Annotated in this window: 49 protein-coding genes, 1 tRNA gene and 2 rRNA genes (2 of these 52 cut by a window edge); 38 read left to right on the plus strand and 14 right to left on the minus strand. The window is 61.8% G+C overall.

Features of this window, described 5'->3' with window-relative positions:
• The 3 genes from VZC39_RS01365 to VZC39_RS01375 all read left to right on the plus strand — a co-directional run.
• Positions 1-2689, plus strand: a 23S ribosomal RNA gene (locus VZC39_RS01365) (it extends 200 nt beyond the left edge of the window).
• Between the two features lie 119 nt (positions 2690-2808).
• A 5S ribosomal RNA gene (gene rrf, locus VZC39_RS01370) occupies positions 2809-2923 on the plus strand.
• 95 nt (positions 2924-3018) lie between these two features.
• Positions 3019-3095 (plus strand) — tRNA-Asp (locus tag VZC39_RS01375).
• A 1235-nt stretch (positions 3096-4330) separates the two neighbouring features.
• Here the strand turns inward: VZC39_RS01375 and VZC39_RS01380 are convergent.
• From VZC39_RS01380 to VZC39_RS01395, 4 genes are all read right to left on the minus strand, one after another.
• Entirely contained in the window at positions 4331-5317 is a 987-nt protein-coding gene (locus VZC39_RS01380) for a helix-turn-helix transcriptional regulator (protein WP_349920654.1), read from the minus strand.
• Positions 5318-5636: 319 nt separating this feature from the next.
• The gene (locus VZC39_RS01385; RefSeq protein ID WP_349920655.1) at positions 5637-6023 is read right to left on the minus strand and encodes a SirB2 family protein; all 387 of its coding nucleotides are present in this window, start codon (positions 6021-6023) and stop codon (positions 5637-5639) included.
• A complete protein-coding gene (gene kefC, locus VZC39_RS01390) occupies positions 6020-7876 on the minus strand; it encodes a glutathione-regulated potassium-efflux system protein KefC (RefSeq protein WP_434665131.1) in 1857 nt (618 codons plus the stop codon). The genes VZC39_RS01385 and kefC overlap by 4 nt, the downstream gene beginning before the upstream one ends.
• Positions 7876-8472 carry an NAD(P)H-dependent oxidoreductase gene (locus VZC39_RS01395; RefSeq protein WP_434665134.1) on the minus strand — a complete coding sequence of 199 codons (597 nt, stop codon included), beginning with the start codon at positions 8470-8472 and terminating at the stop codon, positions 7876-7878. The genes kefC and VZC39_RS01395 overlap by 1 nt, the downstream gene beginning before the upstream one ends.
• 259 nt (positions 8473-8731) lie before the next feature.
• On the opposite strand from VZC39_RS01395, the gene VZC39_RS01400 reads away from it, so the two are divergent.
• The 5 genes from VZC39_RS01400 (at position 8732) to VZC39_RS01420 (ending at position 16408) form a co-directional block, all read left to right on the plus strand.
• The gene (locus VZC39_RS01400) at positions 8732-9055 is read left to right on the plus strand and encodes a hypothetical protein (RefSeq protein WP_434665137.1); all 324 of its coding nucleotides are present in this window, start codon (positions 8732-8734) and stop codon (positions 9053-9055) included.
• Between the two features lie 50 nt (positions 9056-9105).
• Positions 9106-9537: a DUF411 domain-containing protein gene (locus VZC39_RS01405; RefSeq protein WP_349920659.1), complete on the plus strand. Its 432-nt coding sequence runs from the start codon at positions 9106-9108 to the stop codon at positions 9535-9537.
• Between the two features lie 299 nt (positions 9538-9836).
• Entirely contained in the window at positions 9837-11999 is a 2163-nt protein-coding gene (locus VZC39_RS01410) for a S9 family peptidase (RefSeq protein ID WP_434665140.1), read from the plus strand.
• A gap of 792 nt (positions 12000-12791) precedes the next feature.
• Positions 12792-13763 (plus strand): TAXI family TRAP transporter solute-binding subunit, encoded by a 972-nt coding sequence (locus VZC39_RS01415; protein ID WP_349920661.1) that lies wholly within the window; start codon positions 12792-12794, stop codon positions 13761-13763.
• Positions 13764-13843: 80 nt separating this feature from the next.
• On the plus strand, positions 13844-16408 hold the full coding sequence (locus VZC39_RS01420; RefSeq protein ID WP_434665144.1) for a TRAP transporter permease: 2565 nt from the start codon (positions 13844-13846) through the stop codon (positions 16406-16408).
• Positions 16409-16502: 94 nt separating this feature from the next.
• Here the strand turns inward: VZC39_RS01420 and VZC39_RS01425 are convergent, their stop codons facing one another.
• Positions 16503-16661 (minus strand): hypothetical protein, encoded by a 159-nt coding sequence (locus tag VZC39_RS01425; protein ID WP_349920663.1) that lies wholly within the window; start codon positions 16659-16661, stop codon positions 16503-16505.
• A gap of 172 nt (positions 16662-16833) precedes the next feature.
• Here VZC39_RS01425 and VZC39_RS01430 point away from each other — a divergent pair, with 172 nt between their 5' ends.
• Positions 16834-17460: a lysoplasmalogenase gene (locus VZC39_RS01430; RefSeq protein WP_349920664.1), complete on the plus strand. Its 627-nt coding sequence runs from the start codon at positions 16834-16836 to the stop codon at positions 17458-17460.
• 58 nt (positions 17461-17518) lie between these two features.
• Here the strand turns inward: VZC39_RS01430 and VZC39_RS01435 are convergent, their stop codons facing one another.
• Positions 17519-19072, minus strand: a complete 1554-nt coding sequence (locus VZC39_RS01435) for a DHA2 family efflux MFS transporter permease subunit (protein WP_349920665.1) — start codon at positions 19070-19072, stop codon at positions 17519-17521.
• Positions 19072-20124, minus strand: coding sequence for an HlyD family secretion protein (locus VZC39_RS01440; protein ID WP_349920666.1), 1053 nt, complete (start codon positions 20122-20124; stop codon positions 19072-19074). The genes VZC39_RS01435 and VZC39_RS01440 overlap by 1 nt, the downstream gene beginning before the upstream one ends.
• 97 nt (positions 20125-20221) lie before the next feature.
• On the opposite strand from VZC39_RS01440, the gene VZC39_RS01445 reads away from it, so the two are divergent.
• Both VZC39_RS01445 and VZC39_RS01450 read left to right on the plus strand, forming a co-directional pair.
• Positions 20222-21124 (plus strand): LysR family transcriptional regulator, encoded by a 903-nt coding sequence (locus VZC39_RS01445; RefSeq protein ID WP_349920667.1) that lies wholly within the window; start codon positions 20222-20224, stop codon positions 21122-21124.
• A 38-nt stretch (positions 21125-21162) separates the two neighbouring features.
• On the plus strand, positions 21163-21477 hold the full coding sequence (locus VZC39_RS01450; RefSeq protein ID WP_349920668.1) for a DUF2007 domain-containing protein: 315 nt from the start codon (positions 21163-21165) through the stop codon (positions 21475-21477).
• Positions 21478-21547: 70 nt separating this feature from the next.
• Here the strand turns inward: VZC39_RS01450 and VZC39_RS01455 are convergent, their stop codons facing one another.
• Positions 21548-22831 (minus strand): dicarboxylate/amino acid:cation symporter, encoded by a 1284-nt coding sequence (locus VZC39_RS01455; protein ID WP_434665149.1) that lies wholly within the window; start codon positions 22829-22831, stop codon positions 21548-21550.
• Positions 22832-23039: 208 nt separating this feature from the next.
• On the opposite strand from VZC39_RS01455, the gene VZC39_RS01460 reads away from it, so the two are divergent.
• Positions 23040-23285 carry a YecH family metal-binding protein gene (locus VZC39_RS01460; RefSeq protein WP_434665152.1) on the plus strand — a complete coding sequence of 82 codons (246 nt, stop codon included), beginning with the start codon at positions 23040-23042 and terminating at the stop codon, positions 23283-23285.
• 99 nt (positions 23286-23384) lie between these two features.
• A complete protein-coding gene (locus VZC39_RS01465) occupies positions 23385-23984 on the plus strand; it encodes a YhgN family NAAT transporter (protein WP_434665153.1) in 600 nt (199 codons plus the stop codon).
• A 25-nt stretch (positions 23985-24009) separates the two neighbouring features.
• Here the strand turns inward: VZC39_RS01465 and VZC39_RS01470 are convergent, their stop codons facing one another.
• Positions 24010-24978: a LysR substrate-binding domain-containing protein gene (locus tag VZC39_RS01470; protein ID WP_349920672.1), complete on the minus strand. Its 969-nt coding sequence runs from the start codon at positions 24976-24978 to the stop codon at positions 24010-24012.
• Between the two features lie 271 nt (positions 24979-25249).
• On the opposite strand from VZC39_RS01470, the gene tatA reads away from it, so the two are divergent.
• The 4 genes from tatA (at position 25250) to VZC39_RS01490 (ending at position 28749) form a co-directional block, all read left to right on the plus strand.
• Complete coding sequence (tatA, locus tag VZC39_RS01475; protein ID WP_434665156.1) at positions 25250-25411, plus strand: twin-arginine translocase TatA/TatE family subunit; 162 nt, start codon at positions 25250-25252, stop codon at positions 25409-25411.
• Positions 25412-25425: 14 nt separating this feature from the next.
• A complete protein-coding gene (locus VZC39_RS01480; RefSeq protein WP_349920674.1) occupies positions 25426-25722 on the plus strand; it encodes a YfcZ/YiiS family protein in 297 nt (98 codons plus the stop codon).
• 121 nt (positions 25723-25843) lie between these two features.
• The gene (locus tag VZC39_RS01485; protein WP_434665159.1) at positions 25844-27304 is read left to right on the plus strand and encodes a transglycosylase SLT domain-containing protein; all 1461 of its coding nucleotides are present in this window, start codon (positions 25844-25846) and stop codon (positions 27302-27304) included.
• Between the two features lie 194 nt (positions 27305-27498).
• The gene (locus VZC39_RS01490; RefSeq protein WP_434665161.1) at positions 27499-28749 is read left to right on the plus strand and encodes a phospholipase D-like domain-containing protein; all 1251 of its coding nucleotides are present in this window, start codon (positions 27499-27501) and stop codon (positions 28747-28749) included.
• 463 nt (positions 28750-29212) lie between these two features.
• Here VZC39_RS01490 and VZC39_RS01495 read toward each other — a convergent pair whose 3' ends face one another.
• Entirely contained in the window at positions 29213-30331 is a 1119-nt protein-coding gene (locus tag VZC39_RS01495) for an acyl-CoA desaturase (protein ID WP_434665163.1), read from the minus strand.
• A 149-nt stretch (positions 30332-30480) separates the two neighbouring features.
• On the opposite strand from VZC39_RS01495, the gene fabR reads away from it, so the two are divergent.
• Both fabR and VZC39_RS01505 read left to right on the plus strand, forming a co-directional pair.
• Complete coding sequence (fabR, locus tag VZC39_RS01500) at positions 30481-31101, plus strand: HTH-type transcriptional repressor FabR (RefSeq protein ID WP_349920678.1); 621 nt, start codon at positions 30481-30483, stop codon at positions 31099-31101.
• Between the two features lie 17 nt (positions 31102-31118).
• Positions 31119-31484, plus strand: a complete 366-nt coding sequence (locus VZC39_RS01505; protein ID WP_349920679.1) for a YijD family membrane protein — start codon at positions 31119-31121, stop codon at positions 31482-31484.
• 40 nt (positions 31485-31524) lie between these two features.
• Here the strand turns inward: VZC39_RS01505 and VZC39_RS01510 are convergent, their stop codons facing one another.
• Both VZC39_RS01510 and rsmD read right to left on the minus strand, forming a co-directional pair.
• On the minus strand, positions 31525-31836 hold the full coding sequence (locus VZC39_RS01510; RefSeq protein ID WP_349920680.1) for a DUF1145 domain-containing protein: 312 nt from the start codon (positions 31834-31836) through the stop codon (positions 31525-31527).
• Between the two features lie 358 nt (positions 31837-32194).
• Positions 32195-32824 (minus strand): 16S rRNA (guanine(966)-N(2))-methyltransferase RsmD, encoded by a 630-nt coding sequence (gene rsmD, locus VZC39_RS01515; RefSeq protein WP_349920681.1) that lies wholly within the window; start codon positions 32822-32824, stop codon positions 32195-32197.
• Positions 32825-32935: 111 nt separating this feature from the next.
• Between rsmD and ftsY the strand changes: the two genes are divergently transcribed.
• From ftsY to hutH, 10 genes are all read left to right on the plus strand, one after another.
• Complete coding sequence (gene ftsY, locus VZC39_RS01520; protein WP_349920682.1) at positions 32936-34705, plus strand: signal recognition particle-docking protein FtsY; 1770 nt, start codon at positions 32936-32938, stop codon at positions 34703-34705.
• Between the two features lie 196 nt (positions 34706-34901).
• Entirely contained in the window at positions 34902-35573 is a 672-nt protein-coding gene (gene ftsE / locus VZC39_RS01525) for a cell division ATP-binding protein FtsE (protein WP_434665168.1), read from the plus strand.
• Between the two features lie 67 nt (positions 35574-35640).
• Positions 35641-36594 (plus strand): permease-like cell division protein FtsX, encoded by a 954-nt coding sequence (gene ftsX, locus VZC39_RS01530; RefSeq protein WP_349920684.1) that lies wholly within the window; start codon positions 35641-35643, stop codon positions 36592-36594.
• 456 nt (positions 36595-37050) lie between these two features.
• Positions 37051-37905, plus strand: coding sequence for an RNA polymerase sigma factor RpoH (gene rpoH / locus VZC39_RS01535; RefSeq protein ID WP_349920685.1), 855 nt, complete (start codon positions 37051-37053; stop codon positions 37903-37905).
• A 139-nt stretch (positions 37906-38044) separates the two neighbouring features.
• The gene (can, locus tag VZC39_RS01540; protein WP_349920686.1) at positions 38045-38701 is read left to right on the plus strand and encodes a carbonate dehydratase; all 657 of its coding nucleotides are present in this window, start codon (positions 38045-38047) and stop codon (positions 38699-38701) included.
• Between the two features lie 11 nt (positions 38702-38712).
• Complete coding sequence (hutC, locus tag VZC39_RS01545; RefSeq protein ID WP_349920687.1) at positions 38713-39417, plus strand: histidine utilization repressor; 705 nt, start codon at positions 38713-38715, stop codon at positions 39415-39417.
• 155 nt (positions 39418-39572) lie between these two features.
• Positions 39573-40820: an imidazolonepropionase gene (gene hutI, locus VZC39_RS01550; protein WP_349920688.1), complete on the plus strand. Its 1248-nt coding sequence runs from the start codon at positions 39573-39575 to the stop codon at positions 40818-40820.
• A complete protein-coding gene (hutG, locus tag VZC39_RS01555; protein WP_434665173.1) occupies positions 40813-41751 on the plus strand; it encodes a formimidoylglutamase in 939 nt (312 codons plus the stop codon). The genes hutI and hutG overlap by 8 nt, the downstream gene beginning before the upstream one ends.
• Positions 41752-41796: 45 nt before the next feature.
• Complete coding sequence (hutU, locus tag VZC39_RS01560) at positions 41797-43509, plus strand: urocanate hydratase (protein WP_434665175.1); 1713 nt, start codon at positions 41797-41799, stop codon at positions 43507-43509.
• The gene (hutH, locus tag VZC39_RS01565) at positions 43502-45034 is read left to right on the plus strand and encodes a histidine ammonia-lyase (protein WP_434665177.1); all 1533 of its coding nucleotides are present in this window, start codon (positions 43502-43504) and stop codon (positions 45032-45034) included. Before hutU ends, hutH begins: the two co-directional genes overlap by 8 nt.
• 91 nt (positions 45035-45125) lie before the next feature.
• Here the strand turns inward: hutH and VZC39_RS01570 are convergent, their stop codons facing one another.
• Positions 45126-46223, minus strand: coding sequence for a calcium:proton antiporter (locus VZC39_RS01570; RefSeq protein WP_434665179.1), 1098 nt, complete (start codon positions 46221-46223; stop codon positions 45126-45128).
• Positions 46224-47010: 787 nt separating this feature from the next.
• Between VZC39_RS01570 and VZC39_RS01575 the strand changes: the two genes are divergently transcribed.
• Positions 47011-48939, plus strand: a complete 1929-nt coding sequence (locus VZC39_RS01575; protein ID WP_434665182.1) for an EAL domain-containing protein — start codon at positions 47011-47013, stop codon at positions 48937-48939.
• 52 nt (positions 48940-48991) lie between these two features.
• On the opposite strand, the gene VZC39_RS01580 is transcribed toward VZC39_RS01575, so the two are convergent.
• Entirely contained in the window at positions 48992-49927 is a 936-nt protein-coding gene (locus VZC39_RS01580; RefSeq protein WP_434665185.1) for a 1-aminocyclopropane-1-carboxylate deaminase/D-cysteine desulfhydrase, read from the minus strand.
• 68 nt (positions 49928-49995) lie between these two features.
• On the opposite strand from VZC39_RS01580, the gene VZC39_RS01585 reads away from it, so the two are divergent.
• The 8 genes from VZC39_RS01585 to mshE all read left to right on the plus strand — a co-directional run.
• Positions 49996-50859 carry an MSHA biogenesis protein MshI gene (locus VZC39_RS01585; RefSeq protein ID WP_434665187.1) on the plus strand — a complete coding sequence of 288 codons (864 nt, stop codon included), beginning with the start codon at positions 49996-49998 and terminating at the stop codon, positions 50857-50859.
• Between the two features lie 94 nt (positions 50860-50953).
• A complete protein-coding gene (locus VZC39_RS01590; RefSeq protein WP_434665189.1) occupies positions 50954-51547 on the plus strand; it encodes a PilN domain-containing protein in 594 nt (197 codons plus the stop codon).
• Complete coding sequence (locus tag VZC39_RS01595) at positions 51547-52194, plus strand: MSHA biogenesis protein MshJ (protein ID WP_434665191.1); 648 nt, start codon at positions 51547-51549, stop codon at positions 52192-52194. The genes VZC39_RS01590 and VZC39_RS01595 overlap by 1 nt, the downstream gene beginning before the upstream one ends.
• A 1-nt stretch (position 52195) precedes the next feature.
• On the plus strand, positions 52196-52552 hold the full coding sequence (locus VZC39_RS01600) for a SctD/MshK family protein (protein WP_434668298.1): 357 nt from the start codon (positions 52196-52198) through the stop codon (positions 52550-52552).
• Positions 52553-52621: 69 nt separating this feature from the next.
• A complete protein-coding gene (mshL, locus tag VZC39_RS01605) occupies positions 52622-54298 on the plus strand; it encodes a pilus (MSHA type) biogenesis protein MshL (RefSeq protein ID WP_349920698.1) in 1677 nt (558 codons plus the stop codon).
• A 133-nt stretch (positions 54299-54431) separates the two neighbouring features.
• Positions 54432-55322 (plus strand): ExeA family protein, encoded by an 891-nt coding sequence (locus VZC39_RS01610; RefSeq protein ID WP_434665194.1) that lies wholly within the window; start codon positions 54432-54434, stop codon positions 55320-55322.
• Entirely contained in the window at positions 55319-56473 is a 1155-nt protein-coding gene (locus VZC39_RS01615; RefSeq protein ID WP_434665197.1) for a tetratricopeptide repeat protein, read from the plus strand. Before VZC39_RS01610 ends, VZC39_RS01615 begins: the two co-directional genes overlap by 4 nt.
• A gap of 29 nt (positions 56474-56502) precedes the next feature.
• A protein-coding gene (gene mshE / locus VZC39_RS01620; protein ID WP_434665200.1) for an MSHA fimbrial ATPase MshE crosses the window boundary here: on the plus strand, positions 56503-57671 show its 5' portion. Its footprint extends 544 nt past the window's final position; the window shows 1169 of its 1713 coding nt (coding positions 1-1169); it begins with the start codon at positions 56503-56505; its stop codon lies beyond the right edge, outside the window.

The raw sequence follows: 57671 nt of genomic DNA on the forward strand, positions 1-57671 counted from the left end.
TCTAAGTACCCCGAGGAAAAGAAATCAACCGAGATTCCCTCAGTAGCGGCGAGCGAACGGGGATTAGCCCTTAAGCATCTTGGAAGTTAGTGGAACGGTCCTGGAAAGGCCGGCGATACAGGGTGATAGCCCCGTACACGAAAACAACCTTGATGTGAAATCGAGTAGGGCGGGACACGTGACATCCTGTCTGAACATGGGGGGACCATCCTCCAAGGCTAAATACTCCTGACTGACCGATAGTGAACCAGTACCGTGAGGGAAAGGCGAAAAGAACCCCTGTGAGGGGAGTGAAATAGAACCTGAAACCGTGTACGTACAAGCAGTGGGAGCCCTTCGGGGTGACTGCGTACCTTTTGTATAATGGGTCAGCGACTTACATTTTGTAGCGAGGTTAACCGTATAGGGGAGCCGTAGGGAAACCGAGTCTTAACTGGGCGTCTAGTTGCAAGGTGTAGACCCGAAACCGGGTGATCTAGCCATGGGCAGGTTGAAGGTTGAGTAACATCAACTGGAGGACCGAACCCACTAACGTTGCAAAGTTAGGGGATGACCTGTGGCTGGGGGTGAAAGGCCAATCAAACTCGGAGATAGCTGGTTCTCCCCGAAAGCTATTTAGGTAGCGCCTCGGACGAATACTACTGGGGGTAGAGCACTGTTTGGGCTAGGGGGTCATCCCGACTTACCAACCCCATGCAAACTCCGAATACCAGTAAGTAATATCCGGGAGACACACGGCGGGTGCTAACGTCCGTCGTGAAGAGGGAAACAACCCAGACCGCCGGCTAAGGTCCCAAAGTTCTGGTTAAGTGGGAAACGATGTGGGAAGGCTCAGACAGCTAGGATGTTGGCTTAGAAGCAGCCATCATTTAAAGAAAGCGTAATAGCTCACTAGTCGAGTCGGCCTGCGCGGAAGATGTAACGGGGCTCAAACCAGGCACCGAAGCCGCGGATTCACGCTAAGCGTGAGTGGTAGGGGAGCGTTCTGTAAGTCTGCGAAGGTGTGTCGAGAGGCATGCTGGAGATATCAGAAGTGCGAATGCTGACGTAAGTAACGATAAAGGGGGTGAAAAGCCTCCTCGCCGGAAGACCAAGGGTTCCTGTCCAACGTTAATCGGGGCAGGGTGAGTCGACCCCTAAGGTGAGGCCGAAAGGCGTAATCGATGGGAAGCAGGTTAATATTCCTGCACGACTTGTAATTGCGATGGGGGGACGGAGAAGGCTAGGTGGGCCAGGCGACGGTTGTCCTGGTGAAAGTGCGTAGGTGGTGTTTCTAGGCAAATCCGGAGACACAACACTGAGACACGAGACGAACGCACTACGGTGCGGAAGCCATTGATGCCCTGCTTCCAGGAAAAGCCTCTAAGCTTCAGATTACAAGTCATCGTACCCCAAACCGACACAGGTGGTCGGGTAGAGAATACCAAGGCGCTTGAGAGAACTCGGGTGAAGGAACTAGGCAAAATAGAACCGTAACTTCGGGAGAAGGTTCGCTCTTGATGGTGAAGTCCCTTGCGGATGGAGCTGTCGGGAGTCGCAGTGACCAGATGGCTGGGACTGTTTATCAAAAACACAGCACTCTGCAAACACGAAAGTGGACGTATAGGGTGTGACACCTGCCCGGTGCCGGAAGGTTAATTGATGGGGTTAGCGCAAGCGAAGCTCTTGATCGAAGCCCCGGTAAACGGCGGCCGTAACTATAACGGTCCTAAGGTAGCGAAATTCCTTGTCGGGTAAGTTCCGACCTGCACGAATGGTGTAACCATGGCCATGCTGTCTCCACCCGAGACTCAGTGAAATCGAATTCGCCGTGAAGATGCGGTGTACCCGCGGCTAGACGGAAAGACCCCGTGAACCTTTACTACAGCTTGGCACTGAACATTGAACCTACATGTGTAGGATAGGTGGGAGGCTTTGAAGCGATGACGCCAGTTGTCGTGGAGCCGTCCTTGAAATACCACCCTTGTATGTTTGATGTTCTAACGCAGGGCCCTGAATCGGGCTCGCGGACAGTGCCTGGTGGGTAGTTTGACTGGGGCGGTCTCCTCCCAAAGAGTAACGGAGGAGCACGAAGGTTGGCTAATCCTGGTCGGACATCAGGAGGTTAGTGCAATGGCATAAGCCAGCTTAACTGCGAGACGGACAGGTCGAGCAGGTACGAAAGTAGGTCATAGTGATCCGGTGGTTCTGAATGGAAGGGCCATCGCTCAACGGATAAAAGGTACTCCGGGGATAACAGGCTGATACCGCCCAAGAGTTCATATCGACGGCGGTGTTTGGCACCTCGATGTCGGCTCATCACATCCTGGGGCTGAAGTCGGTCCCAAGGGTATGGCTGTTCGCCATTTAAAGTGGTACGCGAGCTGGGTTCAGAACGTCGTGAGACAGTTCGGTCCCTATCTGCCGTGGGCGTTGGATGATTGAAGGGAGTTGCTCCTAGTACGAGAGGACCGGAGTGAACGAACCTCTGGTGTTCGGGTTGTCACGCCAGTGGCACTGCCCGGTAGCTAAGTTCGGAATCGATAACCGCTGAAAGCATCTAAGCGGGAAGCGAGCCCTGAGATGAGTCATCCCTGACCCCTTGAGGGTCCTAAAGGGCCGTTGGAGACCACAACGTTGATAGGTGGGGTGTGTAAGCGCGGCGACGTGTTGAGCTAACCCATACTAATTACCCGTGAGGCTTAACCATACAACACCCAAGAAGTGTTTCTGGCCTTGTAGCAAGTGCATGAACTACTCAAATTCAGTGATAGCGACGAGCCAAGAGCGACATCGTTATTCACGTCAGCTTTCTAGATTAAGAATTTGCCTGGCGGCCATAGCGCCGTGGAACCACCTGATCCCATGCCGAACTCAGAAGTGAAACGCGGTAGCGCCGATGGTAGTGTGGCATTCGCCATGCGAGAGTAGGACACTGCCAGGCACCCAATTAAACAGTTGTGCACACATTGCGCGATTGGCTGCGAGGATGACACCTCAGATAAGCGGCAAAAGATTTAGCGAAAGCTAACCGAATGCGGAGCGGTAGTTCAGTCGGTTAGAATACCGGCCTGTCACGCCGGGGGTCGCGGGTTCGAGTCCCGTCCGCTCCGCCACTACTTAAGAAGCCCAGTCTAACGACTGGGCTTTTTTTCGTTTATGCGTTTTCGACTTCATGCTCACCCGGGCGAGTCTTCCCTTCCTGCTTGGTGAATCTCCATGTCTTGCATATCTCACCGCAGATGGCTGATTGCACCCCAGGATCGCTCAGTAGAACACGCAGAGCAGTCGTGAGGCATCGGGCTGATCGAGGGCACTCGCGCTCTCAAACGCTTCAAGCACCCCTTTCATGTTTCTGGAGGCCAGGGGTTACCCCGATCAGGGAAAGCGACTGGAGAGGGGCTGGCACTCATATGATTGGCTCTGGTTGTTGCTCAGCCAGGTAAAGGGTATGAAGCGGAGAAGGACCCCCTTTCCAGGAATACTTTAATTCCAGGAATACCTTAAAAAGAAAAGGGGACGGCAGTTGCCGTCCCCTCAAGTCATCTCGTCCAGTCCCTGAACTGCCATGCTCCCTGCAATCCTTGACTCTATCCTTTCCTTTGGAATTTCCCCTTCCCATTCCGTTGGGGTGTCCTGTGGCCATCCTAGCCTGGCAATCGCTCCTGATTGCTTCACCCTCTCCATCCTGGAGGTGTCCATTACCGCATCCAGCGGTGTTCCTTGTGTCTTCCTGACAGATAATCATCCCGATTATCTCGCTTCATCCTGAAGCCATTCCTGTCGCCTCCGGCGAGTATCCTGTCATCCTGAAGAGCGGCTGTCCTGCTGCTCTGCCTCATCCCGAGGTGTCCAACACCGCATCCTGCGGTTGTCCTGTCATTCCTTGTGATAACCGTCCGGGTTATCGGCCTCATCCTGAGGAGTCCTGCCACATCCTGCGGCTTGTCCTATTTATGCGCTGTTTCTGCATCCTGCCGAGTCAGCGCCGTCCTTGTGAGACCCATATTAAGGTAACCATGGGGGGGAACAAGGCATGAAACCCCTTCAAGCTGGGCATTCTGCCGGATGTTTTTTAGACTGACGATGGAAATTATCTTTAATATCATATGGTTATTTTGTTTCCATGGAAAGCATCATGCACTCGGGATGGCTTCGCGTACGGCTCAACACTGTGGGGTCTTACAGGGGGAATGGCGGATCTCTCACAAGGAGAAATTGGCAGGAAAACGATGGTACAAGAGATTCAATGAGGGGTGTAAACGTTCAAATTTTATTGAATGAATATGCTGATAAATCAACCAAAAGCCGGGATATCTCCCGGCTTTTGGTGTTTGACGATGTTATCCGATCAGCTGACCCGGGTGGTGGGAGCCGGATATGCCTTGCGCAGTGACTCGGGCGCCAGCACTTCCAGATTGCCGCTCATGTTGTTCAGCCAGGAGCGGAACTCGGGGGTGTCCTGCACCTCGGTCTCCACTACCACGCTACGCTTGTCGTAGCGGGTCATGCGCGGGTTGTGTCCCGGGATCTGGCCATCGATCAGGGTAGGGCAGTTGGCATCGATGCGGCCGACGAAGCGGATGGGGCCGCTGACGTCCTGGTAGCCCTGGTCGCGGATCAGCTTCTGGATGTTGAACTCCTTGGGCTGGGTCGCGCTGAAGTTGGTCAGCTCCACGTTCTTGATGTGATCGAACGGGATGCCGTAGACCTTGGGGTCCAGCTCGGACAGGGTACAGAGCAGCACGGGGCCATCGGCCTGATTCAGGATGCCGAGCGGGTTGATGCGGTCATAGCAGAGCCACACGGTGCGCTCCTTGATGACGCGCTGGATCTCGGCGCTGAACTTGCGGCCACGCCACAGGGCGTCGCGGATCAAGGTGCTGCGACGGATCTCCGGGTTGCCGGCGAAGGGGCGCGGAGACTGATGCACGCTCTCGAGCCAGCGCTCAGCCAGTTCACTCTGACTGTCGCGGATCACCTGGCCAGCCTTGTCGACCAGGGGGTTCAATTCGGTCAGCACGCTCGCTGGCAACAGCTGGCTCGCCTGGTCGCTCCAGGTTTTCAGGGCCACAGCCAGGGAGAGCGGCATGATATTGGCGAAGTCGTTCAGACCGTGGCGCTCGAAGCACCAGCCATGGGGTTTGCTGCGTTCATCGGAGGTGAGGTCGAACAGTCCCATGCCGGACATTTCTTCCAGGTCCCGTTGCACGGTACGCAGACTGACGTGTATGCCTTCCTCTTCCAGTTTTACCTGAAGTTGGCTGGCGGTCAGCTTGTAAGGGCGGTGCGGGATGCAACGCGCCAAGGTCAGTTGTCGTAACAGCTTCTTACTCATGGTGCTTGCCTTCACTGGTTTAGCGTTGAGTTTATCCTAGCCAGCACTTGCGACAATATATGTCGCAAGTTTTGCTGCGACAACTGTCGCCATTTTCATACATGCGTGGCTAACTTATTGATGGAGATAATAAAATACGCCAATGAAGGCTCCTTATGAAGCCTTTTTTGGTTGAAAAAATGACAGTGGCGACAGCGGATTATCCGTGATTGGGATGGGATATGAGGTTTGCAGGGACGGGATCGTCAGGGTGCAGTGGTCGGGGAGAGGTTGTGAAATGGAGGGTGAGAGCCGTGCTCTCACCCTCCTGCTGCGGGGATCAGAGCAGCCAGGACCAGGGGGACTTGGTCATGGCGGCGCCGACCATGTAGCCAAACACGGCGAGGGCGGCGATGCCGGCTACCAGCTTCTGGCTGCGGGCGGGACGCTTGAGGGCCATGACGCCAAGGCCGATGTAGAGCACCAGGGCAACGAGCTTGGCCATCAGCCAGGGCTGCTGGCCCGGGCTCATCTGCAGGGTCACGGCCAGCAGCACGCCAAGTACCAGCAGAAGGGTGTCGTTGAGGTGGGGCAGGATCTTCAGCCACTTCTGCTGCAGGCGGGCGCTGCCACCCAGGGCCAGCAGCCAGCGATAGAGGAACAGCAGCACGCTGACCAGCGCCAGTGTCATGTGCAGGTGTTTGAGCAGGGGGTAATAGGCAATCATATTGCTTCCTTGTCGTTGTCGTGCAGACCGCTGTTCCAGTTGTGGGCGTGGGTACGCTCCTGTCCCTCCTGATCGTCTTGCAGCAGATCGGAGAGGATCTCCCGGTATTGCAGGCTCTTGTTGATATAGGTGTGTTCGTCATCCAGATAGTTGACCTGCTCGCGCAGCAGGCGGTTGTCATACCGCTTGAACATCTGGCCGGCGCGCCAGGCCTGGTTGGCCCTGAAACCGAGCTGGGTGAGGGCCTCGACCCCCAGATCCACCGCCGATCCCAGGGTTTCCCGGTGCACGCTCTCGACCCCGAGGCGCAGGATCTCGTGGGCCGTCGGTCTGTCCTGGGCACGCGCCAGTATCTTAAGGTGCGGGAAGTGTTTCTTCACCATCTCGATCACCGTGAGGGAGGTGGCGGGATCATTGATGGAGAGCACCAGCAGCTTGGCCTTGTGGGCCCCTGCGGCATGCAGCAGATCGAGTCGACTGGCATCCCCATAAAACACCTGGTAACCGTACTTTCGTAGCATCTCTATCTGGCTGGCGTCCTGTTCAAGGATGGTCGTACCAATGCCATGGCCGTGCAGCAGACGACCCACTATCTGACCGAAACGGCCGAAGCCGGCGATGATGACGGGATGCTCCACCAGCTCGGGTTGCTCGTGCTTGGGCAGATCCTCCCGGTTGCGGTAATCGAACCAGGGCTGGATCACCTTGTCGTTGAGGATCAAGAGCAGCGGGGTCAGCGCCATGGAGAGGGCCACCACCAGGGTCAGCAAGGAGATGGTGCTGCCCGGCAGCACCTTGTTCTGGGCGGCGAAGGAGAACAGCACGAAGGCGAACTCCCCCCCCTGAGCCAGCGCCAGGGCGAAGGTCCAGCGCTGGCTGGGGGAGACCCGCAGGATCAGGGCCAGCACCATCAGTACCAACCACTTCAAGACCATCAGGCCGACCACCAGGGTCGGGATCAGCAGGGGATGCTGGGCGAACAGGCTGAAATCGATGCCAGCCCCCACGGACATGAAGAAGAGGCCGAGCAGCAACCCCTTGAACGGTTCGATGTCCGCTTCCAGCTCGTGGCGATACTCGCTGTCCGCCAGCACCACGCCGGCCAGGAAGGAGCCGAGGGCGGGGGAGAGCCCCACCGACTCCATCAGCACGGCGATGGCAATGACCAGCAGCAGGGCCGCGGCGACGAAGATCTCCCGCATGTGGGACTGGGCGATGGCGCGGAACACCGGTCGCATCAGGTAATGGCCGCCGAGCACTATGCCGGCGATAGCGGCCACCACCAGCAGGCCGTGCTGCCAGCCCGCGAGATCGGAGTTGCCGTTGCTGACCACGGGGGTGATGGCCAGCAGGGGCAGCACCGCCAGAATGGGGATCACGGCGATGTCCTGGAACAGCAGCACGGCGAAGGCGGATCGCCCGCTCTCGCTCTGCATCAGTTTGCGCTCCTGCAGGCTCTGCAAGACGATGGCGGTGGAGGAGAGCGCCAGGATGAGGCCGATGGCCAGCCCCTGTTGCCAGGGCAGCCCGATGAGGGTGGCGACTCCGGTGAGGGCCGCCGTGGTGAGCAATACCTGCAGGCCGCCGGTGCCGAGGATGGGGCCCTTCAGTTGCCACAAGAGAGCGGGGCGCAGCTCCAGACCGACCAGGAACAGCATCAGCACCACCCCGAACTCGGCGAAGTGCATCACGTCTTTCTGTTCTCCCACCAGGCCCAGCAGGAAGGGGCCGATGATGATGCCGGCCAGCAGATAACCGAGCACGGAGCCCAGTCCCCAGCGCTTGGCGAGGGGGACCGCAATCACCGCGGCGCAGAGATAGATCAGGGCATCGAGCAGGATTCCGTGTCCCATCACAGCACCTCCAGCAGATCGCGCAGATAGGGGCTTGCACCCAGCTGGGCCGGGGTCAGCTGCTCATCGCGCAGGGCGCAGATCAACTGACGATAATCCTGGCCGCAGCGGCGCAGGGCCTCGGGATCCTTCAGCTTGTGGAAGGAGTGCAACACGAAGGGGGGCAGCCAGGCCATGCCGCACAACTGGGCCGTCTGCTGGAAGGGCAACAGGAAGTCGAGCAGGGGCCGCTGGTTGTAACCCGCACTGCAATAAGACTCGGGCGCTCCCCCCGTGGTGATGGCGGAGAGCCACTGCTTGCCCGCCAGGGCATGGGCTTCCGGGCCGTAGGCATAGCCATACTCCAGCACCAGATCCATCCACTCCTTCATGATGGCGGGGCAGGAGTACCAGTAGAAGGGGTGCTGGAAGACGATGAGATCGTGCTCCGCCAGCAACGCCTGCTCGCGCTTCACGTCGATATACATGTCCGGGTACTGCTGGTAGAGGTCGTGCAGGGTGACCCCTTCCAGGCCGTCGATGGCCTGCAACAGTTGCCGGTTGGCCCGGGAGCTCTGCAGCGCCGGGTGTGAAAAGATAACCAGAATGCGTTTCATGGGGTCATAACCTGAGCGGGATTCGTGTCTGCGAATAAGATGCATCGAGTGGCGACGTTAGCAAGAAGCATCCCGAGTCGCCAGTGGCGGGCGCGAAGGCCGTGGTAGTCCGCGTCTCTTTTGGCACTGCCTAATCAGGGGAAGTGTGCCACGGCCCCCGAGCTATCTCACCCTCTTTTGATCTCCCTCAGGTGGCAGGCTTGACCCTCCCCCAGGGCCCGGGGTTACCATAGGCCTCCTTTGATTGCTGAGTCATCTCATGGTTTTGACCCGTCGCCAACTCGTTCACGCCCGTCGCTGGCTCCCCCTGTGGAGTCTGCTGCTGGTGTTGATGTCGTTTGGCAGCCGGGCGGCGACCGACCTCTGTACCCTGACGCCCCACTGCAGCCAGAGCGAGCGCACCCTGGAGAAAGCCATGCCCTGTGGCAGCTTCACCTCGGCCCTCGCCATGACGGTGCTGACCGGCGACAGCCTGACGGTGGCCATGCTGGAGCCTGACTCCCCGGATTTCCTCTCCCCCTCTCTCTATGTGCCGGACGCCCCCAGGGCGCGGCTGGAGCGTCCCCCCCGCACCTTCGGTTGAGTCGATTTGTCCCCTGTTCATTGGGTATTTCTTCTTATCTGAGGTGAGTTATGTACAAATCCCTGTTACTGGCCCTGCTGGCCGGTACCGTCAGTTTCTCTGCCCTGGCAACGGAGCAGATGACAGTCTACAAATCCAAGTACTGCGGCTGCTGCAAGAGCTGGGTCAAGCACATGGAAGAGAACGGCTTTGAGGTCAAGGTCGTGGAAACCGAGCAGCTGGATCCCGTCAAGCAGCAGCATGGCATCACCCCGCAGCTGGCTTCCTGCCACACCGGGGTGGTGAATGGCTATGTGGTCGAGGGGCATGTGCCCGCCGCCGACGTGCAGAAGATGCTCAAGGAGAAACCGGCGATCCGCGGCCTGACCATTCCGGGCATGCCCCAGAGTGCGCCGGGCATGGATATCCCCGGTCAGCCCTACCAGGTGCTGAGCATCAGTGAGGAGGGCGCGACCAAGGTCTGGTCGAGCTATCCCGGCTGACGAACACTGGTCATGAGCCGGCACTACTCCATCATGTGAGGCACACCTGAGCGAATCTGTGTCGCTCATGGCCAGAGAAGGAGGGTCACCATCGCGAGAGGGTGACCCTTTTTCGTTGTTTTGGGGGGAATAAAGGGGGATCACTTGCAACCCGGGGCGACAAGGGGCAGATTGATCGCCAAATTATTCCTACAGGATCCGGGTTGCCGCCTGCGCGGTGCCCATGCCAGCCTACGGGCCTCACGCCGTGGCGCCTGGCCCGGGTTTCACCCATCCTGTCCGTGCGCAAAGGATGCGAGATGTTCAACGTTTCCCGAGGGTTGCTGCTGCTGGCTTGCCTGGCCGCCGCCCCCTTCACCCATGCCAATGAAGAGTCCGCCATGCCCGATTCCACCGTTCAGTCCGCCCCTCTCCCGCCCGTGGCTGCCAAGCATCCCCACTCACTGAAGAAACACGGGGAGGAGCGGATCGACAACTACTACTGGCTGCGGGACGACGAACGCCAGAAGCCCGAGGTGCTGGATTACCTCAAGGCCGAGAATGCCTACACGGAGGCGATGCTCAAGCCGACCCTGCCCCTGCGTGAGAAACTCTACAAGGAGATGGTCGCCCGCATTCCCCAGCAGGATGAGTCGGTGCCCTATGTGAAGAACGGCTACCGCTACCAGACCCGCTACGAGCCGGGCAAGGAGTACGGCATCTATTCCCGCACGCCGGTAGGAGAGAAAGGGCAGCCTGAACCCAAGGCCAGTTTGCTGCTGGACAGCAACCTGCGGGCCGAGGGGCACGAGTTCTATGCCCTGGGCGCGCTGGAGGTGAGCCGCAACAACCGCTGGCTGGCGGTGGCGGAAGATTTCCTCTCCCGTCGTCAGTACCAGGTGCAGTTCCTGGATCTGGAGAGCGGCCAGTGGGCGACGGACAAACTTGAGAACACCTCCGGCAACCTGGTGTGGGCCAACGACAGCAAGACGGTGTTCTATGTGCGCAAGCACCCCCAGACCCTGCTGCCCTATCAGGTCTATCGCCACGAGCTCGGCACGGATCCAGCCAAGGATCAGCTGGTGTACGAGGAGAAGGATGACAGCTTCTACGTCAGCCTCTACGCCACCACCTCGGAAGACTTCATCGTCATCGCGCTTTCCAGCACTACCACCGGGGAGGCGCGCCTCATCGATGCCAACACCCCGAGCCAGAAGCCGCGCCTCTTCCTGCCGCGCCAGGTGGATCATGAGTACAGCCTGGATCACTACCGTGGCCGCTTCTACGTGCGCTCCAACAAGGACGGCAAGAACTTCGGCCTCTACGAGACCAAGGAGAGCCCGGTGGACCGCTGGAAGGCGGTGATCGCCCCGAACCCGGACGTGCTGCTGGAGAGCTATGCCCTGTTCAAGGACTGGCTGGTGCTGGAAGAGCGCAGCCAGGGGCTGACCCGGCTGCGTCAGGTGAACTGGCAGAGCGGCGAGCAAAAAGAGATCGCCTTCGATGATCCGGCCTATGTCACCTGGCTTGGCTACAACCCCGAGCCTGACACCAGCGCCCTGCGCTACGGCTACTCCTCCATGACCACGCCGTCCTCCACCTATGAACTCAACCTCGACAGCGGCAAGCGCACCCTGCTCAAGCAGCAGGCGGTGGCGGGCTTCAAGGCCGAGAAATATGCCAGCGAGCGGCTCTGGATCGACGCCCGCGACGGGGTCAAGGTGCCGGTCTCTCTGGTCTATCGCAAGGATCTGTTCAAGAAGAATGGCCACAATCCGCTGCTGGTCTACGGCTATGGCTCCTACGGCGCCAGCATGGATCCGGACTTCAGCACCGCCCGTCTGAGCCTGCTGGACAGAGGCTTCGTCTACGCCATCGCCCACATTCGGGGGGGCGAGGAGCTGGGCCGCGGCTGGTATGAAGACGGCAAGCTGCTCAAGAAGCAGAACAGCTTCCACGACTTCATCGACGTGACCCAGGCCCTGGTGGCCCAGGGTTACGGCGCCAGGGATCAGGTCTATGCCATGGGGGGCAGTGCCGGCGGCCTGCTGATGGGGGCCGTCATCAACCAGGCGCCCGAGCTCTATCGCGGCGTGGTTGCCCAGGTGCCCTTCGTGGACGTGGTGACCACCATGCTGGACGAGTCTATCCCCCTCACCACCGGCGAGTACGACGAGTGGGGCAATCCGAACCAGAAGCGCTACTACGACTACATGCTGGCCTACAGCCCCTACGATCAGGTCAAGGCCCAGGCCTACCCGAACCTGCTGGTCACCACCGGCCTGCACGATTCCCAGGTGCAGTACTGGGAGCCGGCCAAGTGGGTCGCCAAATTGCGGGAGCTGAAGACAGACGACAACCTGCTGCTGCTCAGCACCGACATGGACGCCGGTCACGGTGGCAAATCGGGCCGCTTCAAGGCTTATGAAGATATCGCGCTGGAGTTCGCGTTTATCCTGGATCTGGCCAAGCCGAAGGCATAGGGCTGGTGCCAATGTCCTGTGACTGGCCGCAGGCAAGTCCGGGTGATTGCAAGGCCGATGAAGATATCGCATTGGAGTTCGCGTTTATCCTGGATCTGGCCAAGCCCAAAGCATAAACCTCTGGGCGTGACCCTCCGATGATCCCGGCCCGGCCGCCAGCGACCCTGGTGAGCCGGGCCTTGTCATCTGGGGCCCGGCTGCGCAGAAAGGTCCCACATGGGGGCATGGGACCGATCCGGGCGGGGATGATGCGCGGATGTTAACGCGACGGGATGGGGAGCCCGCTGGCGGCAACCCGGTTGCGATATGATGTTCTGCTGCAAAAATCACGCTAAACGTTGTTTTTATTCTGCCATTTCATACATGGTTAGCATAACTGACTTACCTCTCGCCCCTTGTCCTGAAAGGGCTGCAAAGGAATCTTCTTTCCGTCACCGACCTTCCGACCCACCGACAGCGTGAATGGATCCCTCAGCAAAAAATTGATGATCCGCTTCAAATTTCTCGCTATTTTAATCCGCCATTTTGCTGTTTTGTTTGATTAATGTTGGCGCCCTGTGCTTAATCGAGTGGTTACAACTTTTGATCCGACCCTCTTCTGGTCGAATCACCCTCGATCGGCATGATGCTGATTATCTCACCACAGGACGATGGTGGCTTTGGGAAGGGCATCCGTTTTCGCCCGACCCCTTCCTCGTATGAGGTCATATAGACAGGCCCGGCCTTGATGCGGGCCTGACTCATATTCACCCGGGAATCGGGTGAGATAAATCGATGAAAAGGAAGAACAACATGAAAGGATTATCCTTGGCGTGCGCCTTGTCTGCTGCCCTGGTCGGGGCCTCATTCGGTGGCCAGGTACAGGCCGCCGAGCGGTTCGTGACCATCGGCACCGGCGGTCAGACCGGTGTCTACTATGTGGCGGGTCAGTCCATCTGCCGCTTCCTCAATCGTGGCGCAGCCGATCACCAGATCAAGTGCAACGCTCCGGCCAGTGGTGGTGGCGTGGCCAACGTCAACGGCATCCGCAGCGGTGAGTTCAACTTCGGCATCATGCAGTCCGACCACCAGTACAAGGCGATGAAGGGGCTGGCACCCTTCCAGGCCGAAGGTGCCATGGAGGACATCCGCGCCGTCTTCTCCCTGCAGAGCGAAGTCTTCACCATCTTGGCCCGTCAGGATGCCAAGATCACCGGTTTCGACGATCTGAAGGGCAAGCGCGTCAACATCGGCAACCCGGGCTCCGGCCAGCGGGATACCTTCGAAGAGATCATGGCGGTGAAGGGCTGGGACAAGTCCGCCTTCAGCCTGGTCTCCGAGCTGAAACCGGCGGAGCAGGCTTCCGCCCTGGGTGACAACAACATCGATGCCATGAGCTACTTCGTGGGCCACCCGAACGGTGCCATCCAGGAAGCCTCCACCACCACGGCCACCGTGCTGGTGCCGGTGACCGGCCCGGAGATCGACAAGCTGCTGGCGGAGAAGAGCTACTACACCAAGGCCGAGATCCCCGGTGGCCTCTACAAGGGCAGCCCGAACCCGACCCCGTCCATCGGTGGCAAGGCGGTGCTCTCCACCAGCGCCAAGGCGGATCCGGAAGTGGTCTACCAGTTGGTGAAATCGGTGTTCGACAACCTGGATCGCTTCAAGCGTCTGCACCCGGCCTTCGCCGATCTGAAGGAAGCCGACATGATCAAGGTGGGCCTCTCCGCTCCCCTGCATGAAGGCGCCGCGCGCTACTACAAGGAGCGTGGCTGGCTGTAACGGCCCCGGTGTCTCATCCCCCCAGACTCGCCCCGCCCGGGGCGAGTCTTGCTTATAAGCGGTAGCAACAGAGTCACACTATGCAACAAGCACAACAACAAGAGGCGCTGTCGGCCGAAGAGCTGATCGCCCAGGATGTGGGAGCCCGCCTGCCGATCGGTGCCATGGGCGCCACCATCGCCGGCCTCGCCCTGCTCTGGTCCCTGTTCCAGCTGTGGATCGCCTCCCCCTTGCCCTTTACCCTGGGCTTCGGTGTGTTCAACGACACCGAGACCCGTTCCATCCATCTGGCCTTCGCCATCCTGCTCGCCTATCTGGTCTTCCCGGCCCTGCGCACGTCGCCGCGAGACAGGGTGCCACTGGCGGACATCGCCCTCGGCCTCATCGGTGCCGCCGCAGCCGGTTACCTCTTCATCATGTATGCCGAGCTGGCCCAGCGCCCCGGCAACCTGACCACCATGGACTTCGTGGTCGCCTGCATCGGCGTACCGCTGCTGCTGGAAGCCGCCCGCCGTGCCCTGGGGCCGGCCCTCGCGGTCATCGCCATCGTCTTCCTGGCCTATAGCCTGGCCGGTCCCTGGATGCCGTCCCTGCTGGCACACCGCGGGGTCAGCCTGCATGCGCTGGCCAACCACCAGTGGATCACCACCGAAGGGGTGTTCGGCATCGCCCTCGGGGTCTCCACCAGCTTCGTCTTCCTGTTCGTGTTGTTCGGCGCCCTGCTGGAGCGGGCCGGTGCCGGTCACTACTTCATCCAGCTCGCCTTCAGCCTGCTCGGCCACCTGCGCGGCGGCCCGGCCAAGGCGGCCGTGGTAGCTTCGGCCCTGACCGGGGTCATCTCCGGCTCGTCCATTGCCAACGTGGTGACCACGGGCACCTTCACCATCCCCATGATGAAGCGGGTCGGCTTCTCCAAGGAGAAGGCCGGAGCGGTCGAGGTGGCCTCCTCGGTCAACGGCCAGATCATGCCCCCCGTCATGGGGGCCGCCGCCTTCCTGATGGTGGAGTATGTGGGCATCCCCTATGTGGAGATCATCAAGCACGCCTTCCTGCCGGCGGCCATCTCCTACATCGCCCTGCTCTACATCGTCCACCTGGAGGCGCTCAAGCTCGGCATGGAGCCCATCGGCAATCACCAGCCCAAGCCCTGGCTGCGTCGCCTGACCGGTTTCGCCTTCGGTGCGGCCCTCATCAGCGGCCTCTCCATGGCGGTCTACTACGGCCTCGGCTGGCTCAAGCCTGCCCTGGGTGAATACGCCCTGCCGGGGGTAGCCGTGCTGCTGGCCGTCGCCTACCTGGGGCTGCTCAAGATCGCCGCCAGCAACGATCCCCTGCCTGCCGAAGATCCGGACAAGCCCCTGGACGAGCTGCCGAACACCCGCGCCGTGCTGCTCTCCGGCCTGCACTTCCTGCTGCCGGTGGTGGTACTGGTGTGGTGCCTGATGGTGGAGCGTCTCTCCCCCGGCCTGTCCGCCTTCTGGGGTACCGTCATGCTGGTGGTGATCCTGCTGACCCAGCGGCCGCTGCTGAACTGGCTGCGTACCGACGGCAAGCACGATTACGGCAGCTTCGTCGACGGGGCCGTGGATCTGCGTGAGGGGCTGATCGCCGGCGCCCGCAACATGATCGGCATCGGCATCGCCACCGCCACCGCGGGCATCATCGTCGGGGCCGTCTCCCAGACCGGGGTCGGTCTGGTGCTGGCGGATCTGGTGGAGTTCCTCTCCATGGGCAACCTGCTGCTGATGCTGCTGCTCACCGCCGTGCTGAGCCTGATCCTCGGCATGGGTCTGCCGACCACCGCCAACTACATCGTGGTCTCCAGCCTGCTGGCGCCGGTCATCGTCACCCTGGGGCAGCAGAACGGCCTCATCGTGCCGCTCATCGCCGTGCACCTGTTCGTGTTCTACTTCGGCATCATGGCGGATGTGACCCCGCCGGTGGGGCTGGCCTCGTTCGCCGCGGCCGCCGTCTCCAAAGGGGATCCCATCAAGACCGGGGTGACGGCGTTTTACTACAGCCTGCGCACCGCGGCGCTGCCGTTCCTGTTCATCTTCAACACCGATCTGCTGCTCATCAACGTGGACTTCGCCCACGGGGTGCTGATCTTCGCGGTGGCCACCGCCGCCATGCTGATCTTCGCCGCCGCCACCCAGGGCTTCTTCCTGGTGAAGAGCCGCTGGTACGAGAACGTGCTGTTGCTGCTGGTGGCCTTCACCCTGTTCCGTCCGGGCTTCTGGATGGACATGGTGCACGACCCCTATCGCGACACCGATCCCGCCGCCCTGGTCCAGACCATGGGGCAGGTGGATGCGGAGAGCACCCTGCGCCTGCGCATGGAAGGGGAAGATGCGGTCGGCAAGCTGCGCCAGTTCACCGTGCTGCTGCCGGTGCCGGACGGTGCGGGTGGCGAGGCACGCCTCGAGCATCTGGGTCTTGCCCTCTATGAGCAGGATGGCAAGGTGCTGCTGGACAACGTGGGCTTCGGCTCACCGGCCGCCGAGCTGGGGCTGGAGATCGATCAGCAGATCCTCTCCGTCAAGGCACCCACCGAGCGCTGGAACAAGGAGCTGATGTGGCTGCCCGGCTTCCTGCTGTTCGGCCTGGTGGTCTGGCTGCAACGCAGACGCAAAACAAGTCACTAAGCAAAACGGCGCCCTCGGGCGCCGTTTTCAATATGGGGTCAGCACGGTTGGCTGCGTCCACCAGATGGCACAGGGCGTGCCATTGTCGGCAGGCTCAGTTTGGCTGAGCCTGCTGCTGCTTTTGCAGCAGATCCAGGGTCTGTTGCTCTTGCTGGCTCAGGCCCAGCTGTTCACAGGCTTGCTCGAAGCTGATCCCCAGATGGCACATCATGATGTCGATGGCGGGCAGATAGTTGGTCATTGCGTCTTCCATGGTGATCCTCCTGAGTGGACTCTTATGCCCGAGCCGGGGAAAGGGGGCAATTAGACTTTAGGCGTAGGGTTCCATCTGTTGCGCCCCCTGCCACTGCTCACGGGAATTTGTTAATCTGTCGGTCATTAAAGAGGCAGCCGCTTCAGGGTGGGCAGCCGGTGAGGAGCAGGGCATGTTATTGAGTTTCTTGATCATCGCATCTGGCTGGTGGCACATCCGCGCAGCCTACGGCTCGGATGCCCGTCAGTTCTACATCAGCAAGCCGCTGACCATGCTGTTCATCATCGCCCTCGCCTTCGGTTACCAGAGTGATGATCACAATGGATCCAACGCCTGGATCCTGCTCGGCCTCTGCCTGTCGCTGGCCGGCGACGTGCTGCTGATGCTGCCACGGGATCGTTTCATCCAGGGTTTGGCGGCATTTCTTGTCGCGCATCTGTGCTACATCGTGGGCTTCGCCCAGGGGCCCCTGGTGCTCAAGCTGGTGGATGGCCTGCTGCTGCTGGCGGTGGCGGGCATGGTGTTCGGCCTGCTGTGGAGCAAGCTGGGTGAGATGAAGATCCCGGTGTTCTGCTACATGCTGGTGATCATCGCCATGGCCTGGGTGGCCGCCGGTGCCTGGCACGCCTCCCTGACGGCGGGCAGCGCCGCCGCCCTGGTGGGGGCCTTGATGTTCCTCTTCTCCGACAGCATGCTGGCCCTCGATCGCTTCCGCCGCCCCTTCCCCCACGCCAAGGCCTGGATCATGAGCAGCTACTACGCCGCCCAGTTCCTGATTGCAGCCTCCCTGGCGGGCTGAGAACCGCCTATTCCGACCATAAAAAAACGGGCCAGATGGCCCGTTTTTCGTTGCTGTATCACGCCTCCATGGGCTCGGCATCGGCCGCCTTGGGGGGCGGCTGCTTGAGCAGCAGCATCAGGGCGCTGGCGATGAGCAGGAAGACCCCCATCACGTAGAACACCTGGTTGTAGGCCATGATGGTAGCTTCCCGATTGATGGTGTTTGCCAGCATGGCCTGGGCCTGCAACTGCGCCTGCTCGGGGCCGGCTCCCTGCGCCATCATGTTCTGGGCCAGTTGCAGCAGGTAGCTCTGCCCTTCGATGCTGCTGGCGGCCAGGGTGCTGCCGATCTGGCTGGCATGGATGCGGGTGTCGTTGTCCAGCATGGTGGCGATGATGGCGATGCCGATGGCACCGCCGAGGTTGCGCAGCACGTTGAGCAGGGTGGAGGAGGAGGGAACCTCGTCCGGGGTCAGGCTGGCGGTGGCCACCAGGGAGAGCGGCACCATCACGAAAGGCTGGCCCAGCGCCCGCACGACGAGGGACTGGATCAGCTGGGGCCCGGCATAATCGGCGCTCATGTGCATGTTCATGAAACAGCTGATGGCGAACACCAGGAAGCCGAAGCTCACCAGGTAGCGAGGGTCTATCTTGGTCACCAGCTTGGGCACCAGCGGCAGCACCAGCAACTGGGGCAACCCCATCCACATCAGCACTTCGCCAATCTCCAGCGCGTTGTAGTTGTGGATCTGGGTCATGTAGAGGGGCAGCACATAGATGGATCCCATCAGCGCCATGCCGAGCACCAGATAGGCGAAACAGGCCAGCGCGAAGCGCGGGCTGTGCAGCAGTCGCAGGTTGACCAGGGGGTGGCGGCGCAGCAGCTGGCTGATGACGAAGAAGATGAGTGCCACCACGGAGATGACGCTCAGGCGCACGATGAAACTGGAACCGAACCAGTCCTCCCGGTTGCCCTCTTCCAGTACCACCTCCAGCAGCCCCAACCCCACCGCCATGGTGAGGATCCCGACGAGATCCACCCGTTTGATCACTTCCCAGTCCACCATCTTCTTGTCCAGACCGTGGGCCAGCATGGCCATCACCAGCAGGCCGGGGGGCACGTTCAGGTAGAAGATGTAGTGCCAGGAGAGCTGCTCCGTCAGCCAGCCCCCCAGGGTCGGCCCTATGGTGGGGGCGAAGGTGGCACACAGACCGAACAGCGCCATGCCGGTGGCCCGCTTGTGCAGGGGCAGCAGGCTGATGATGAGGGAGAATGCCATGGGGATGAGGGCGCCGCCGGTGAACCCCTGCAGGGCCCGGAACACGATCATGCTGGTGAGGTTCCAGCTGAACGAACAGAGCACGGAGGCGATGATGAAGGCCCCCGTGGTCCACAGCAGATAGCGGCGCGCCCCCAGGCCGCGGCTGAGCCAGCCGCTCAGGGGAATGGCGATCATCTCCGCCACCAGGTAGGAGGTGGAGATCCAGGAGCTCTCGCTCAGGGTGGCGGATAGCGCTCCCTGAATGTCCTTCAGGGAGGCGTTGGTGATCTGGATGTCGAGGATGGCCATGAAGGCGCCGATCAGGCCCCCCATGACCGCGATCCAGTTACGGCGCGGGATGGCGTCCATCAGTGGGCCGCAACCTGGGGCTCAGGCGTGCGGGTATCCACGATCACCTCGGTGGAGAGGCCCGGCCGCAGCTTGCCGGTCAGTACCCCGGGCTCGGGGATGCGGATCTTGACCGGTACCCGCTGCACAATTTTCGTGAAGTTGCCGGTGGCATTCTCCGGCGGCAGCAGGGCGAACTTGGCGCCGGTGGCGGGGGCCAGGCTGTCGATGATGCCTTCTACCGGCTGATCCGGATAGGCATCCAGGATCACCTCCACCTTCTGGCCCGGCTGCATGTGCTGCAACTGGGTCTCCTTGAAGTTCGCCTCGACCCAGACCTGCTGCAGCGGCACCAGGCTCGCCACCTGCATGCCGGACTGCACGTAGAGCCCTTCCCGCAGGCTGCGTTTGCCGATGATGCCATCGGCGGGCGCCCGCAATTCGGTGTAGCCGAGCTCCAGCTTGGCCTGCTGCAGCTGGGCCTCGCTCAGGGCCAGTCTGGCCTGGTTCTGCTTGGCCTCGGCGTCAAGTACCAGCAGTCGCTCACGGGCTGCCTGCAGGGCGGCGCTGGCCTCCTGCAACAGGGCCTGATTGACCTGCAGGCCGGCCTGTACCTCGTCCAGGCTGTCCTGGGAGCTGTAGTGGCGCTGATTGAGCTGACTGACGCGGCGCACCTGTTGCTGGGCCCGCACCTGTTCGGCGTTGGCGGAGGCGACCTTGGCCTCGGCCTGACGGATCTGGCTCAGTTGCTGGGTGCGGGTGGCGGCCAGGTTTTCGGCGGTAGCCTGGTTGAGGCGCAAGTCCGCCTCGGCTTCCAGCACCTTGGTCTTGTACTCCCGATCATCCAGCCGGGCGATCAGCTGGCCCGCTTTCACCTCCTGGTTGTCGGTCACCAGCACCTCGCCGATGTAGCCGGGCAGCTTGGAGCCGATACCGGTCACCTCGCTCTGCAGATAGGCGTTGTCGGTGCTCTCGAAATAGCGGCCATGGAGATACCAGTAGGCGGCGAACAGCGTGCCGAGCACGGCCAGCACCAGTGCGGCCAGCAGGGGGATCTTCTTGTGTTGACTCATGATATTGGTTTTCCTGAACTGTGGGGTGCAGGCTAACATCGGCCCACTGTTTCGATTAGTATCCCTGCATGAGATATACAGTTTCACTGGTGAGACAATGGACCTGAATGCTGCCTTGATCCTGGTGCGTATCGTCGACAAGGGCTCCTTTACCGCGGCGGCCCAGGACTTGGGGATGACCAAGGCGACGGTCAGCCGCCGCATCGCCGAGCTGGAGCAGCGACTCGGGGCGCGCCTGCTCTATCGCTCCACCCGCCAGCTCACCCTGACCGAGGCGGGTGAGCAGTATTACCTGCGCTGCAGCAAGGCGGTGGAGGAGTTGGCCCAGGCGGAACTGATGCTGAGCGCGAGCCAGCAGGAGGTGACCGGCACCCTCAAGCTGGCGGTGCCCATCGAGACGGGGCAGTTGGTGGTGGGTCGGCTGGTGGCGCGTTTTCTGCAGGCCTATCCGGGGCTGAGGGTGGAGCTGGAGCTGACCAACCGCATCGTGGATCCCATCAGCGAGGGGTTGGATGCCATCGTGCGGATCGGCGACATGAACGACTCCAATCTGGCGGCCCGTCGGCTGTGGAGCACGGAGCGCCTGCTCTGCGCCAGCCCCGAATACCTGGCGCGCAACCCGGGTCTGGAGCGGCCTGAGGATCTGGTGCGCCATGAACGGATAACGGTGAGCACCGGGTTTCTCGCATCGCACTGGTGCTTTGAACTGGATGGTCGGGAGGTGCTGGTCGATCCCCCTGCCAGATTCACCGTCAACAACATTACCTGTGCCCGGGAGGCGGCCAAGACCGGGTTGGGGTTGGCCTCCCTGCCTGCCATGCTGTGCCATGATGAGCTGGCGAGTGGCGCCCTGGTGGCCCTGTTGCCCGACTGGCGTCAGCCCAAGGTGCCGATCTATCTTCTGTTCCCGGAGCGACGGCTGATGCCGCGCAAGTTACGGGTTTTTATCGATTTTCTGGTTGCGAACGGGCCTGATTACGGCATCGACAACCTGTTGTGAGTGGCTGCGGCATCGACAGGCTGCATGGAGGAGACGCGATGGAAGAGTGGATCAATTTGTATCGGGCCTCTCACTCCCTGGAGGCTCACGCCCTGAAGGGGGCGCTGGAGGTCGAGGGAGTGCGGGTGCGGCTCAGCGGGGAAGGATTGTCGGGGGCGCTGGGGGAGTTGCCGGTGGATCTGCTGCAGGTGACCCTGATGGTGTGCGAGGCGGATCGCAGCCGGGCAGGGCGGATCATCGAGCGTTATCAGCAGCGTCAGGGCAACGGCTGGCTCTGCGGTCAGTGTGGGGAGGAGAATGGTGCCAACTTCGATATCTGCTGGCACTGCCACCACGATCCCCACGACCACTGACCCCCTTCCACTCCTCGATCCTCTTGGGTAACAGAGGAGCCTCAGGCGTTCGCCTGTACCCTGTGACACCTCAGCGCAGGGTGAAGTCGATGTCCTCACCCGCGTTGGCGTCGTGATAGGTCGCCAGATCCAGCTCCCCCTCGCTGCGGGCGATCAGCACGGATACCAGAATATCCCCGGAGACGTTGACCGTGGTGCGGGCCATGTCCAGCAAACGGTCGATGCCGGCGATGAGGGCGACGCCCTCCAGGGGCAGGCCCACGGCCGTGAGGGTCAGGGTGAGCAGCATCAGCCCTGTGCCCGGGGTTCCCGCCGTGCCGATGCTGGCCAGGGTGGCGATGCTGATGATGGTCAGATAATCCACCACGTGCAGATCCACCCCGAAAGCCTGGGCCACGAACAGGGCGGTAACTCCCTGATAGAGGGCGGTGCCGTCCATGTTGATGGTGGCGCCGATGGGCAGCACCTTGGCGGTGATGGCGGGGGAGACCCCCAGCCTGCGCTCGGCGCAGGCCAGGCTGATGGGCAGGGTGGTGCTGCTGGAGCTGCTGGTGAAGGCCACCGCCTGGGCATCGAGGATGCTCTTGAAGTAGTGCAGGGGATTGAGGCGAGCCAGCAGGAGCAGCAGGCTGCTGTAGACCCCGAGCACGTGCAGCAGGCAGCCGAGGTAGACGGCGCCGATCACCTTGAGCAGGGGCAGCAGCAGATCCAGCCCGTACTTGCCGGTCATCCAGGCCATCAGGGCACAGACGCCGTAAGGGGCCAGCACCATCACCATCTGGGTCAGCTTGAACATGCCCTCTGCCAATGAGGCAAAGAAGCGGATGGCGGGACGACCACGGCGACCGCTGGCATTGAGGGCCAGGGCCAGGGCGATGGCGAAGACCAATACCTGCAGTACCTTGCCATCCACCATGGCCTGGATGGGATTGCGGGGTACCAGATGGCTCAGCACGCTGGCCAGGGTGGGCTGTGCCATGGCGCCGACCCGTTCGTAGGGCCCCATATTGGCGCCCATGCCGGGCTCCAGCAGCCAGCCCATCATCAGGCCGATGCAGATGGCGATGGCGGTGGAGAACAGATAGAGGGTGATGGCCTTGCCGCTGATCCTGTCCAGGGCCTTACCTCTGAGCAGGGCTGTCAGACCGGCGATGACGGAGCAGAAGATGAGGGGCACCATCAGCATCTGTATGGTGTTGACGAAGAGCACGCCGATGGGCTTGAGCAGCAACGCCTGCTCGCTGAAGCAGAGTCCGAGCCCGATACCGCCGAGCATGCCGAGCAGGGTCTTCAACCAGAGCGGGCGGCGGGTCCAGATCCGCCAGGGCTTGAAGGCCCATCCATGGAACAGCATGACGCCAATGTCCTTATTTTCTGACTGCGAGGGCAAAAAGGGGCGCTAGTGTAGCCATCCCTCGATCGAGTTGCCACATTATCGACAATGCGGCGGCCACGACCAGCCCGGTAGCATGAAAAAGGGCAATTTATTGGTCTATATCAAGATCGGGAATGGTCGCCGGGGGTTTAATTGACATCTGACATGATAATTAACGAGGTTTCAGATGTCCCAATCGATACATGGTCACGAAGTGATGGAAATGATGCTGGAACAGGGGGGGCAGTTCAGCCGTGCCAGCCTCAAGCTGGCGATCGGTCAGCACTTCGGTGCCGATGCCCGCTTTCACACCTGCAGCGCCAGCGAGATGGATGCCGATGCCCTGATCGATTTTCTGGCCAAGCGCGGCAAGTTCATCGAATCCGAAGAGGGTTTCCAGACCAGCGCCGACAAGATCTGCAATCACGGCTGAGGCCGACGGCGAGCCGCCCCCGGTGGCTCGCGCAATCTCCCGCCCTTTGTTAGTATTCCGACCTCTCTTTTCCTGCTGAAGGCTTAGCCAGGACGTTGTATGGATACTTTCTCCGCTGCCGTCATGTTGTTTCTGATCATGGATCCGCTGGGCAACCTGCCGGTCTTCCTCTCCATCTTGCGCCACGTCGATCCCAAGCGGCGCCGCAAGGTGATGATCCGTGAGCTGCTCTTTTCCCTGGCCATCATGCTGGCCTTCCTGTTCGTCGGTCAGCAGATCCTGAGCTTCCTCAACCTGCGCCAGGAGGCGGTGAGCATCGCCGGTGGCATCATCCTCTTCCTCATCGCCATCAAGATGATCTTCCCGACCCCGGGTGGGGTGACCGGCCTTGCCGCCGGTGAGGAGCCCTTCCTGGTGCCCATGGCCATCCCCATGATCGCGGGCCCCTCCATCCTCGCCTCCCTGCTGCTGCTGGCGAATCAGGAGCCGACCCGGATGACGGACTGGTCCCTGGCCTTGCTGATGGCCTGGGGGGCCAGCGCCGTGATCCTGATGTTCTACGAGGTATTCAACAAGCTGCTGGGTGAGCGAGGACTCACCGCCCTTGAGCGGCTGATGGGCATGCTGCTGGTGATGATCTCGGTGCAGATGCTGTTGGACGGGGTACACCACTACCTGGAAGTGACCGGCAAGGGATAAACCCCGTCTTTGAACGGGGCTCTGTTCAGGCAGCCTCGACCGTCGGGGTCTCCAGCTTGCCCATGATGAGGGTGAGTAGAGTCTCCCGCAGCCAGCGATGACCCGGATCCGCGTCGTGGCGCTGATGCCAGATCAGCAGGTGGGAGATGCTCTCCAGCGCCACCGGCAGGGGTAGCGGCACCAGCGGATAGACCTGGGTCGCGTGGCGGGCGTAGAGCCGGGAGAGGGTCACTATCATGTCCGAGTGCATGCCCATGCGCAGCGCCGCCTCGAAGGTGGGCACGGTGGCCTCTATCCGGCGATAGAGATCCTGCTCCGCCAGCTTGTGATCCAGCATCCAGCGATCCCGCCCTTCGCAGTAGGTCTGCACATGGGGATAGGCCAGATAGCGGGCAAGATCCCAGTCGGTTTCCTGCAGCGCCGGGTGATCCGGCTGCACCAGACAGGTGAGGTCATCGATGGCGAGCAAGCGCTGGCAGATGGCGTTGGGCAAGGTATCGAGGCGAAAATCCGAGTTGATGCAGTTCTCCCGCACCGTGAAGGCGATATCCACCTGGCCCTGGCTCATCTCGGTCAGGCTGTGCTCTGTCCACTCCTCGTAACGCAACCGCATGCCGGGGGCCTGGCGCTTGAGTTCGCTCAGGTAGAGGGGGGCAAACAGGGTGAAGGCGCTGTCCATGCTGGCGATGACGAACTCTCGCTCCGTGCTGGCGGGATCGAAGGCGGGCGGCTGGATCAGGTTGTCCAGGGAGAGCAGTATGGGCTGCAGCTGTTGTTGCAGATCCAGGGCGCGGGGGGTGGGATCCAGCCCGTAGGCGGAGCGCACGAACAGGGGATCGTCGAAGGTTTCCCGCAGGCGGCCGAGGGCCTTGCTGACGGCGGACTGGCTCAGGTGCAACCGACGGGCGGCCCGGCTGCCGTTGCGCTCCTCCAGCAATACCTGAAGAATGATCAATAGATTAAGGTCGATGCGCCCGAGCTGTTCCAACAACATGATATGAATCCTCGTCAATTCTCAGATGAATTTATACCATTTGTTTTCATATCTTGGCGACCCTATGCTCGATCCTGTCTCTCGCCTTGTGGCGGCTGGTACAGGATGTAGCGGTTGAGGGGACAAGTAGCACTGACTCGTACGGCGGCCATGGTCGCCGTATTTTTTTGCCGATTGACTCGCAAACTTGCACCTGTCTTGATTTCGCCCAACAATCTCTACGCTTTCTTTTGATACAAACAATCGGTATCTATCAGTCAGGAGTATCCCGATGGGACTCGGTGGAATTCATATCTGGCATTTGTTGATCCTGCTGCTGGTCGTGGTGCTGGTGTTTGGCAGCAAGCGCCTGGCCGGTGCCGGCGAGGATCTGGGTACCGCCATCAAGGACTTTCGCAAGGCTTTGCGTGACGATGATACGCAGCCGAAATAAGTAGGAGTTGAATGATGTCTGTAAAAGATGAAGTGCTGGAAACCTGTGACAGCTGCGGCAGCATGGCCGAGATTGGAACCATCATCGGGGAAGGTGATGATGTGATGGAGCTGGTGATCGAGGCCGCGGCAGAAGCCGACGCTCGCGCCAAGCTGGCCGGCTACGAAGCGCTGGCCAAACAGGTCAGTGCCGAGGCCGAGTGCCACAGTGAGCTGACACAAGGCGCCGATGGGGTGATCCTCAAGGCTCGTCTGCAATTCACCTGCACCGCCGAGAAGCTGATCTTCGAGATGCGTGCCCGTTCCCTCTGAGCCCAGTGATGATACGGCAGGCTCGCCTGCCGTCTTGACCTCCAGCCGCTTCTCCCGTTCTATATTGAGTTATCCCGTGGGCAACCCCTGTTCCGGGCGTCGGCCAGCAGAAGGAGATGACATGCGGCTATGGATCTGGCTCCTGCTGGCACTCTGTTCCCTTCCCTTGCAGGCGGCGGATCCCGCCCCTCCATCCAGTGCGACCGCGTCTCGGGTTGTGGACGTCAGGCCCAAACTCCTGCCCCAGCCCGGGGATCTTGCCCACATCCTGGAAAAGAAAGAACTGAGGGCCCTGGTGGTCTATGAGCGGGGCTTCTTCTTCTTCGACAAGGGGACCCAGTACGGCATTCTGGTCAATCAGCTGCAGGGCTTCGAGCGCTGGCTGAACAAGACCTATCTCGCCAACGAGAAACTGAAACTCAAGATCATCTATATCTCGGTGCGTCAGGACAAGCTGCTGGACTACCTCACCGAGGGGCGCGGGGATCTGGTGGCCGCCAACATGACGGTGACCCCGACCCGACGCGAACAGGTGACCTTCTCCCAGCCCCTTATCGCCCCGATCGAGGAGTGGGTGGTGAGCCAGCGGGATCTGCCCGCCTTCAACCGCATCACCCAGCTCTCTGGGCGGCGGATCTGGGTGCGTGCCAGCTCCAGCTACCATGAGAGCCTGACCCAGCTGAACTGGCTGTTCCGCGAGCTGGGGTTGCCCCCCGTCTATATCGAGACGGTGCCCGAATACCTGCAAGATGGCGACCTGATGGAGATGGTGGCGGCCGGCATCATACCGCTCACCGTGACCGACAGTTTCAAGGGGCGGATCTGGCTCGACATGATAGGGGGGCTCAAGGCCCACAAGCTGATCCCCCTGCGGGACAAGGGCCGCAGCGCCTGGGCCCTGCGCAAGAACGACCCCGAGTTGCTCAAGGCGGTGAACGCCTATATCTCGGAGGCGAGCAAGCGCACTCTCTACAGCGACATGACACTGCGTCGCCTGCTGGCCCGAAGCGAGCAGATGAGCAACATACTGGCGCCGGATCCCCTGGGGCGGCTGTCGACCATCCGCAAGGTGATAGAAACCCAGGCAGGCAAATACCAGCTGGACTGGCTGATGCTGGCGGCCCTTGGCTACAAGGAGTCGGGGCTCAACCCCAATGTCCGCTCCAACAAGGGGGCGGTCGGCATCATGCAGCTGCTGCCGAGCACCGGCGGTGCCGTCGGGATCCGCGGGGCCAGGCTCACCAGCCTGGAGGGCAATGTGGAGGCGGCCTGCCGCTACCTGCGCCACATCCTGGACATCTATTTCAACGACCCTGCAATGGACAACCTCAACCGCCATCTGTTCGCGCTGGCGGCCTACAATGCAGGGCCCAACCGGGTGCAGGCGCTGCAGGCCAAGGCGAAAGCCAGGGGGCTGGATCCGAATGTCTGGTTTGGCAACGTGGAACAACTGGTGGCCAACGAGGTGGGACAAGGGCCCATCAACTACGTCGGCACCATCTACAAGTATTACGTGGCCTATCGTTTCAGCCTGCCTCAGCTGGAGGGCAAGACCGAGGCCATCGAGGCGGCGCGACCCTGATCCTCATCCCAGCCCCGATCCCTGTGCTGCAGATACCAGGGAGACAGCACTCTGGTGACGGGCTCCGGCTGGCAAAGCTGAGGTCTGTGGCTGAGGGTGGGGCTGTCACTAAGCTCCATGATCGACTCCTTGGCACAGTGTGTTTGGGGCTCTTGCCCGGGTTATGCCACGACCTCATGACAAGGAGATGAACCTTGATCCCCGCTGAATTTGCCCTGCTGGACGATCCTGGCGCCGCCCTCAAGCTGCGTTGCCAGCTGATCCGCAGTGCCCGCAGCCGGATCCAGGCCCAGTATTACAGCTGGGACGAGGATGGCAGTGGCAAGTTGCTGTTGGCCGAGCTGCTGCACGCCGCCAGGCGCGGGGTGAGAGTGCAACTGCTGATCGACGATCTCTATGTCGGTGACAACCGCCTGCTGGAGATGGTGGCCCATGAACCGGGGATCGAAGTGCGCCTGTTCAACCCTTTCTGGCTGCGGGGCTGGCGACGGTTGACCCTGCTGCTCGAAGGGCTGCTGAGTTTTCGACGGATCAACCACCGCATGCACAACAAGCTGTTGCTGGTGGATGGCTGTCAGGGGGTGATCGGGGGTCGCAACATCGGCGATCGCTACTTCGGATTGGGGGAGGCCCCTCACTTCGTCGATCTGGATCTGGCCTGCCGGGGGGCCATCTGCCGGCAGGCCGAGCAGGGTTTTTCACTCTATTGGCGCAGCCGCTGGAGTCGCCCCATCCGCCGTCTGCTGCGGCGAAAATTGCTGCCCGCCGAGGTGACGGCGGTCAATGGTTTCCTGCTCACCCTGACCGAACCCGGGGTGGCGGCTCTTTATGATCTGCCCGCCACCCTGTTCGACGATGAGCCCGTCCCCCTGCGCTGGCATGAGGGGCAGGGCGAACTCTGCTTCGACAGACCGGGCAAGGGGCTGGTGGCCCGGCCAACCATGGCGCGGGAGCTGAGTCGTCGCCTGCTCAGCAATCCGGGGGCGTTGCGGTTGGTGAGTCCTTACCTGATCCTGACCCGCAGCCTGCGGCGCAGTTTCAGACGGCAGCGGGAGGCGGGGGTGAGCATCACCATATTGACCAACTCCCTGGCCAGCACGGACGTGCCCCTGGTCTATGGGGCCTATCGTCGGCACAAACCCTGGTTGGCGCGCCAGCAGATCGCGCTGTTCGAGCTGAATGACGAGGCCCTGAGCCTGCACGCCAAGCTGGTGCTGATGGGGGAGGAAGAGGCCCTGCTCGGCAGCTTCAACCTGGATCCCCGCTCCCTGATGCTCAACACCGAGCTGATGCTGCACCTGCACAGTCCCTTGCTGTGCGCCGAGCTGCAGCAGTGGCTGGAGCGCTGGCTGCAGGTCTCCGTCCAGCGGGTTGCGGCCCCGTCGGCGGTGCGGCGTCTGCTGGCGAAGCTGAGCGACTGGTTGCCATTGCATCCCTGGCTGTGACGGCGCTCTTGTGCGAGATCTCGCAAAGCCTTGTGCGCCTTGGTGGATAACGTTTGCCATCCAATCTCTCTTGGCCTTTTTATCGCTTTGTTTTTAATCGTTTTTTGCCTGATGTGAAAGCAGTAGGTCTGGTTGTGGTTTGCATATCGAGCCCCACAAAACGGTTTTTTATTTTATCCAACTGCGTACTATTTCAAGCGCAAGGACAAACACGGCGGCGTGCCGTCGTGTGGGCGAAGAGAGTGGGAGGGAATGGGTCGACCGGATTGCTCCGGCAGGCGTCACCTCGGATCGGGAGCGGAAACCCGTGAGGTGAAACAGTCTCTCCCAAGGCTCGGAACCCAATATGGAACATGCTATTTGCGAGGGGGTGACATGCGAATGTCGCCCCATTTTTTTATGCCTGTCTGGCGTGTCGCCCACAAAAAAACCGCCAACTGGCGGTCTTTTTGTGGGACTTGCCTCAGGCGATGCCAGCCAGCAATCGGCTCCAGTTGCGTTTGCTGGCGATGAAGCCATCGCGCAGGGTGCGGTATTCCAGCTGCAGCTTCAGCCTGTCGTAACGGGCCAGCGCCTTGCGCCTGCGCAGCTCCAGCAGCCGCTTGCGGCTCGCGTAGTAGTGCTGGATCTGCTGGCTCAGCTTGTCGTACTCCTCCTGCAGCAAGGCCTGCCACAGCTCCCTGTCATCCTGCTTGTGCAACCTGGCCTGGGCCCGTTTCAACTGCATCTGCAACCTGGCCTGCTCGATGCGTTCCTCCGGGCAGGAGCGCAGATCCTTCGCCAGCCCGCACCAGGCAGCGCTTCGGATCAGCCACTTGGTGGGATCGAACTGCCACCAGCGGATGCCGTTGCGGTAGTCGTTCTCGAACAGGTGGTGGAAGTTGTGATACCCCTCGCCGAAGGTGAAGAAGGCCAGGATGCCGTTGTCCCGGGCGCTGTTGCGATCGGTGAAGGGCTGGCTGCCCCAGATGTGGGCGAGGGAGTTGATGAAGAAGGTGGTGTGGTGGGTCATCACCATGCGCAGCACCCCGGCCAGCAGCAGCATGCCGAGCAGATCCCCGTGAATGAGCCCCAGCAGCAGCGGGATGCCGATGTTGGTGCCGAGGGTCAGGGCCAGGTAGTGCCTGTGCTGAAAGGCGACGACGGGGTTGTTCTGCAGATCCCGCACGTTGCTGTAGTCGTGGTAGACCTCGCCCTGATACTCCCGCAACATCCAGCCGATATGGGAGTACCAGAAGCCGCGACCGGCGCTGTAGGGATCCTGATGGTTGTCATCCACGTGACGATGGTGGCGGCGATGATCCGAGGACCAGTGCAGGGCCGAGTTCTGCAGGGCGAGGGCACCGCCGATGGCGAAGATCCACTGCAGGATCGGGTGTGCCTTGTAGGCCTTGTGGGACCAGAGCCTGTGGTAACCGGCGGTGATGGAGATGCCGCAATAGCAGAACAGCAGCAGGAAGCTGAGCCACTGCCAGAGATCGTAGCCATGGGTCAGCCCGTACCAGGGCACAGCAATCAGTGCCGTCAGCCCGGAGAGGGTGAACAGCAGGGTGTTGGTCATGATGATCGGGGGACGTTCCATTTCACTCGGTTCCTTTCAGCGAACAGCTGTGCGCTATTCTCCATTGAGCCGGAATGTGGGTCAATGGTAAAAAAGTGGGAGACAAACCTGATCCCGGCCCTGCCTTCGGGTTATCATTTGGCCTCGCTAACCTCAAGGTGACTGTTTTCGTGGGTATTCGCGCGCAACAAAAAGAAAAAACCCGGCGTACGCTGATCGAGGCTGCATTCAGTCAACTCTGTGCCAACCGCAGCTTCTCCAACCTCAGCCTGCGGGAAGTGGCACGGGAGGCGGGCATAGCGCCGACCTCCTTCTACCGCCATTTTCGTGACATGGAAGAACTGGGGCTGACCCTGGTGGACGAGGGCGGGCTGACCCTGCGCCAGCTGATGCGTCAGGCGCGTCAGCGTATCGCCGGGGGTGGCAGCGTCATCAGCACCTCGGTGCAGACCTTCATGGAATTCGTGGAAAACAACCCGAACATCTTCCGCCTGCTGCTGCGCGAGCGCTCCGGCACCTCGGCGGCTTTCCGTCAGGCGGTGGCCCGGGAGATCCAGCATTTCATCGCCGAGCTGACCGATTACCTGGAGGCGACCACGGAGGCGCCGCGGGAAGAGGCCTTCATTCAGGCCGAGGCCATGGTCACCATCGTCTTCAGTGCAGGCGCAGATGCCCTCGACATGACCAGCGAGGAGTGCAAGGCCCTCTCCGATCGCACCATCAGCCAGTTGCGGATGATCGCCATGGGGGCCGAGGTACTGAATCGCAAGCGTCGTGAATCACTCTCTTAACGCAAGGATGGACTGACATGCATGAACCGAACCCTATCCCGAAGAAACCCCTGCTGCTGGCGATGCTGGTGGGCATCTGTGGTGATGCCTTCCTGTCGGTGGTGACCGAGTCGGCCGTGCCTTTCTCCTTCTTCCCCCTGATTGCCCTGGTACTGGCGGCTTATCAGCTCTACCAGCACTATCGTCATGAACCCATGGTGGGAAATACCCCGACCTGCATGCTTCTCAGCTTTTTCATCGGTGTTTTCGGCCATTCAGCATTGATCAAGGTGCAATACCCGGAGCTTGGCAGCAATTTCTTCTCCCTGATCACCATGTTGCTGCTGCTGGCGGTGCTCTCCATCAAACTCGGCATCAGCGTGGGGAAAAAAGCAAAGGAGTGACGAATCACTCCTTTGCGGGGCTGAAAAGCGGGATGAAAGATCAGTTGCCCTCCGGGGGCGTGCCTTTCTGCTTGGCGTCGATGATGGCTTGCAGCTTGGCGCGGATCTCCATCATGCCGAAAATGCCGAAGACCAGCACCTGGGTGAACTCGAGCCGGGTGACCGCGAAGTAGGGCTTGCAGGCAGCCTTGATGAGGCTGGCCTGTACCCAGTGCATCAGGGCCACGATCAGGCCGCAGACCGGCAGGAAGCCGTTCAGCTTGCCCGGCAGGGTACCCAGCAGCGCGAGGATTACGCCGAGCCAGAAGAACAGCAATACGCCCATCGCCAACAGATTGAACACCCGCTTCATCGTTTACCTCCCGCACATAGTGTTGATAGCAGACCCGATCGGTCTGCTTGTTCTTGAGTCGTTGTCCGCCTGGACGGGGAGGGCCCAGTGCCCGCCTTCCACCGGCATTCACACCGCAGCGTCATGCCGGGTGTCTCGTACATAGAACTGATAGCAGACCCGATCGGTCTGCTTGTCCTTGAGTCGTTGTCCCCATGGACGGGGAGGGTCCCGCGCCCGCCTTCCACCGGCATTCACACCGCAGCGTCATGCCGGGTGTCCCGTACATAGAGCTGATAGCAGACCCGATCGGTCTGCTTGCCCTTGAGTTGTTGTCCGCCTGGACGGGGAGGGCCCAGCGCCCGTCGTCCACCGGCATTCACACCGCAGAGTCATGCCGGGTGTCCCGTACATAGAGCTGATAGCAAACCTGGCCGGCCTGCTTGTCCTTGAGCAGCTGCCAGCTGGCGGGCAGCGCCAGATCGGCCATCTCTTTTTCCCGTTCAAGATAGATGAGGGCATCCGGCGCCAGCCAGCCCCGCTGCTCCAGCAGGTCACACACCTGGGGCAGCAGCTCACGGCGAAAGGGTGGATCCAGGAACACCAGATCGAAGGGGGTCGCCGGCCCCTGCAACCAGCTGACGGCATCAGCCTGGATGACACTGCCCTGCTGGCTGCCGAGCACCGCCAGATTCTTTCTGAGCTGTTCGGCGGCCCCTTTGTCCATCTCGATCAGGGTCACTTGCTCGGCGTAGCGAGAGAGCGCCTCCAGCCCCAGGCTGCCGCTACCGGCAAACAGGTCGAGACAGCGGGTACCGCGTACATGGGGGGCCAGCCAGTTGAAGATGGTTTCCTTGACGCGATCCGTGGTGGGTCTGAGTCCATCCAGGTCCCTGACCGGCAGTTTACGCCCCTTCCATTGGCCGCTGATGATTCTTACGAACCCGCTTTTGCCTTGTGAAGAAGGCTTGGGGTTGGGGTTGTTACGGCTGGTTTTCACTCTGGGCATCGCGTTTCGTCGTCAGAAAATAAAGTGGTAGTATAAGCCGGTTCATTTTTATGTCGGCCCACCGAGGGACGGCTATCTTAGCAGTCAGCCAACGAAGTGAGTATTTTTTAGATGGCAAAAGGTTTGTTTTCCTGGCTGGGTTTCGGCCGCAAGAAAGAAGAGGCCGAGGTCGCCCCATCAGAGGCCCCCGCAGCCACCCCGGTGATCGCAGAGCCCGAGGGCAGTGCCGCCCCCGCTCCCGTTGCTGATGCTCCCCTGCCCGAGGCAGCCGTTACTACCGCCGAAGAGTTCCCCGAAACGCCGGATGCAGGTCCGCTGGTGGTGGAAGAGTGCGCCTCCGAGCTGGAGCCCGTCATCGTCAACGAGGCCCTGATCGCTGATGAGGCGGCCGAGGCCCAGGAGGCCGCACGTCAAAAGGCTAAGGAAGCTGCTCACGTTGCTGCCGAGGCGCAGGCCGCCACAGAGGCTCGTATTGCCGCCGAAGCGCAGGCAGCGGAAGCTGCTCGCATTGCTGCTGAAGCGCAGGCTGCCGAAGAGGCTCGCATTGCCGCCGAAGCGCAGGCTGCCGAAGAATCTCGCATTGCTGCTGAAACGCAGGCTGCCGAAGAAGCTCGCATTGCTGCTGAAACGCAGGCTGCCGAAGAAGCTCGCATTGCTGCTGAAACGCAGGCTGCCGAAGAGGCTCGCCTTGCCGCTGAGGCGCAGGCTGCCGAAGAGGCTCGCCTTGCCGCCGAAGCGCAGGCTGCCGAAGAAGCGCGCATTGCCGCTGAAGCGCAGGCTGCCGAGGAAGCCCGTATTGCTGTTGAAGCGCAGGCTGCCGAAGAAGCTCGTATCGCCAAAGAGGCCCAGCGAGCGGAAGATCTGCGCCTGGTCGCCGCGATGGAGGCGGAAGCTGCCGCCCTGGCCGCGCTGCCACTGGCTGCCAAGGTCGATGACGATACCCAGGAGAAGCCGCAACGGGAGGGTTTCTTCGCCCGCCTCAAGCGCAGCCTGGTGCGTACCAAGGAGAACATCGGTTCCGGCTTCTTCGGCCTGTTCAGTGGCAAGAAGATCGACGACGAGTTGTTCGAGGAGCTGGAGACCCAGCTGCTGACGGCGGATCTCGGGGTGGATACTACCAGCCGTATCATTGACGGCCTGATCCAGCACGCGGATCGCAAGCAGCTCAAGGATGCCGAGGCGCTCTACGGTCTGCTCAAGCAGGACATGGGAGAGATGCTGACCAAGGTCGAGCAGCCTCTGGTCATCGACACCAGCAAGAAGCCCTATGTGATCCTGATGGTCGGCGTCAACGGGGTGGGCAAGACCACCACCATCGGCAAGCTGGCCAAGCAGTTCCAGGCCGAGGGCAAGAACGTCATGCTGGCCGCCGGTGACACCTTCCGCGCCGCTGCCGTCGAGCAGCTGCAGGTCTGGGGTCAGCGCAACAACATTCCGGTCATCGCCCAGCACACCGGCGCCGACTCCGCCTCCGTCATCTATGATGCCATCGAGGCGGCGCGCTCCCGTGGCGCCGACGTGCTGATCGCCGATACCGCCGGCCGCCTGCAGAACAAGAGCAACCTGATGGAAGAGCTCAAGAAGGTGGTGCGGGTGATGAAGAAGCTGGACGAGGAAGCCCCCCACGAGGTCATGCTGACCCTGGACGCGGGCACCGGCCAGAACGCCCTGAGCCAGGCCAAGCTGTTCAGCGAGGCGGTGGGCCTGACTGGCATCACCCTCACCAAGCTGGACGGTACCGCCAAGGGCGGGGTCATCTTCGCGGTGGCGGACAAGTTCCAGATCCCGATCCGTTACATCGGGGTGGGCGAAGGGATCGACGACTTGCGTCCCTTCGTCGCCAACGACTTTATCGAGGCGCTGTTCAGCCGGGACGAGTAAGTCCCGTCGTGATGAACCTGTGCCATGCCCCGACCCCGATCGGGGCATGTCGCTATCAGGGTTTGTGATGGCTCACAGGGACAAGATCAACAAGGTGTACGGTCGCGGTGACGGCATGCAAGCTGTCAGGTGATGCCATTGAATGAGCATCCCGAGCTTCAATCCCGGTCGGGACTGGTCAATATGAGGGAGCCGAATGATTCGTTTCGATAAGGTCAGCAAGGTATACAGCGGCGGTCATCAGGCGCTGCAGAAAGTCAGCTTCCATTTGCGCAAAGGAGAGATGGCCTTCCTGACCGGTCACTCCGGGGCAGGCAAGAGTACCCTGCTCAAGCTCATCAGCGTGATGGAGCGGCCGACCGATGGCCGGGTCTTCTTCCACGGGGATGATGTCAGCCAGATCAAGCGGGGCCAGATCCCCTATGTGCGTCGCCAGATCGGCATGATCTTCCAGGATCACCGGCTGCTGATGGACAGAACCGTGTTCGACAACGTGGCCCTGCCTCTGGTGATCGATGGCTACAGCCATGGGGACATCAACAAGCGGGTGGCGGCGGCACTGGACAAGGTGGGGCTGCTCGGCAAGGAGCGTTACCAGCCACGCATGCTCTCCGGTGGTGAGCAGCAGCGGGTCGGCATCGCTCGTGCCATCGTCAACAAGCCGCCACTGCTGCTGGCGGATGAGCCTACCGGCAACCTGGATCCCCAGCTCTCCATGGACATCATGCGACTGTTCGAGGAGTTCAACCGCTTCGGCGTCTCGGTGCTGATCGCCACCCATGACCTGGGCCTCATCGCCCGCATGCGCTATCGCACCCTGACCCTCAAGGCGGGTCGCATGTATTCGCAAGAGCAGGAGGAGGCGTGATGTCCATGAGCCGCCATGAACAACCCTGGTTAGTGGTCACTGTCTCACGAAACGGGGAGGGCTACTGATGGCCATCGTTCGTCATAAACAGCCGCTGTTGCGCCGCCTCGTCATGTACTGGGTGGATCACCTGCGTCAGGCGTTTGCCAGCATGGGTGAGCTGTGGCGCAATCCGCTCGCCTCCCTGATGACCCTGGCGGTGCTCGGGGTCAGCCTGGCGTTGCCCTCCTGTTTCCACGTGCTGCTGAAAAACGCCGAGATCGTGGAGGGCAGCTGGCAGACCAGTTCCCAGATCTCTCTCTATCTGCGCAAGGACTTGCCGGAGCAGAGCATCCTCGACATGAAGCAGCGCGTCCTGCTCTACCCCGAGGTGGAGTCCGTCACCTACATGAACCGGGATGAGGCGCTGAAGGAGTTTCGGGAGATCTCCGGCTTTGGCGATGCCCTCGACTACCTCGACAGCAACCCCTTGCCCCCTGTGCTCAGCGTGATCCCGGATCCCCGCTGGCAGAACCCGGAAGGGGCCGCCGAGCTGCTCGCCAAGCTGGAAAACGAACCAGGTGTCGAGCAGGGCAAGCTGGATCTGCAGTGGCTGACCCGGTTGCAGGGGATCATGAACCTGCTGCGCCATACCATCACCGGTATCGCCGTGTTGCTGCTCTCCGCCGTACTGCTGATTGTCGGCAACACCTTGCGGCTGAATATCCTCAACCAGCGATCCGAGATCGAAGTGCTCAAACTGGTGGGGGCGACCGATGCCTTTATCCATCGTCCCTTCCTCTATACCGGCATCTGGTTCGGGGTCATCGGCGGCATGCTGGCCTGGTGGCTGACCGAGGTAATGGTGATCTGGAGCGAGGGCGTGGTGAAGGAGCTGGCCGGTCTCTACAACAGCAATTTCCGGTTGGTGGGAATGGGGGCCATCGATGGCTTCAATCTGATACTGCTGGGGGCCTTGTTGGGGCTGATTGCGTCCTGGTTTTCGGTACACAGACACATTCGCGACATAGAACCCTCCTGATTGATTTACCAGCGATGCAAAGCGCTGGATTTTGAGAACTGGATCAAGTAAAAGAAGGGCCCGTTTCTGGCACGGGCCAGTTTCTCAGAGTAATCTGAATGATACCTGATCGCAGGATCTTATCTGAGTCCCGTGAACCTTTTGATTTATAAGCAGTCTATTAAGTGCGACAGAATGTATACGGGTATGGCCCCTCTGCCTTGCTCGTCTGACTTGGCAAGCATGTGAAGGTTGCGAGCTCCGCAACAATGGACTTAGCATGCTACTTTTCAGGGGTCCTTTACTGTGACCCCTTTTTTTTGATTGTTCATTTATGATTCATCCCCCAGTCCTAAGATAAGCCGGGTTCGCGCTGTGGCCGCCGATGTTTGATTCAGGCCCCAGAATGGCATCCGGTCAGTAGACAGACCCTCTCAGGGTGTTAGACTGATTCGATTGAAAAGTAAGAGGTAGAACATGGGAACTTCATTGCAACGCACTATGGCCCTGATCCCGCAAGGTAGTCTGGAAGGCTATATCCAGGCAGTTAACTCGATTCCTGTGCTGAGCGCAGAGGAAGAGCGTGAACTGGCGACGCGTTTGCAGCAGGGTGGCGATCTCGAGGCTGCCCGTCAGCTGGTCATGTCTCACCTGCGTTTTGTTGTTCACGTGGCCAAGAGCTATGCCGGCTATGGTCTGCCCCAGGCCGATCTGGTGCAGGAAGGCAATATCGGCCTGATGAAGGCCGTCAAGCGCTTCGACCCGAGTGTCGGCGTGCGTCTGGTCTCCTTCGCCGTGCACTGGATCAAGGCCGAGATCCACGAATATGTGCTGCGCAACTGGCGCATGGTCAAGGTGGCGACCACCAAGGCCCAGCGCAAGCTCTTCTTCAACCTGCGCAAATCCAAGAAGCGTCTGGGCTGGTTCAGCCACGATGAGGTGCAGGCCGTTGCCGCCGAGCTGGGCGTGTCTCCGTCCGACGTGACCGAGATGGAAGCGCGGATGAGCAACTATGATCAGGCCTTCGATCTGGTCGGCGACGATGAAGACGAGGGTGGCTTTGCCCCGGTTCACTATCTGGAAGACAAGTCTTCCGATCTTGCTGCCACCATCGAGAACGACAACTGGGACAACCACGCCACCCGTCGTCTGAGTGCGGCCATGGCGACCCTGGATGAGCGCAGTCAGCACATCATCCGTGCCCGTTGGCTGGATGAAGAGAGCAAGACCACGTTGCAGGAGCTGGCCGATACCTACGGCGTTTCCGCGGAACGGGTGCGTCAGCTCGAGAAGAACGCGCTCAAGAAGTTGAAAGATGCCATGGATGCCTGAGGGCACTCCCGAGACGAAGCAGGGCCTGATGGCCCTGTTTTTGTATCTGCGTTACCAGCTCGGATCAGTGGTGACGCGGTGCCCCCAATGGCCTTGAATGTGTTATGTTGCCGTCGTTAACACTCTAGGGAGAGTTGAAGTGAAACTGTTAAACGACTTGTTTACCAATAACCGCGAGTGGGCGGAGCAGATCAAGGCCGAGGATCCCGAGTTCTTCGCGACCCTTTCCGCCCAGCAGGCGCCTGAATATCTCTGGATCGGTTGCTCCGACAGCCGGGTGCCCGCGAACCAGCTGATGGGGCTGCTGCCGGGGGACGTGTTCGTTCACCGCAACGTCGCCAACCTGGTGGTACACACCGACTTCAACTGCCTCTCCGTGCTGCAATATGCGGTCGAGGTGCTCAAGGTGAAACACATCATCGTCTGCGGCCACTACGGTTGTGGCGGTGTGCTGGCCGCCATGAAGAACACCGAGCTGGGCCTCATCGACAACTGGTTGCGCAACATCAAGGATGTCTACTTCAAGTACCGCGAGCAGCTCGATGCCATCGAAGACGAGCACGAGCGCCACGACTACCTGTGCGAGCTGAACGTGGCCGAGCAGGTGGCCAACGTCTGCCACACCACCATCATCCAGAACGCCTGGCGCAAGGGGCAGGAGCTGGCGGTGCACGGCTGGATCTACGGGATCAAGGACGGCCTGCTGCACGATCTGGATCTCTGCATCAGCGGCCCGGATCAGATTGCCGACGTCTACCGCGCCTGGCCGGACACCCGTCCGCCCCGCCGCCGCTGAGGATCCCGTCTTTGGCTCCAGCCCTCTATCTGCAGATCAAGCAACATATCCTCGACGGGATCCGCGAACGCCACTATCAGGCGGGGGACAGGATCCCGACCGAGGCGGCCCTGTGCGAGCAGTTTGCCGTGAGCCGGATGACGGTCAACAAGGCACTGCGGGAGCTGGTGACCGAGGGCTGGCTGGTGCGTACCGCCGGTTCCGGCAGCTTCGTGGCGGACAGACGGACAGAATCCCCGCTGCTGGCCATTCGCAACATCGCCGACGAGATCACCGAGCGGGGCAGTCAGTACAGCGCCCGGGTCATTCGTCTGCAGCGCCAGGCTGCCGACGAGAAGGTGGCGGTACGGCTCGGTTTGCGGGTGGGGGCACCCACCTTCCACAGCCTCATTGTCCATCAGGCGGATGGGGAGCCGTTGCAGCTGGAGGAGCGCTTTGTCGATGCGGAGCGTCTGCCGGAGTATGGCGGTCAGGACTTCACTCGCCAGACCCCGAACAGCTATCTGATGGAAGTCTGCCCTCTCTCGGAGATGGAGCATGTGGTGGAGGCCGTGTTGCCGAGCGCCGGTGAAGCGGGATTGTTGCAGGTGCGGGTCGATACACCTTGTCTGCTGCTGCACAGGCGTACCTGGTCGGACGGTTATCTGGTTTCCTACGCCAGATTGCTGTCACCCGGCTCTCGCTACAAGTTGAGTTCAAAGACTCAACTCAGCTAGCTGTATATACAAATAGTGCTAAACAAGCCCACCCATCCGGTGGGCTTTTTTGTGCCTAAACTCTAATAAACAGGCTGTTATCAAGATGTGAAATAGATCCTATCTTTCTCTTTCGAGATCGGCTATAAATTATTGTATATACATTTGAGGTCGCTATGAACAAGGAACTGTTGAACTGCGAGCGGGTCTGGCTCAACGTGACGCCCGCCACCCTGCGCCCGGATCTGGCGGACTACGGCCTGCTGGAACCCCATGCCCTGGGGATCCATGACGGCAAGATCCATGCCCTGGTGCCCATGCAGGACCTTCCCCTCGTCAGCAAGGGGCCCTATCCGGCTCACTGGCGCGATATGAAGGGCCGACTGGTCACGCCGGGTCTCATCGATTGCCATACCCATCTCATCTTTGCCGGCAGTCGCGCCGAGGAGTTCGAGCTGCGCCAGCGGGGTGTGCCCTATGCCGAGATTGCCCGCAAGGGAGGCGGTATCCTCAGTACGGTGCGGGCCACCCGCGCCGCCAGCGAGGATCAGCTTTATGAGCTGGCACTGCCGAGGATCAAGTCCCTGATCCGGGAAGGGGTCACCACGGTGGAGATCAAGTCCGGCTATGGCCTCACCCTGGCGGATGAGCTCAAGATGCTGCGGGTTGCCCGCAGATTGGGGGAGTCGCAACCCATCCGGGTCAAGACCACCCTGCTGGCGGCCCATGCGGTGCCTCACGAGTATCGCGATGATCCCGACTCCTGGGTGGAGACCATCTGTCAGGAGATCATCCCGGCCGCTGCCGAGGCGGGGCTGGCGGATGCGGTGGATGTCTTCTGCGAGCATATCGGTTTCTCCCTTGCCCAGACCGAGCAGGTCTATCTGGCGGCCAATCAATACGATCTCGCGGTGAAGGGGCACATGGAGCAGCTCTCCAACCTGGGGGGCAGCACGCTCGCCGCCCACTTCGGCGCCCTCTCGGTGGATCATCTGGAGCATTTGGACTCTGCCGGGATCCAGGCGCTTGCCCACCGCGGGGTGGTCGCGACCCTGCTGCCCACTGCGTTCTACTTCCTCAAGGAGACCAAGCAGCCCCCCGTCGAGGCGCTGCGCCGGGCCGGGGTGCCCATGGCGGTCTCCTCCGATATCAACCCGGGCACGGCCCCCATCGTCTCTTTGCGCATGGCCATGAACATGGCGTGCACTCTGTTCGGTCTGACGCCGCTCGAAGCCATGGCCGGGGTGACCCGCCATGCAGCCAGGGCTCTCGGCGAGCAGGAGCGGCTGGGCCAGTTGAGAGTGGGCATGCAGGCCGATTTCCTCGTCTGGAACTGTGCCCACCCGGCGGAGATCAGCTATCTCGTCGGTGTCGATCAGCTGGTCTGCCGGGTATTCAACGGCGAGGAGACGCTTCATGGATAAGCACTATCCGGTCGACATGTCGGTCTGGCAGGGGCGTCAGGATCCGGAAGATGGCGAGCTGGCGCGACGCTGGCATGACAACGTCTTGCCTTGGCAAGAGGACGCCGCTCCCGGTGTGGCCCTGGTGGGTTTCGCCTGCGACGAAGGGGTGCGCCGCAACAAGGGGCGAGTGGGCGCCGCTGCTGCGCCTCAGGCTATCCGCAAGATGTTGGCCAACAGCGCCTGGCATCTGAGCCAACCGGTTTACGACAGCGGGGATCTGGCCTGTGAAGACGGCGATCTCGACGCCGCCCACGACCGGCTGGCAGAGCGGGTTGCCCGCCTGTTGGGTGAGGGACATTTTCCGTTGGTGCTCGGCGGGGGGCACGAGGTGGCCTTTGGCAGCTGGAGCGGCCTCAATCGTCATCTGGCACAACAGGGGCGAGTGGGGATCATCAACCTGGATGCTCACTTCGACCTGCGCATGAAAGGGGAGCAGGCGAGCTCCGGCACCCCCTTCTTCCAGATTGCCGAGCAGTGCGCCGCCCAGGGCACGGCATTCCACTACGCCTGCCTCGGAGTGGCGGAGACCGCCAACACGGCGGCGCTCTTTGCCAGAGCTCAGGCGTTGGGGGTCTGGCACGTGCTGGATGAGGCCATGACCCAAAGCGATCTGCCCGCACTGCTGAACGGGCTGGATGCCTTCATCGCCCGCTGCGATCACCTCTATCTCACCATCGATCTTGACGTGCTGCCCGGTGCCGTGATGCCGGGAGTGAGCGCTCCCGCTGCCCGTGGGGTCGAGCTGGCGGTCATCGAACCCCTGATCGCCCATATCCGGGTCAGCGGCAAGCTCAGGCTCGCCGATCTGGCCGAGTACAACCCTAGTCTGGATCAGGACAACCGCAGCGCCCGCGTGGCCGCGCGCCTGGTCCACCAGTTAACCAAGTAGCGATGCGCCGCATCGCCTGACCGTATCGATAAACAAGGAGTGTCTATGTCTGTACAACATCTGGATCCCCGCCACGATCCGAACCGCGTGATCCGCGCCCCGCGCGGCACCGAGCTGACCGCCAAGAGCTGGCTCACCGAGGCGCCCCTGCGGATGCTGATGAACAACCTGGATCCGGAAGTGGCCGAGCATCCCCAGTCTCTGGTGGTGTACGGTGGCATCGGCCGCGCCGCCCGCAACTGGGCCTGTTACGACAAGATCGTCGAGGTGCTGACCCGGCTGGAGGAGGATCAGACCCTGCTGGTGCAATCCGGCAAGCCGGTCGGGGTGTTCCAGACCCACAAGGACGCGCCCCGGGTGCTGATCGCCAACTCCAACCTGGTACCCCACTGGGCGAACTGGGAACACTTCAACGAGCTCGATAAGAAAGGCTTGATGATGTATGGCCAGATGACTGCCGGTTCCTGGATCTACATCGGCACCCAGGGCATAGTCCAGGGCACTTACGAGACCTTCTTCGCGGTGGCGAACCAGCACTTCGACGGCAAGCCGGCGGGCCGCTGGATCCTGACCGGTGGTCTCGGCGGCATGGGCGGCGCCCAGCCCCTGGCGGCCACCATGGCGGGTTTCTCCATGATTGCGGTGGAGTGCGACGAGACCCGCATCGATTTTCGCCTGAAGACCCGTTATGTGGACAAGAAGGCCCACAGCCTGGACGAGGCGCTGGCCATGGTCGAGGAGGCCAAACGCAGCGGCACTGCCGTCTCCGTCGGTCTGCTCGGCAATGCCGCCGATGTGTTCGCCGAGCTGGTGGCCCGTGGCATCACCCCGGACGTGGTGACCGACCAGACCTCCGCCCATGACCCCATTCACGGCTACCTGCCTCAGGGCTGGAGCGTTTCCCAGTGGCGTGAGCTGCAAAAAACCGCGCCCCAGGAGGTGAACCAGGCCGCCCGCCACTCCATGGCCCGTCAGGTCGAAGCCATGCTGACCCTGCAGGCCCGCGGTGCCGCGACGCTGGATTACGGCAACAATATCCGCCAGATGGCGCTGGAGGAGGGGGTGAAGAACGCCTTCGACTTCCCCGGCTTCGTGCCCGCCTATATTCGCCCGCTGTTCTGCGAAGGGATAGGCCCGTTCCGCTGGGTGGCCCTGTCCGGGGATCCGGAGGATATCTACAAGACGGATCAGAAGGTGAAAGAGTTGATCCCGGACGATCCTCATCTGCACAACTGGCTCGACATGGCCCGCGAGCGCATCGCCTTCCAGGGTCTGCCGGCACGGATCTGCTGGGTCGGGGTCAAGGATCGGGTGCGTCTCGGTCTTGCCTTCAACGAGATGGTGAAAAACGGCGAGCTGAAGGCCCCCGTGGTCATCGGTCGCGATCACCTGGACTCCGGCTCGGTGGCGAGCCCTAACCGTGAAACGGAATCCATGATGGATGGCTCGGATGCGGTTTCCGACTGGCCCTTGCTCAACGCCCTGCTCAATACCGCAGGCGGTGCGACCTGGGTCTCCCTGCACCACGGTGGTGGGGTGGGCATGGGCTTCTCCCAGCATTCCGGCGTGGTGATCGTCTGTGACGGCACGGATGATGCCGCCAAGCGGGTCGGCCGGGTGCTGCGCAACGATCCGGCTACCGGTGTGATGCGTCATGCGGATGCAGGCTACGAGATCGCCATCGATTGTGCCCATGAGGCGAAACTGGATCTGCCCATGCTGACTTCAGCTGGCAAAGGGGTGAAACAAGATGTTTGAACTCAATCTATTGCCCGGTGAGCTGACCCTCGCCACCCTGCGCCGCGTCAGCCGCGAGCCGGTTCATATCAGCCTGGATCCGTCCGCCAGACCCGCCATTGAAGCCTCGGCTGCGGTCGTGACCAAGGTGATCGAGCAAAACCGCGTGGTCTACGGCATCAACACCGGTTTCGGTCTGTTGGCGAACACCCGCATCCCGATGGAGCAGCTCGATGAGCTGCAACGCTCCATCGTGCTGTCCCACGCGGCGGGGATCGGCGAGTACATGGATGACGCCACCGTGCGGCTGATGATGGTGCTCAAGGTTAACTCCCTGGCGCGCGGCTTCTCCGGGATCCGGCTGGACGTGCTGCAGGCCCTGATGCGGCTCATCAATGCTGAGGTCTATCCCGTGGTGCCGAAGAAGGGTTCCGTTGGTGCCTCTGGCGATCTGGCTCCCCTGGCCCATATGAGCTGTCTGCTCATCGGTGAGGGCAAGGCCCGCCACAAGGGGGAGCTGCTGGATGCCGCTGCCGCGCTCAAGATTGCGGGGCTGTCACCCATCTCCCTGGCTCCCAAAGAGGGGCTGGCCCTGCTCAACGGCACCCAGGCCAGCACCGCCTTCGCGCTGGAGGGCTTGTTCCACGCCGAGGATCTCTACGCCGGCGCCATCACTATCGGTGCCATGAGCGTGGAAGCGGCGCTCGGCAGCCGCCGTCCGTTCGATGCCCGTATCCACGCGGTGCGCGGCCAGCGCGGTCAGATAGATGCGGCCGCCTGCTACCGCCACCTGCTGGTGGATGGCAGCGAGATCGGCATGTCCCACCACAACTGCGAGAAGGTGCAGGATCCCTACTCCCTGCGCTGCCAGCCCCAGGTGATGGGGGCCTGTCTGACCCAGATCCGTCAGGCTGCCGAGGTGCTGGTGTGCGAGGCGAATGCGGTCTCCGACAACCCTCTGGTGTTTGCCGATGACGAGGAGATCCTCTCCGGCGGCAACTTCCACGCAGAACCCGTGGCCTTCGCCGCCGACAACCTGGCACTGGCCATCGCCGAGATAGGATCGCTTTCCGAGCGGCGCATGGCGCTGCTGATCGATTCCCGCATGTCCGGTCTGCCGGCGTTTCTGGTCAACAACGGCGGGGTGAACTCGGGCTTCATGATTGCCCAGGTCACCTCGGCGGCGCTGGCCTCCGAGAACAAGACGCTCGCCCACCCGGCCTCGGTGGACAGCCTGCCCACCTCGGCGAACCAGGAGGATCACGTCTCCATGGCGACCTTCGCTGGTCGCCGTCTGGCGGACATGGCCGAGAACACCCGCGGCATCCTGGCCGTCGAACTGCTGGCGGCGGCCCAGGGGCTGGATTTCCGTGCGCCCCTGCGCAGCACCGAACTCATCGAACTGGCCAAGGGGCGCTTGCGTGCAGAAGTCAGCTTCTACGACAAGGACAGATACTTCGCTCCGGATATCGAAGCAGCCGCCGCCCTGCTGGGCCGTGCCAGCTATAACGATCTGATCCCGGCCGGCGTACTGCCCAGTCTCTAAGCTGCTTTTTCCCCCTTTCTTGATTGGAGAGGGGAAGAGAGCCCCATAACAAAAGACCGCCTCGAGGGCGGTCTTTTCATTGTTGGTCGGGTCAGCCCCGCTCGAACATCAGGAACAGGTAGACCACGAACAGCACCAGATGGGTGGCGCCATGGAGGGCATTGGTACGGCCGCTGCTGAAGGTGACCTTGCAGACCATAAGGGTGGTGATGAGCAGCACCATGTCGGCGGCAGAGAGGCCAAGGCGGACCTCCTGATCTATCAGGGTACCGATGAACAGCACGGAGGGCACGGTGAGCGCTATGGTAGCCAACACGGAACCGAAGTAGAGGTTCATGGCGCGCTGCAACTGGTTGTTGAAGGCGGCCTTGATGGCGCCAACGGCCTCGGGGGCCAGCACGATACAGGCGACGATGAAGCCCCCCAACGCGGCTGGCGCATCCATCACATGGACCCCGTGATTGATGGGAATGGCGAGGGTCTTGGCCAGCAGGATCACCACCACCAGATAGGCGAGCAGCAGCAGGGTGTGGTAGACGTTGCTCTGCAGCGGGCCGTGGTGTTCTTCGTGATCCTCGTGATCGCTGTCGACGAAGAAGTGGCTGTGGCTGCGGGTCTGGATCAGCAGGAAGACGCCGTAGAGCAGGATGGAGATGATGATCAGCATCCAGGACATGGCGCGGGACATGCTGCCAAGGTTGCCCCCTTCGGTGAAGTTCGGCAGCACCAGACAGAGCAGCGCCAGAGGGATGATGGCCACCAGGTAGGATTTCACACCGTCGAGGTTGAAGCTCTGGGTGTGGTAGCGCCAGCCTCCGAACAGCAGGGTGAAACCCACCAGGCCGTTGGTGACCAGCATCACCACGGCGAACATGGTGTCTCGCGCCATCTCGGGGTTGGGTTTGCCGGTCAGCATGACGGAGGAGATCATCACCACTTCGAGGGAGATGACCGACAGGGTCAGGATCAGGGTGCCAAAGGGTTCGCCCAGCTTGATGGCCAGGGCATCGGAGTGTCGCACGACGGAGAAGATGGCCCAGGTGACGATGGCGAGCAGGGCCAGGGAGACCGGCAGATAGATGGCAAGGGGAGTGGCCTCCGTCAGCAGATCGCTGCCTTGTGTCTTGAAGAATAGCAGGGTCAGCAGGCTGACGGGCAGGGCAAGCTCTTGCCGGATAAATGACTTCATAGGCGGTAGTTCTCATCTCGGGTCGGCGGTGACCGACGGGGACAGGACAGTCCGTCATGGACCATGGCGAATTCGCACATGATAAGGGTAGTTGCCGGCAGGACGCAGCATTTTTCCCGCGGGATCTGTGCAAAATCCGCTGGTGGGCATGCGTTGCGGCGTATCCGCGGGTGGGCAACAAAGTGGCGCTATCCCGCAGCCAGGAGGACAGTGTCGTTACTAGGGGGCAAATGGAGAGTTGATGGGGGCGGGGAGGACTCATTACCGCAAGCTGAGTCGAGAAGTGAGGCGTTTCACATCAACCTGCTTGAACATGGAGGCGCAACATCAAGGCGGCTCACCCTGGTTCATTAGTTGTTTCAATTTGATAAATGCAAAAAATCTTTGAGTGTTTAATTGCTAAGTCATTGATAAATTATGGTTTAGTCGCATTTAGTGGTTAAGATTCAATCGTGAACCTGTCATAAGTGACAATTGTCCAGCTTATCCGAACTGGTTTAGAGTAGCCCCGCGGTTTGACTCACCGTGTGTTCAATACTCCTGTATCTATTTTTGTCAGTAGCACAGAGTGTTAGTTTTGATATTGAGTGTTTCTTTTGGTCCCCTCTGCGGGACCATTTTTCTGCCCGCTTTTCCCCTCTCATCCGTCTGCTGTCTGGCCTGCACCGTCAACGCTCGTCTCCTTGCCGCCATTTAATTACGAAGCGGGATCTTCATCCATAGGCGGGTTTTGGCCAAGGCTGATACCATGATGCCCTAATGGATGCCGTCGGCTACGGAAAGACACATGAAACTGACCACTCAACTCGTCTCTTTTATTACGCTGTGCGTGATCCTGGCCATGACCATGGTGCTGCTCGGCGGGGTGTTCAGCTTTCGTCAGATGGGGATGGAGCTGCAGCAGAACCGGGTCGATTCCCTGGTGGAGATCATCGACAAGCAGGTGGGGGCCGCCGACGATCCCCAGGATCTGGCCCGCTGGCTGCCCTCCCTGCTGCGTGCCTCCCACGTGGTCGAGCTGGAGATCCGCCAGGACAAGCAGCGGGTCTACTGGTTTCGCGATGTGCAACAGCAGACCGACGAGAGCCTGCTGATCCCCTACAGCAAGGCGATCCCCCATCAGAGCGGCATGCGGGCCGAGTTCAAGCTGGAGCGGCCGTTCAAGGAGTTTGAATACTCCATGCAGGCCATGTCCGGTATCTCCCTCGGGGTGACCATAGTCGTGTTCGGGCTCTGGTACTCCATTCGCTGGCTGCGGCTGCAACTGCGCGGGGCCGAGCTCCTGGCCGAGCGGGCTCAGCTTATTCTGGATGGCAAACTCGGCAAGCTGGCTCACGATCCGGCCGACGAGTGGCCCGTCTCCGCCAGCCAGGCACTCAATCATCTGCTGGCGGAGCTGGCCGATGCCCGCAAGGAGCGCAGCCGCTTCGACAACTTCATCCGCAGCAATGCCTTCGTCGACAAGGTGACCGGCATCGGCAACCGCCTGTTCTTCGACAACCGGATGGAGAGCGCCATCATGGAGGCGAGCGTGATCAGCGGTGGTGTCATGCTGATCGAACTGGCCGGGCTGGAGGAGCTGGATCCCGAGCTGACGGGGCGCCCCAGCCAGGAGCTGCTGATGGAAGCGAGCGCCTCCATCGGTACCTTCGTGCGCAAGCACAGCGGCGCTCTTCAGGCCCGCTATGCCGGCCAGGTGTTCGCCGTGCTGTTGCCCAACATGTCAGAGAGCGAGATGGTCGATGGCGCCGGCCAGCTGCTCAAGAGCCTGCAGCGTCTGCATTGGCCGGAAGCGGTCAACGTCGAAACCGCCATTTATCTCGGTGCGGTCTGCTATCAGGCACAGGATTCACTGCTCAAGGTGCAGGAAGAAGCAGAACTGGCGCTCAAGAGCGCTCGTTTGCAGGGCCACAGCGGCTGGTTCCTGTTCGAGAAATCCCTGGATGAGGAGGGGAGCAGCAAGGGGACGGTACGCTGGCGGACCCTGATCACCCGCCGCATCGAGGAGCAGGGGATCCACTTCTATCTGCAACCTGTCCAGCAGGAGCAGGATCAGGTGATCTTGCAGCAGGAACTGCTGATCCGCATCCAGGATGAACATGAGCGGGAGCTGCAGGCCGGGGTCTTCATGCCGATGGCGGAGAAAGCCGGGCTGCTGTTGCCGCTGGACAAACTGGTGGTCGCCCGCACCCTGCGTCTGCTTCGCCAGCGCCCGGAAGGCGGTTGCCCCATCAGCCTCTCCCTCTGTGCCCAGAGCCTGCTCAACCGGGAGTTCCAGCGCGAGCTCTTCTTCGACCTGTTCCAGCTGCCGCGCAGCACCAACCAGACCCTGGTGTTGCAGTTGTCGGAGGCCCAGGTGACCCGTCACTACGAGGCCCTCAAGCGACCGCTGCGGGCACTGCGCATGCTGGGTTGCCAGCTGGCCATCGATCATGCGGGCCAGGATGTGGTGAGCACCCAATACATCAAGGAGTTCGAGATCAACTTCCTCAGGCTGCACCCCAGCCTGGTGCGGGAGATCCACCTGCGTCAGGTCAACCAGATGGCGGTGCGCAGCCTGGTGGGGGGCTGTGCCAATACCCAGACCCGGGTGATTGCGGTGGGGGTGGAGAGCGGCGACGAGTGGAAGATGTTGCGCCACCTTGGCGTGCATGCGGGGCAGGGACCCTGGTTCGCCGAGCCCAGCCGGTTGCCGGCGGAGGCCGCCAGCGTCTGAACTGTCTCGGCGGCGTTACCTTCTCAAGGGCCCGCTATGTCTGGGGCCCCCTTCAGAGGCGGCCCTGCTCTCTCAGGCCTGCCAGCCCCTGCAGACCGCCGGTGTGGATGAAGACGATCTCGCTGCCACGGGGAATGTGACCCGCCGCCAGCTCCCGAAACAGCCCCCAGATCGCCTTGCCGCTGTAGATGGGTTCCAGCGGCAGGCCGGTCTGGGCACCGAATGCCTGCACCCACTGCCACATCTCCCGGCTGAATCTGGCATAGCCTCCGTCGTGGTGATCCAGTGCGATGCGCCAGCCCGGGGTGCTGGCGGCCGGGGGATGAAGCCGGCACACCTCGTCATGAATGAAGGCGCCGCCCTTGAGCACGGCGATGGCCAGTATCTGTTCCGCCTCCCGTTTGCCCGCAACCAGCCCCGCGAGGGTACCGCCACTGGCGCAGGGCAATACCCAGAGATCCGGCGAGAAGGGCACCTCGGCCACCAGTTCGGCCACGCCGGGAATGGCCAGGGGGCTACTTCCCCCTTCGGGGACAATCAGGGTATCTTGGGTCTCAAACTGAGCCAGCCACTCGGGGTCCTGGCGTCGCCGGTAGCTCTGTCGGTCCACGAACTGAAGGGTCATGCCCCACTCGCTGGCGGCTCGAAGGGTGGAGTTGCTGACTGAGTCGGCTTCACCGCGTATGATGCCCGTGGTGCGCAGTCCGGCGCGGTGGCCCGCTGCCGCCAGTGCATGGATGTGATTGGAGTAGGCGCCACCAAACGAGAGCAGGTGGTGCTTCCCCTCCCGCTTTGCCTGCAACAGATGGTATTTGAGCTTTCTCCATTTGTTGCCGGAGAGGGTCGGGTGGATGAGATCGTCCCGTTTGCACCAGAGCCTGACCCCGTGGGCATCCAGCAAGGGATGCTGGACGGGGTACAGAGGGGAGGGGATGAGGGGCGCCTCGGTCTGGGGCAGCGCAGTGCCCTGCCATGCATCATCTTTCATAAATATGGAAGCTAATAGCCTGTTTATGTTAAGGTTTAATCCGTTTCACGCAGCCAGGACCGGTCTCGATGAAATCACTTTTCCGTCGTTCGCTTCCTAGCCATCAGGTCGGACTCCTGTTGGCCAGCGATCGCATCCTGCTGGCCTGTGTGGAGCCACGCCCTCTCTTCATCAGCCGTGCCATCAATGGCCCCCACGAGTGGGCCCAGGCCATGAGCGAGTTGTTCGGCCAGCATGGGCTGGCCAAGTCTAAGGTGCGGGTGGCGCTGGCCGCCAGCCTTTATCAACAGATCCAGATAGACAAACCCGCCGTGCCCGATGCCGAGATGGCGGGGGCCCTGCCCTGGGCCATCAAGGATTTCGTCAACGAACCCGTGCTCCAGCTTGCCATGGACTATGTGGACCTGCCGACCCCGCCGGCCGGCCGGCCCAGGGTCAACGTGATCTGCCTGCCCAAGAGCCGGGTGCAACAGTTGGCGGATGCCGTCAACGGGGTGGCGCGGCTGGACGCCATCGTCAGCGACGAGCTGGCCATGACGGCCCTGTACGAGGCGGATCAGACGGTGCGTATCCTGCTCTGGCAGCCAAAGGGTCAGGATCTGCAACTGCTGGTGTTTCATCAGGGGGGGCTCTGCTTCTCGCGCCAGTTGCGCGGCTTCGGCAGCCTCACCGGCGGCCAGGAGCCGGATCCCGATCTGCTCGATGGGTTGGCCCTCGAGATCCAGCGCTCCATCGACTATCTCGCCGGTCAGCTCAAGCTGCCTGAGCCTGGCCAGATGCAGCTCGCCATCGCCTCCTCCTCCATCGGCCATCTGGTGCGTCATCTGGAACAGGCCTTCGGCTTCCCGGTGTCTGCCATGGCCAACAAGGCGGTCCTTGCCGGGGTTGAGTACCTCTCGGCCTACGGTGCCGCCCTGGGAGGTGAGCGATGATGCAGACTGTCAATTTGTCGATCCTGAACGGCACATGCCCGTCCGGAGTTGAGTCTCTTTCGACTTGTGGCGCCGTCCTGGGCAGGAGCGAATGATGAAGCGTCATATCAACCTATACGGGGCCGAGTTCAGGCCCAAGCGCCAGTGGGCCAGCCTCAACCAGATGGCCCTGGCCTGGGGCAGTGCCTTGCTGCTGCTGCTCGTCGTCGCCGCCTTCTATGGCTGGCAGCAACAGGGGGTCAGCCGCGAGCTGGGACAACTGCGGGTGGTGCTCGACGTCAAGCGTGGTGAAGCCCAGCGCCTGGACGCCGAGCTTGCCCGTCATCAGGCCGATACCCAGTTGCAACAACAGCTGATCAGCCGGCAGGAGGAACTGAGCGCCAGGCAGGGGCTGATGCAGCAGCTTGGCAACCTCTCCTTGCAAAAATCCCAGGGTTACGCCGGCTTGATGGCGGATCTCGCCCGCCTGCGGGATGCCCGTCTCTCCCTGCAACGGATCGAGATAAGCGAGGGGCACATCAACCTCTCCGGTTTCGCCGAACGCAGTCAGGATGTGCCCGCCTGGGTGAACCGTTTCAAACAGACGCCGTCCCTGGCGGGCAAGCAGTTCGGTGAGCTGACCCTGAGCCGGGACAAGGAGGGCCAACTGGCCTTCCAGCTCAGCGGCATCGAGCAGGAGAAGCCCTGATGGAGTTGAAAGCACAGTGGCAGGCATGGGCCCAGAAAGTGGCCGCCCTCAGCCTGCGAGAGCGGGTGCTGATCCTGCTGACCGGCCTGGTGCTGGTCGGGGCCATCGGGGTCTACGGCTGGCTGGATGCGGCCGACACCCGACTGAGCCAGGATCGCGCCGCCCTGACCGCCGCCCAGCGGGATCTGGAGATCCTCGACCTCGAGAATCAGGGCAAGCAGGCCAGGCTGGCACGGGATCCCAATGCCCAGGTGCGTGAGCAGCTGGTGCGGGTAGACGCGGATCTCGCCAGGCTGGATGCCGAGCTCAAGGCCCAGACGGTGGATCTGATCCCGGCCCGGGAGATGCCCGCCGTGCTGGAGGCCCTGCTGTCCCGCTCCGCCAACCTGCACATGCTGTCCCTGACCTCGCTCAAACCCGAGCCCCTGATGGCGGGAGAGCAGAAGGTCAACCTGTTCAGACACGGGATCCGTCTCCAGCTGGAGGGGGGTTACTTCGATGTCTACCAGTATCTGAAGGCGCTGGAGGCATTGCCCCGTCACTTCTATTGGCAGAGGTTCGACTACAGGGTGGAGGAACACCCCAAGGCCGCGGTGATGATGGAGATCTACACCCTCAGCACCAGCAAGGAGTTTATCCGTGGCTAACATGCTGATAAATAAAAATAATATTCCATGGATGTCAGGCTCGGCCTGGTGTCTGCTGTGGACCTGCCTGCTGAGCCCCCTGGCCCAGGCCGAGGTATTGCAGGATCCGACGGCCCCGCTGGCGGGGATGAGTGCCGGCAAGGGGGCGAACCCGTCCGCTACGGCCGGCGTGCCGAGGCTGCAGAGCATCATCATCGGCAACGGCCCCGCCCTCGCGGTGATCAATGGCCAGAGCTACCGGGTCGGTCAGCGGATAGAGGGCTACCAGCTGGTCGCCATCAGCGCCGATGCCGTGGTATTGGAGAAGGGTGGCAAGCGTCAGTCGCTGACCCTGTTTGGTAGCAAGATACGGATGTAAATCGGCACCGTGCGGGATGTCACGGGCCGGGTTTGTCGAGTTTAATTGCGAGTCAGGTGCGCTAATTACATGAAAAAACACCATTTCTGTCTGCTTCCCCTCGCGTTGGCGGTAGCGGGTTGCACAACCTACAAGCACCCTGAGCCGGTGCAGGCCAAGGATGCCCTCAAGCAGGCCATGGCGGAGCAGGCTCCGACCACCCCTCTGACGACCTTGCCCCCTTCGGTGCAAAGCGAGCTGCTGCAGCTCAATCGCCCCCAGCAGCCGATGGCCATCCCCGAGAAACGGCTGCGGATCGCGGCCCATGACGTGGATGCGGTCGAGTTCTTCGGCTCCCTGTTCAAGGGCTCCCGCTACAGCGTGGCGGTGCATCCCGGGGTGGCAGGTTCCATCTCGGTGGAGCTCAAGGACGTGACCCTGCAGGAGGCCCTCGCCACCGTGGGGGACATGTACGGCTTCGATGTGCAGCGCAAGGGCAACGTGTTCCACATCTATCCCGCCGGTCTGCGCACCGAGACCATCCCGGTCAACTACCTGATGATGGCCCGCCGCGGCCTCTCCCGCACCTCGGTCAGCACCGGCGGCGTGACCGCGAACGACAACAACAATAACGGCAATAACAACAACTTCGACAACGGCCTGAACAACAGCGGCAACAACAACTTCGGCTCCTCCGACAACGGTGACAACAACACCAACAGCAACGGCACCCGGATCGAGACGGACAGCAACAACGATTACTGGACCGATCTGCGGGACTCCCTGCAGACCCTGGTCGGCAACGGTGAAGGCCGGGCCATCATCACCAGCCCTCAGGCCGGTCTGGTGACGGTGCGGGCTTACCCCAAGGAGCTCAAGGCGGTGCGCGAGTTCCTCGAGCAATCCGGTGAACACCTCAAGCGCCAGGTGGTGCTGGAGGCGCGGATCCTCGAGGTCTCCCTCAACGAAGGGTATGAGCAGGGGGTAGACTGGAGCGGCCTCTCCGCCAGCTGGGATGGCGGCAAGGGGATCACCGGCGGCGGTTCCCTGCTGAAAAGCCCCATCGCCAGCACCCCGAACCAGATCTTCCGGGCTCTGGGCGGCGGTGCCGGCTTCACCATCTCGGATGGCAACTTCAACGTGGCGGTCAGCCTGCTCAAGACCCAGGGGGACGTGAACACGCTCTCCAGCCCCCGGGTGACCGCGACCAACAACCAGAAGGCGGTGATCAAGGTGGGGACGGATGAATACTTCGTCACCAACGCCTCCACCACCACCACCACCTCGGGCAACTCCGCGCCCATCGTCACCCCCAACGTGGAGCTGACCCCCTTCTTCTCCGGCATCGCCCTGGACGTGACGCCGCAGATCGATGAGGCGGGCCGGGTGTTGCTGCACATCCATCCCTCGGTCATCGACACCGAGGAGCAGAGCAAGACCATCAACGTCGGCACCGCCGCTCCTCTGGTGCTGCCGCTGGCCAAGAGCTCCATCCGCGAGTCGGATACCGTGGTGCAGGCCAACAATGGCGACATCGTCGTTATCGGCGGCCTGATGAAGACCGACAAGCAGGAGATCGTCAGCAAGGTGCCCCTGCTCGGCGACATCCCCTGGGTCGGTGAAGCCTTCACCAACCGCCGCGAGAGCACCAAGAAGGTGGAGCTGGTGATCATGCTCAAGCCTACCGTGGTGGAGAAGGGCACCTGGCAGAACGAGTTGCAGCGCTCCTCCGAACTGCTCGACAAGTGGTACCCGCCCAAGGGCTAAGCCATGAGAGTGCAGCGACTCGCTTCCTCTGCCTCCCGGCCCCGGGAGGCCTCATGTACCTGAGCCACTTCGGCCTGCGGGGGAATTCCTTTGGCCTGAGCCGCGCTGGCCGTGAAGGGTGCGGGGAGGCCTCATGTACCTGAGCCACTTCGGCCTGCGGGAGGCGCCCTTCGCCCTCACCCCGAACACCAGCCTTTACTACGGCCTGCCACCCCATGAAGAGGCTCTGCAGGTGCTGAACTGGGCGCTGGCCCAGGGGGAAGGGTTCATCAAGGTGACCGGCGAGGTGGGCACCGGCAAGACACTGCTGTGCCGCAAGTTGCTGACCGAGCTCGGCTCGGAGACGCGCCCCGTGCGTCTGGCCTGGCTGCCAAACCCCCACCTCAGCCCCGCCGAGCTGCGCATCGCCCTGGCGCTGGAGCTGGGTCTGGCGGTACGGGATGGCAGCGAGCTGGATCTCACCGATCGCATCCATCGCCATCTCATCGCTCTGCACCAGCAGGGTCAGCGGGTGGTGGTGCTGCTCGACGAGGCCCAGGCCTTGCCGGACGACACCCTGGAGGCGATCCGGCTGTTCGGCAACCTGGAGACGGAGTCCTGCAAGTTGCTGCAGATCGTGCTGTTCGGCCAGCCCGAGCTGGATGCCCGCCTGGCCAAGCCCCATCTGCGCCAGCTGCGCCAGCGCATCGGCTTCTCCTACTGCCTGCGGGCCCTGCGCCTCGACGAGACCCGTGCCTATGTGGAGCATCGACTGCACGCCGCCGGTTATCGCGGGGCATTCCTCTTCGGTCGGCGCGCCCTGCGTCTGCTGTGGCGAGCGTCCCGCGGGGTGCCGCGCCTCATCAACGTGCTGGCCCAGAAGTGCCTGATGCTGGCCTATGGCCGGGGTGAGCGGCAGATAGGCGGCAAGCTGATGCGCCTCGCCATCCGGGATACCGAGGATGCCAGCCACTTTTCATTCATCCGCTGGTGGCCGCTGCTGTTGCTGCTGGGCGGAGCCCTGGCTTATGGAGTCTGGTCATGAGCGTGATCAATCAGATGCTCAAGGATCTGGAGCAGCGTCAACCGGGGGAGGGAACCGCCGTCTATGTGGCGCCCCCTCGCCAGCAAGGCTGGTGGATGCTGGGATTGACCCTGATGTGCGGACTGGCACTCGGGATCCTTGGCTGGCGCACCTGGATCTACTGGCAGCAGAGCCATCAGGCAGAGACTCCCACTGCCATGGCCGCCATTTCACAGCCAGTCAACGCAGTGGAATCTTCACCGGCAGTATCTTCCGCTGCCAAAATGCAGGCCGATGTACCGGTGTCGGCAGCCGCCAGCACGGCTGAAGCGCCGGAGGCAGAAGGGGAACCAGACGCCCCGGCTGCCCTGGCGCTGGCCACGACTCGAAGCGACATGGACGAGGCCGACGGGGAGGCGCTTCCCCCGGCGGATGAGGGGATCGACCCCAGCGGGGATGCACTGCTGGCCGAGGGCGAGACGGTGCCTAGCGACGAAGAGTTGCAACCGGATCTGCAGGCCGAACTCGCGGCCGAGCGGGAGGCGGCGGCTCCGCCCCGCAAGCCCGGGGTGCTCAGGATTGAACAGGTGGACCTCTCCGAGCCGGAGCTGGCGACCCTGGCCGAGCGCAAGGCCACCACGGCCATGGCCAAGGGGGATATGCGGGCGGCGCAGGACAACTACTACCAGGTGCTGGTGCACGATCCCCACAACCAGGGGGCCCGCGAACAGCTGGCGGCGCTGCTCTACGGGGAGGGGCGTCTGAACGAGGCGAACCAGGTGCTGGAAGAGGGGCTGAGACTGGAGCCGCGGCAGGCCGATTTTCGCCTGCTGCTGGCGCGGGTGGCCATCAGCGCCGGGGATCGCCGGAAGGCGCTGGACTGGCTGGCCGGTTATCAGCCGGATCTTGCCGCCAACCTCGACTACTACGCCACCTGGGCCGGCTTGACCCAGGAGCTGGGACAGAATGCCCAGGCGGCGGATCTCTACGTCAAGTTGCTGCGTCAGCAGCCGGATCAGGGCCGCTGGTGGCTCGGTCTCGGCGTGGCGGAGGATGGCCAGGGCCATCGCCAGCAGGCGCTGGATGCCTATCGCAATGCCCAGCTGCACGGCAACCTCGGCGAAGCCTCCAGCCAGTGGCTGGATCAGCGCATCGCCCAACTCGCCCCCTGAGGGGCAGTGTTCACTTTTTCGGAGTAGCCATGGCACAACCCAGACTGAAAATGCGGCTCGGCGACCTGCTGGTGCAAGAGCAGATCATCTCCGATGACCAGCTCCAGCTCGCCCTGCAGCAGCAGCGGCAGACCGGCCGCAAGCTGGGGACCACCCTCATCGATCTTGGCTTCATCAGCGAGGTGCAGTTGCTGCAATTCCTCGCCCGCCAGCTGGATGTGCCCTTCTTCGACCTCAACAATCTCACCATAGACGCGGCCGCCGTGGCCCTGTTGCCCGAGGTGCAGGCCCGTCGCTACCGGGCGCTGGCGGTGAACCAGAGCGATGACAAGGTGACGGTGGCCATGTCGGATCCCGCCGACCTCAGCGCTCTCGACGCCATCGCCGCCCTGCTGAGCCCGCGGGAACTGGTGCTGGCGGTGGCGCGGGAAGGCCAGCTGCTGGAGTATTTCGACCGCCTCTATCGGCGCACCCGGGAGATTGAAAACTTCGCGGTGCAGCTGCACGAGGAGCATCAGGATACCGGCTTCGAGCTCGGGGCCAGCAACCTCAACGGCGGGGCCGACGAGGGGGAGGCGACGGTGGCCAAGCTTTTGCGCTCCTTGTTCGAGGACGCGGTGCAGGTCGGGGCATCGGACATCCATATCGAGCCGGACGAGAAGGTGCTGCGCATCCGCCAGCGGATCGACGGCATCTTGCACGAGAACGTGCTGAACGAGGTGCGCATCGCCCAGGCGCTGGTGCTGCGCCTCAAGCTGGTAGCCGGGCTCGACATCTCCGAGAAACGGCTGCCCCAGGATGGCCGCTTCAACATGAAGGTGCGCGGGCGCGACGTGGACGTGCGGATGTCGACCATGCCGGTGCAGTACGGGGAATCCGTGGTGATGCGTCTGCTGGATCAATCCTCCGGCATCTTGTCGCTGGCGGATACCGGCATGCCGCCGGCGATCCTGACCCGCTTCCGGCGTCAGCTCAAACGCCCCCACGGCATGATCCTGGTGACGGGCCCCACGGGGAGCGGCAAGACCACCACCCTGTATGGCGCCCTCTCCGAACTCAATCAGGCCAGCCACAAGATCATCACGGTGGAAGACCCGGTGGAATACCGGTTGCCACGCATCAACCAGGTGCAGGTCAACGCCAAGATCGGCCTCACCTTCTCCCAGGTGCTGCGCTCCACCCTGCGCCAGGATCCGGA

This window comes from Aeromonas sp. NJAU223, from assembly GCF_051125555.1.
Classification (GTDB): domain Bacteria; phylum Pseudomonadota; class Gammaproteobacteria; order Enterobacterales; family Aeromonadaceae; genus Aeromonas; species Aeromonas veronii_G.

Excerpts from the sequence above, each read along its gene's own strand:
- VZC39_RS01380 (WP_349920654.1), bottom strand. The coding sequence starts at position 5,317 with ATGAGTAAGAAGCTGTTACGACAACTGACCTTGGCGCGTTGCATCCCG.
- VZC39_RS01385 (WP_349920655.1), bottom strand. The coding sequence starts at position 6,023 with ATGATTGCCTATTACCCCCTGCTCAAACACCTGCACATGACACTGGCG.
- kefC (WP_434665131.1), bottom strand. The coding sequence starts at position 7,876 with ATGGGACACGGAATCCTGCTCGATGCCCTGATCTATCTCTGCGCCGCG.
- VZC39_RS01395 (WP_434665134.1), bottom strand. The coding sequence starts at position 8,472 with ATGAAACGCATTCTGGTTATCTTTTCACACCCGGCGCTGCAGAGCTCC.
- VZC39_RS01400 (WP_434665137.1), top strand. The coding sequence starts at position 8,732 with ATGGTTTTGACCCGTCGCCAACTCGTTCACGCCCGTCGCTGGCTCCCC.
- VZC39_RS01405 (WP_349920659.1), top strand. The coding sequence starts at position 9,106 with ATGTACAAATCCCTGTTACTGGCCCTGCTGGCCGGTACCGTCAGTTTC.
- VZC39_RS01410 (WP_434665140.1), top strand. The coding sequence starts at position 9,837 with ATGTTCAACGTTTCCCGAGGGTTGCTGCTGCTGGCTTGCCTGGCCGCC.
- VZC39_RS01415 (WP_349920661.1), top strand. The coding sequence starts at position 12,792 with ATGAAAGGATTATCCTTGGCGTGCGCCTTGTCTGCTGCCCTGGTCGGG.
- VZC39_RS01420 (WP_434665144.1), top strand. The coding sequence starts at position 13,844 with ATGCAACAAGCACAACAACAAGAGGCGCTGTCGGCCGAAGAGCTGATC.
- VZC39_RS01425 (WP_349920663.1), bottom strand. The coding sequence starts at position 16,661 with ATGGAAGACGCAATGACCAACTATCTGCCCGCCATCGACATCATGATG.
- VZC39_RS01430 (WP_349920664.1), top strand. The coding sequence starts at position 16,834 with ATGTTATTGAGTTTCTTGATCATCGCATCTGGCTGGTGGCACATCCGC.
- VZC39_RS01435 (WP_349920665.1), bottom strand. The coding sequence starts at position 19,072 with ATGGACGCCATCCCGCGCCGTAACTGGATCGCGGTCATGGGGGGCCTG.
- VZC39_RS01440 (WP_349920666.1), bottom strand. The coding sequence starts at position 20,124 with ATGAGTCAACACAAGAAGATCCCCCTGCTGGCCGCACTGGTGCTGGCC.
- VZC39_RS01445 (WP_349920667.1), top strand. The coding sequence starts at position 20,222 with ATGGACCTGAATGCTGCCTTGATCCTGGTGCGTATCGTCGACAAGGGC.
- VZC39_RS01450 (WP_349920668.1), top strand. The coding sequence starts at position 21,163 with ATGGAAGAGTGGATCAATTTGTATCGGGCCTCTCACTCCCTGGAGGCT.
- VZC39_RS01455 (WP_434665149.1), bottom strand. The coding sequence starts at position 22,831 with ATGCTGTTCCATGGATGGGCCTTCAAGCCCTGGCGGATCTGGACCCGC.
- VZC39_RS01460 (WP_434665152.1), top strand. The coding sequence starts at position 23,040 with ATGTCCCAATCGATACATGGTCACGAAGTGATGGAAATGATGCTGGAA.
- VZC39_RS01465 (WP_434665153.1), top strand. The coding sequence starts at position 23,385 with ATGGATACTTTCTCCGCTGCCGTCATGTTGTTTCTGATCATGGATCCG.
- VZC39_RS01470 (WP_349920672.1), bottom strand. The coding sequence starts at position 24,978 with ATGTTGTTGGAACAGCTCGGGCGCATCGACCTTAATCTATTGATCATT.
- tatA (WP_434665156.1), top strand. The coding sequence starts at position 25,250 with ATGGGACTCGGTGGAATTCATATCTGGCATTTGTTGATCCTGCTGCTG.
- VZC39_RS01480 (WP_349920674.1), top strand. The coding sequence starts at position 25,426 with ATGTCTGTAAAAGATGAAGTGCTGGAAACCTGTGACAGCTGCGGCAGC.
- VZC39_RS01485 (WP_434665159.1), top strand. The coding sequence starts at position 25,844 with ATGCGGCTATGGATCTGGCTCCTGCTGGCACTCTGTTCCCTTCCCTTG.
- VZC39_RS01495 (WP_434665163.1), bottom strand. The coding sequence starts at position 30,331 with ATGGAACGTCCCCCGATCATCATGACCAACACCCTGCTGTTCACCCTC.
- VZC39_RS01505 (WP_349920679.1), top strand. The coding sequence starts at position 31,119 with ATGCATGAACCGAACCCTATCCCGAAGAAACCCCTGCTGCTGGCGATG.
- VZC39_RS01510 (WP_349920680.1), bottom strand. The coding sequence starts at position 31,836 with ATGAAGCGGGTGTTCAATCTGTTGGCGATGGGCGTATTGCTGTTCTTC.
- rsmD (WP_349920681.1), bottom strand. The coding sequence starts at position 32,824 with ATGCCCAGAGTGAAAACCAGCCGTAACAACCCCAACCCCAAGCCTTCT.
- ftsY (WP_349920682.1), top strand. The coding sequence starts at position 32,936 with ATGGCAAAAGGTTTGTTTTCCTGGCTGGGTTTCGGCCGCAAGAAAGAA.
- ftsE (WP_434665168.1), top strand. The coding sequence starts at position 34,902 with ATGATTCGTTTCGATAAGGTCAGCAAGGTATACAGCGGCGGTCATCAG.
- ftsX (WP_349920684.1), top strand. The coding sequence starts at position 35,641 with ATGGCCATCGTTCGTCATAAACAGCCGCTGTTGCGCCGCCTCGTCATG.
- rpoH (WP_349920685.1), top strand. The coding sequence starts at position 37,051 with ATGGGAACTTCATTGCAACGCACTATGGCCCTGATCCCGCAAGGTAGT.
- hutI (WP_349920688.1), top strand. The coding sequence starts at position 39,573 with ATGAACAAGGAACTGTTGAACTGCGAGCGGGTCTGGCTCAACGTGACG.
- hutG (WP_434665173.1), top strand. The coding sequence starts at position 40,813 with ATGGATAAGCACTATCCGGTCGACATGTCGGTCTGGCAGGGGCGTCAG.
- hutU (WP_434665175.1), top strand. The coding sequence starts at position 41,797 with ATGTCTGTACAACATCTGGATCCCCGCCACGATCCGAACCGCGTGATC.
- hutH (WP_434665177.1), top strand. The coding sequence starts at position 43,502 with ATGTTTGAACTCAATCTATTGCCCGGTGAGCTGACCCTCGCCACCCTG.
- VZC39_RS01570 (WP_434665179.1), bottom strand. The coding sequence starts at position 46,223 with ATGAAGTCATTTATCCGGCAAGAGCTTGCCCTGCCCGTCAGCCTGCTG.
- VZC39_RS01575 (WP_434665182.1), top strand. The coding sequence starts at position 47,011 with ATGAAACTGACCACTCAACTCGTCTCTTTTATTACGCTGTGCGTGATC.
- VZC39_RS01580 (WP_434665185.1), bottom strand. The coding sequence starts at position 49,927 with ATGAAAGATGATGCATGGCAGGGCACTGCGCTGCCCCAGACCGAGGCG.
- VZC39_RS01585 (WP_434665187.1), top strand. The coding sequence starts at position 49,996 with ATGAAATCACTTTTCCGTCGTTCGCTTCCTAGCCATCAGGTCGGACTC.
- VZC39_RS01590 (WP_434665189.1), top strand. The coding sequence starts at position 50,954 with ATGAAGCGTCATATCAACCTATACGGGGCCGAGTTCAGGCCCAAGCGC.
- VZC39_RS01595 (WP_434665191.1), top strand. The coding sequence starts at position 51,547 with ATGGAGTTGAAAGCACAGTGGCAGGCATGGGCCCAGAAAGTGGCCGCC.
- VZC39_RS01600 (WP_434668298.1), top strand. The coding sequence starts at position 52,196 with ATGCTGATAAATAAAAATAATATTCCATGGATGTCAGGCTCGGCCTGG.
- mshL (WP_349920698.1), top strand. The coding sequence starts at position 52,622 with ATGAAAAAACACCATTTCTGTCTGCTTCCCCTCGCGTTGGCGGTAGCG.
- VZC39_RS01610 (WP_434665194.1), top strand. The coding sequence starts at position 54,432 with ATGTACCTGAGCCACTTCGGCCTGCGGGAGGCGCCCTTCGCCCTCACC.
- VZC39_RS01615 (WP_434665197.1), top strand. The coding sequence starts at position 55,319 with ATGAGCGTGATCAATCAGATGCTCAAGGATCTGGAGCAGCGTCAACCG.